Annotated in this window: 42 protein-coding genes and 1 tRNA gene; 30 read left to right on the top strand and 13 right to left on the bottom strand. The window is 26.2% G+C overall.

Features of this window, described 5'->3' with window-relative positions; translation table 11 throughout:
* Nucleotides 1-25: 25 nt before the first annotated feature.
* The 5 genes from ACYQ44_RS06625 to rnhB are packed head-to-tail and all read right to left on the bottom strand — an operon-like array spanning nucleotide 26 to nucleotide 3,500.
* On the bottom strand, nucleotides 26-850 hold the full coding sequence (locus ACYQ44_RS06625; RefSeq protein ID WP_459996141.1) for a N5-glutamine methyltransferase family protein: 825 nt from the start codon (nucleotides 848-850) through the stop codon (nucleotides 26-28).
* Nucleotides 847-1,155: a metal-sulfur cluster assembly factor gene (locus ACYQ44_RS06620; RefSeq protein ID WP_459996139.1), complete on the bottom strand. Its 309-nt coding sequence runs from the start codon at nucleotides 1,153-1,155 to the stop codon at nucleotides 847-849. Before ACYQ44_RS06620 ends, ACYQ44_RS06625 begins: the two co-directional genes overlap by 4 nt.
* Nucleotides 1,136-2,164, bottom strand: coding sequence for a peptidylprolyl isomerase (locus tag ACYQ44_RS06615; RefSeq protein ID WP_459996138.1), 1,029 nt, complete (start codon nucleotides 2,162-2,164; stop codon nucleotides 1,136-1,138). Before ACYQ44_RS06615 ends, ACYQ44_RS06620 begins: the two co-directional genes overlap by 20 nt.
* Nucleotides 2,161-2,832 carry a MazG family protein gene (locus tag ACYQ44_RS06610; protein ID WP_459996137.1) on the bottom strand — a complete coding sequence of 224 codons (672 nt, stop codon included), beginning with the start codon at nucleotides 2,830-2,832 and terminating at the stop codon, nucleotides 2,161-2,163. Before ACYQ44_RS06610 ends, ACYQ44_RS06615 begins: the two co-directional genes overlap by 4 nt.
* Before the next feature lie 8 nt (nucleotides 2,833-2,840).
* On the bottom strand, nucleotides 2,841-3,500 hold the full coding sequence (gene rnhB / locus ACYQ44_RS06605) for a ribonuclease HII (RefSeq protein ID WP_459996136.1): 660 nt from the start codon (nucleotides 3,498-3,500) through the stop codon (nucleotides 2,841-2,843).
* A gap of 125 nt (nucleotides 3,501-3,625) precedes the next feature.
* On the opposite strand from rnhB, the gene ACYQ44_RS06600 reads away from it, so the two are divergent.
* The 3 genes from ACYQ44_RS06600 (at nucleotide 3,626) to ACYQ44_RS06590 (ending at nucleotide 7,502) form a co-directional block, all read left to right on the top strand.
* Nucleotides 3,626-4,813: a pyridoxal phosphate-dependent aminotransferase gene (locus ACYQ44_RS06600; protein WP_459996134.1), complete on the top strand. Its 1,188-nt coding sequence runs from the start codon at nucleotides 3,626-3,628 to the stop codon at nucleotides 4,811-4,813.
* A gap of 8 nt (nucleotides 4,814-4,821) precedes the next feature.
* A complete protein-coding gene (locus ACYQ44_RS06595) occupies nucleotides 4,822-5,454 on the top strand; it encodes a class II aldolase/adducin family protein (protein ID WP_459996132.1) in 633 nt (210 codons plus the stop codon).
* Nucleotides 5,455-5,519: 65 nt separating this feature from the next.
* On the top strand, nucleotides 5,520-7,502 hold the full coding sequence (locus ACYQ44_RS06590) for a methyl-accepting chemotaxis protein (protein WP_459996131.1): 1,983 nt from the start codon (nucleotides 5,520-5,522) through the stop codon (nucleotides 7,500-7,502).
* Nucleotides 7,503-7,534: 32 nt separating this feature from the next.
* On the opposite strand, the gene ACYQ44_RS06585 is transcribed toward ACYQ44_RS06590, so the two are convergent.
* Both ACYQ44_RS06585 and ACYQ44_RS06580 read right to left on the bottom strand, forming a co-directional pair.
* Complete coding sequence (locus ACYQ44_RS06585; RefSeq protein WP_459996129.1) at nucleotides 7,535-8,218, bottom strand: YjjG family noncanonical pyrimidine nucleotidase; 684 nt, start codon at nucleotides 8,216-8,218, stop codon at nucleotides 7,535-7,537.
* A gap of 4 nt (nucleotides 8,219-8,222) precedes the next feature.
* Nucleotides 8,223-8,816 carry a class I SAM-dependent methyltransferase gene (locus ACYQ44_RS06580; protein ID WP_459996128.1) on the bottom strand — a complete coding sequence of 198 codons (594 nt, stop codon included), beginning with the start codon at nucleotides 8,814-8,816 and terminating at the stop codon, nucleotides 8,223-8,225.
* Between the two features lie 154 nt (nucleotides 8,817-8,970).
* On the opposite strand from ACYQ44_RS06580, the gene ACYQ44_RS06575 reads away from it, so the two are divergent.
* From ACYQ44_RS06575 to ACYQ44_RS06555, 5 genes are all read left to right on the top strand, one after another.
* Nucleotides 8,971-9,909, top strand: coding sequence for a 5'-nucleotidase, lipoprotein e(P4) family (locus tag ACYQ44_RS06575; RefSeq protein WP_459996127.1), 939 nt, complete (start codon nucleotides 8,971-8,973; stop codon nucleotides 9,907-9,909).
* 44 nt (nucleotides 9,910-9,953) lie between these two features.
* A complete protein-coding gene (locus ACYQ44_RS06570) occupies nucleotides 9,954-10,673 on the top strand; it encodes a carbohydrate kinase family protein (RefSeq protein ID WP_459996125.1) in 720 nt (239 codons plus the stop codon).
* A 75-nt stretch (nucleotides 10,674-10,748) separates the two neighbouring features.
* Nucleotides 10,749-12,758 (top strand): MMPL family transporter, encoded by a 2,010-nt coding sequence (locus tag ACYQ44_RS06565; protein ID WP_459996124.1) that lies wholly within the window; start codon nucleotides 10,749-10,751, stop codon nucleotides 12,756-12,758.
* Nucleotides 12,759-12,763: 5 nt separating this feature from the next.
* On the top strand, nucleotides 12,764-13,288 hold the full coding sequence (locus ACYQ44_RS06560; RefSeq protein WP_459996123.1) for an MMPL family transporter: 525 nt from the start codon (nucleotides 12,764-12,766) through the stop codon (nucleotides 13,286-13,288).
* Nucleotides 13,289-13,400: 112 nt separating this feature from the next.
* Nucleotides 13,401-13,973 (top strand): TetR/AcrR family transcriptional regulator, encoded by a 573-nt coding sequence (locus ACYQ44_RS06555; protein WP_459996122.1) that lies wholly within the window; start codon nucleotides 13,401-13,403, stop codon nucleotides 13,971-13,973.
* Nucleotides 13,974-14,102: 129 nt separating this feature from the next.
* Here the strand turns inward: ACYQ44_RS06555 and ACYQ44_RS06550 are convergent, their stop codons facing one another.
* Nucleotides 14,103-15,035 (bottom strand): alpha/beta hydrolase family protein, encoded by a 933-nt coding sequence (locus tag ACYQ44_RS06550; protein ID WP_459996120.1) that lies wholly within the window; start codon nucleotides 15,033-15,035, stop codon nucleotides 14,103-14,105.
* Nucleotides 15,036-15,203: 168 nt separating this feature from the next.
* On the opposite strand from ACYQ44_RS06550, the gene ACYQ44_RS06545 reads away from it, so the two are divergent.
* The 6 genes from ACYQ44_RS06545 (at nucleotide 15,204) to tpiA (ending at nucleotide 21,281) form a co-directional block, all read left to right on the top strand.
* Nucleotides 15,204-15,479 (top strand): hypothetical protein, encoded by a 276-nt coding sequence (locus ACYQ44_RS06545; RefSeq protein ID WP_459996118.1) that lies wholly within the window; start codon nucleotides 15,204-15,206, stop codon nucleotides 15,477-15,479.
* 168 nt (nucleotides 15,480-15,647) lie between these two features.
* A complete protein-coding gene (gene groES, locus ACYQ44_RS06540; protein WP_459996116.1) occupies nucleotides 15,648-15,917 on the top strand; it encodes a co-chaperone GroES in 270 nt (89 codons plus the stop codon).
* A gap of 14 nt (nucleotides 15,918-15,931) precedes the next feature.
* Nucleotides 15,932-17,551: a chaperonin GroEL gene (gene groL, locus ACYQ44_RS06535; RefSeq protein WP_459996114.1), complete on the top strand. Its 1,620-nt coding sequence runs from the start codon at nucleotides 15,932-15,934 to the stop codon at nucleotides 17,549-17,551.
* A 187-nt stretch (nucleotides 17,552-17,738) separates the two neighbouring features.
* The gene (locus tag ACYQ44_RS06530; protein WP_459996113.1) at nucleotides 17,739-18,122 is read left to right on the top strand and encodes a YbaB/EbfC family nucleoid-associated protein; all 384 of its coding nucleotides are present in this window, start codon (nucleotides 17,739-17,741) and stop codon (nucleotides 18,120-18,122) included.
* Between the two features lie 128 nt (nucleotides 18,123-18,250).
* On the top strand, nucleotides 18,251-19,255 hold the full coding sequence (gene gap, locus ACYQ44_RS06525; RefSeq protein ID WP_459996112.1) for a type I glyceraldehyde-3-phosphate dehydrogenase: 1,005 nt from the start codon (nucleotides 18,251-18,253) through the stop codon (nucleotides 19,253-19,255).
* Nucleotides 19,256-19,313: 58 nt separating this feature from the next.
* On the top strand, nucleotides 19,314-21,281 hold the full coding sequence (tpiA, locus tag ACYQ44_RS06520; RefSeq protein WP_459996110.1) for a triose-phosphate isomerase: 1,968 nt from the start codon (nucleotides 19,314-19,316) through the stop codon (nucleotides 21,279-21,281).
* 60 nt (nucleotides 21,282-21,341) lie between these two features.
* Here the strand turns inward: tpiA and ACYQ44_RS06515 are convergent, their stop codons facing one another.
* Nucleotides 21,342-23,300, bottom strand: coding sequence for an LVIVD repeat-containing protein (locus tag ACYQ44_RS06515; RefSeq protein ID WP_459996109.1), 1,959 nt, complete (start codon nucleotides 23,298-23,300; stop codon nucleotides 21,342-21,344).
* Nucleotides 23,301-23,443: 143 nt separating this feature from the next.
* On the opposite strand from ACYQ44_RS06515, the gene ACYQ44_RS06510 reads away from it, so the two are divergent.
* Together ACYQ44_RS06510 and ACYQ44_RS06505 are read left to right on the top strand one after the other, a co-directional pair.
* A complete protein-coding gene (locus tag ACYQ44_RS06510; protein WP_459996108.1) occupies nucleotides 23,444-23,713 on the top strand; it encodes an acylphosphatase in 270 nt (89 codons plus the stop codon).
* A gap of 30 nt (nucleotides 23,714-23,743) precedes the next feature.
* Nucleotides 23,744-24,967, top strand: a complete 1,224-nt coding sequence (locus ACYQ44_RS06505) for an alkaline phosphatase family protein (protein ID WP_459996106.1) — start codon at nucleotides 23,744-23,746, stop codon at nucleotides 24,965-24,967.
* Here ACYQ44_RS06505 and ACYQ44_RS06500 read toward each other — a convergent pair.
* Nucleotides 24,926-26,080 (bottom strand): hypothetical protein, encoded by a 1,155-nt coding sequence (locus ACYQ44_RS06500; RefSeq protein WP_459996104.1) that lies wholly within the window; start codon nucleotides 26,078-26,080, stop codon nucleotides 24,926-24,928. The two genes, ACYQ44_RS06505 and ACYQ44_RS06500, sit on opposite strands and share 42 nt — an antisense overlap.
* Nucleotides 26,081-26,225: 145 nt before the next feature.
* On the opposite strand from ACYQ44_RS06500, the gene ACYQ44_RS06495 reads away from it, so the two are divergent.
* The 5 genes from ACYQ44_RS06495 (at nucleotide 26,226) to ACYQ44_RS06475 (ending at nucleotide 29,679) form a co-directional block, all read left to right on the top strand.
* Nucleotides 26,226-26,301 (top strand) — tRNA-Pro (locus ACYQ44_RS06495).
* 99 nt (nucleotides 26,302-26,400) lie between these two features.
* Nucleotides 26,401-28,356 (top strand): hypothetical protein, encoded by a 1,956-nt coding sequence (locus tag ACYQ44_RS06490; protein ID WP_459996103.1) that lies wholly within the window; start codon nucleotides 26,401-26,403, stop codon nucleotides 28,354-28,356.
* A gap of 93 nt (nucleotides 28,357-28,449) precedes the next feature.
* Nucleotides 28,450-29,010 (top strand): RNA polymerase sigma factor, encoded by a 561-nt coding sequence (locus tag ACYQ44_RS06485; protein ID WP_459996102.1) that lies wholly within the window; start codon nucleotides 28,450-28,452, stop codon nucleotides 29,008-29,010.
* Entirely contained in the window at nucleotides 29,007-29,216 is a 210-nt protein-coding gene (locus tag ACYQ44_RS06480; RefSeq protein WP_459996101.1) for a hypothetical protein, read from the top strand. Before ACYQ44_RS06485 ends, ACYQ44_RS06480 begins: the two co-directional genes overlap by 4 nt.
* A 1-nt stretch (nucleotide 29,217) precedes the next feature.
* Nucleotides 29,218-29,679, top strand: coding sequence for a SoxR reducing system RseC family protein (locus tag ACYQ44_RS06475; RefSeq protein ID WP_459996100.1), 462 nt, complete (start codon nucleotides 29,218-29,220; stop codon nucleotides 29,677-29,679).
* 196 nt (nucleotides 29,680-29,875) lie between these two features.
* On the opposite strand, the gene ACYQ44_RS06470 is transcribed toward ACYQ44_RS06475, so the two are convergent.
* Entirely contained in the window at nucleotides 29,876-31,120 is a 1,245-nt protein-coding gene (locus ACYQ44_RS06470; protein ID WP_459996098.1) for an MFS transporter, read from the bottom strand.
* Between the two features lie 218 nt (nucleotides 31,121-31,338).
* Here ACYQ44_RS06470 and ACYQ44_RS06465 point away from each other — a divergent pair, with 218 nt between their 5' ends.
* The 7 genes from ACYQ44_RS06465 (at nucleotide 31,339) to ACYQ44_RS06435 (ending at nucleotide 37,767) form a co-directional block, all read left to right on the top strand.
* Nucleotides 31,339-31,848 carry a rubrerythrin family protein gene (locus tag ACYQ44_RS06465; RefSeq protein WP_459996097.1) on the top strand — a complete coding sequence of 170 codons (510 nt, stop codon included), beginning with the start codon at nucleotides 31,339-31,341 and terminating at the stop codon, nucleotides 31,846-31,848.
* 15 nt (nucleotides 31,849-31,863) lie between these two features.
* Nucleotides 31,864-32,220 carry a class II SORL domain-containing protein gene (locus tag ACYQ44_RS06460; RefSeq protein WP_459996096.1) on the top strand — a complete coding sequence of 119 codons (357 nt, stop codon included), beginning with the start codon at nucleotides 31,864-31,866 and terminating at the stop codon, nucleotides 32,218-32,220.
* A gap of 184 nt (nucleotides 32,221-32,404) precedes the next feature.
* A complete protein-coding gene (locus ACYQ44_RS06455; RefSeq protein WP_459996094.1) occupies nucleotides 32,405-32,653 on the top strand; it encodes a TM1266 family iron-only hydrogenase system putative regulator in 249 nt (82 codons plus the stop codon).
* A 9-nt stretch (nucleotides 32,654-32,662) separates the two neighbouring features.
* Nucleotides 32,663-34,093: a [FeFe] hydrogenase H-cluster radical SAM maturase HydG gene (gene hydG, locus ACYQ44_RS06450; protein ID WP_459996093.1), complete on the top strand. Its 1,431-nt coding sequence runs from the start codon at nucleotides 32,663-32,665 to the stop codon at nucleotides 34,091-34,093.
* Between the two features lie 2 nt (nucleotides 34,094-34,095).
* A complete protein-coding gene (gene hydE, locus ACYQ44_RS06445; RefSeq protein WP_459996092.1) occupies nucleotides 34,096-35,187 on the top strand; it encodes a [FeFe] hydrogenase H-cluster radical SAM maturase HydE in 1,092 nt (363 codons plus the stop codon).
* Between the two features lies 1 nt (nucleotide 35,188).
* The gene (gene hydF / locus ACYQ44_RS06440) at nucleotides 35,189-36,391 is read left to right on the top strand and encodes a [FeFe] hydrogenase H-cluster maturation GTPase HydF (protein ID WP_459996090.1); all 1,203 of its coding nucleotides are present in this window, start codon (nucleotides 35,189-35,191) and stop codon (nucleotides 36,389-36,391) included.
* A gap of 2 nt (nucleotides 36,392-36,393) precedes the next feature.
* A complete protein-coding gene (locus ACYQ44_RS06435) occupies nucleotides 36,394-37,767 on the top strand; it encodes an aspartate ammonia-lyase (protein WP_459996088.1) in 1,374 nt (457 codons plus the stop codon).
* 29 nt (nucleotides 37,768-37,796) lie between these two features.
* On the opposite strand, the gene ACYQ44_RS06430 is transcribed toward ACYQ44_RS06435, so the two are convergent.
* Nucleotides 37,797-38,225, bottom strand: coding sequence for a hypothetical protein (locus tag ACYQ44_RS06430; protein ID WP_459996087.1), 429 nt, complete (start codon nucleotides 38,223-38,225; stop codon nucleotides 37,797-37,799).
* Nucleotides 38,226-38,363: 138 nt separating this feature from the next.
* On the opposite strand from ACYQ44_RS06430, the gene ACYQ44_RS06425 reads away from it, so the two are divergent.
* Together ACYQ44_RS06425 and ACYQ44_RS06420 are read left to right on the top strand one after the other, a co-directional pair.
* The gene (locus ACYQ44_RS06425) at nucleotides 38,364-39,413 is read left to right on the top strand and encodes a response regulator (protein WP_459996086.1); all 1,050 of its coding nucleotides are present in this window, start codon (nucleotides 38,364-38,366) and stop codon (nucleotides 39,411-39,413) included.
* An 8-nt stretch (nucleotides 39,414-39,421) separates the two neighbouring features.
* A complete protein-coding gene (locus ACYQ44_RS06420) occupies nucleotides 39,422-40,300 on the top strand; it encodes a mechanosensitive ion channel family protein (RefSeq protein ID WP_459996084.1) in 879 nt (292 codons plus the stop codon).
* Between the two features lie 65 nt (nucleotides 40,301-40,365).
* On the opposite strand, the gene ACYQ44_RS06415 is transcribed toward ACYQ44_RS06420, so the two are convergent.
* The coding region (locus ACYQ44_RS06415; RefSeq protein ID WP_459996082.1) for a PQQ-binding-like beta-propeller repeat protein at nucleotides 40,366-41,823 on the bottom strand (1,458 nt) is incomplete at its 5' end.

The raw sequence follows: 41,823 nt of genomic DNA, 5'->3' as shown, positions 1-41,823 counted from the left end.
TATATATAATGAATTTTGATTATTATTAAAATTTGATTTTTTCAACAAAACGTTCAATTTCATATGAATCTTTATAAACTTTGCATTTACCAAATTTTGAAAGTATGAAAATGGTTTTATTAATATTAAATTCTGTTGTTTCAAATAAGAAATGTTTGGATTTTAGTATTTTTGGATATTTTGTTGATAAATTATAAAAGAAATTTTGACCATCATTCCCAGCATCTAAAGCTATTTTAGGCTCATATTTGAGAGATGGATTTTTTTCAAAAAAATGTGTTTCAACATAAGGAGGATTAGAAACAATAAATTCAACTTTTTCAAGAATATTATTTGGAATATTATCAAATATATCACTTTTAAAAAAATTTATATTTATGTTATGTTTATTAGCGTTAATTTTAGCAACTTCTAAGGCATCTTCCGATATATCTATTCCATATATATTTATATCTGGAATTTCCTTTTTTAATATTATTGGAATAACTCCACTTCCTGTTCCAATATCCATAATATTCTTATATTTTTTTTCTTTAATAATATCAATAGCAATTTTTATTAAATCTTCCGTTTCTACTCTTGGGATTAATACTCTTTCATCCACATAAAAATCGTGTCCATAAAATTTTACTTTATTTGTTATATACTCAAGAGGATAATCATTTATAATGATTTTTTTTAATTTAATTAGTGTGTTTTCAGAAATAATATAATCTTTTTTTATTAAAATATCTGAAATAGAAATGTTTTCTATTTCAGATATTATTTTTGCAACAAAATAAAAGGGGCTATTAATCCCCTTTTTGTTAATAGTATTTCTATATTCTTTTATAAAATCTTTTAAAATCATATTCCTAAAATAGTTCTTACCTCATCTGAAGCCTTTGAAGGATCCCATGGTGGATCAAAGGTAAGTTCAACATTTACACTTTTAACTCCCTCTATGGAACCTACTTTATTTTTTGCATCTTCGGTTATAAAACCAGCTAATGGGCACATAGGAGTTGTTAGAGTCATTAATACATGTACGTTATTTTCTTCATCTATATCAACGTTGTAAATAAGACCTAAAAATACTACATCAAATCCTATCTCCATATCATAAACATTTTTCAATGCATCCATCACTTGTTCTTTAGTTACCATTTGTTTCATCTCCTTTTAGGTATTTAGTATTTATAATAATATTTGAATTTTCCTTAAATTGTTTGAATTCTGAAGCAATAAGTTTATCAAATAAAACCTTTGCTTTTTCATCTTTGAGGTTTTCAATAATTTTTGTCTTCGCTTCTTCTAATGTTAATGGTCGTTTGGGATTTTTCTTTTCAACCTTTATTAATGAATAATAGTTATCGCTATACTTCATAGGTTTCAATATAGCACCGGGGAATGAGTTTTTAATAATTTTTATTAATTCATTATCTTCATTTTCTATGTTTATTCTAACCATAGTGGCTTCATTTGACTGAATTTTAGTATTATAGATATCATCATAAATATAATAACCATCAATAATTTTTTGATATGCTAAAGAAGCATCATCAGATGTTTTAAAAAATATCAATTTTATATCGGCAGATTGTGGTTCATAATATTTCAGTTTATTTTTTTCATATTCATTTTTTATTTCATCGTCACTTATAGTGGTTTGATTTAATAGATAGTTATATATCTGAGATACGGTATTTTTATATAACTTTTCATGATATAAACTATAGATATATTGATCTTTATTTTCAAATCCTTTAGAGATTAAGTATAATAATATATCATTTTCTGAAAGATTAGAAGAATTAAAAATATTTTCTACTTGTTTTTTTATAGTATCGAATAAATTTTTTTTATTTAAATTAATGTTCTTATTCTCAGTAAATTGAATAAATAATAGTTCTCCAGCCAGTTTATCTAGAATAGATTTTTCATATTTTTGAATTACAAGATTTCCTTCTACACTCCCAACTAGTATTTTATAAAATGTAGTATTAATATTGTTTAAATTTCTTAAAATTTCTATAGTTTTTGCCTGAGATTGAAAATAATCATACTCCAAAACTTCATCATTAATAATTGCAATAATGTTTTTATCTAAATCTTTGTATGCAACATTACCAAAAGAAGTAAATATGAACAATAAAGCTAAAAACGATAAAAATATTTTTTTCATTTTTTATCCTCCCCATGTTTATAATTTTTAATGAAATTTATTGCAGCTTTTGAAATTAGAGAATCAACATTTATATTGTTTTTAACATAAAAATATATCAAATGAGTTAAAAAGTTGATATTAAAATTTTCATTTAAGTTATCATTTTTTAGATTTTTCAAATCATCTATGAGCAAATCTATAACATTAAAATTTTTATATGGATCATAATCAATAGCTAAAGCGTTTTCTATTAATCTTCGTAAATTCATTAATGGTGGCATTCCGGGATTATAATCCCCAATTTTTGAAAATTCTTTTTTCCCTTTTTCCTGTGCTTTTAATTTTTCCCATTGTACATATGAATATTTTCCTTTATTTTCAAAAACGTGTGGGTGGCGTCGAATTAATTTGTTGTTAAGATTTTCTATAACTTCATTAATAGTAAATTCCCCATTTTCTTTTGCTATTTGTGAATGAAAAATTACCTGTAAAAGCAAATCACCCAATTCTTCAATAAAATAATTAGTGTCTTTACTATCTATTGCGTGAACAAGTTCATATGCTTCTTCAATAGCGTATGGTTTTAAAGATTCATGTGTTTGCTTCTTATCCCATGGACATCCGTTTTCTGAGCGCAATGTATCCATTATTTCCAGTAATTTTTGAAAATTTTCAAATTCTTTCATAATACCCCCTACAATCCTATTTTTATTAATCTCATAGAATTGAAATCTTCTTTATTAAATTTAATTTCATCATTTAATAAAAACTTTTTTATAGGATTAAATGTTATTCTATGGAATGATTTTATACCATATTTTTTAATATTTTCAATATGTTCTTTTGTGGGATATCCTTTGTGTTTTTTAAAATTGTAAAAAGGATATTTTTCACCTAATTCTATCATTATTTTATCTCTATAAACTTTAGCAAGAATAGATGCAGCTCCAATTATTTTTGATTTAGAATCACCTTTTATTATACATTCATAATTAGATATTTTTAATTTAAAGTTTTTACCATCAATAATTATGTATTTATCAGAAAGAGCAAAATCACTTAAAGTTCTTTCAATGCCAAGCGTTGTTGCTGAAAAAATATTATATAAATCTATTTCTTCAGCAGTAGACAATCTTATAGAGTATTTAAAATTTTCTGTAATTAGCTTAAAAGCATCGTTTCTTTGTTTTTCAGTCATTTTTTTTGAATCATTTGAAACCTTATTTAATAATCTTAATTGTTCTTTTTTTTCTAATAGAACAGCTCCTACTACTACTGGACCAGCTAAAGGACCTCTCCCAGCTTCATCTATCCCAATAATTTTACCATATTTTTCTAAATATTCTAAATCCACCCAATCACCTCTATTTTTTCATATTTTAATTATTATCACATATTATTATTACAAATAAATATGAAAAAATTCTTAACATTTATGGTAAAATTAAATATCGAAAAAAATTTTTAGGAGGGAACAAAATGGAATTTTCAAAAAGAGCTCTTAATATGCAAGCTTCACCAATTAGAAAATTAATTCCTTATGCTGAACAAGCTAAAAAGTCTGGAAAAGAGGTGTTACATTTAAACATAGGACAACCAGATTTGGAGACGCCAAAAGCTTTTTATGATTATATAGAAAAACATAAACCAGAAATTGTATCATACACACATTCTGCTGGGTTAATAGAATTAAGAGAAGCATTTTCGAAATATTATAATGATAATAATGTTCCATTTAATCCAGAAGAAATAATTGTTACAAATGGTGGAAGTGAAGCCATTATTTTTGCTTTAGGGGCTATAGCTGATCCGGGAGATGAAATAATAGTTATAGAGCCATTTTATGCAAATTATAAGGGGTTTGCTGAAATGATAAATGTAAAATTGGTACCTGTTAAAGCATTACCGGAAAATGGCTATTCAGTACCTCCAATTGAAGAATTTGAATCAGTATTATCAAATAAAACAAAAGGTATAATTTTTTCAAATCCTTCAAATCCTACAGGAGCAGTTTATTCTGAAGAGGAGTTAAAGAGAATAATAGATTTTGCAAAAAAACATGATTTATATATAATATCAGATGAAGTTTATAGAGAATTTACTTTTGATGGAACAAAGCATATATCTGCAATGGAATTTGGTGAGTACAATAGAACAATGGTAGTTGACAGTATCTCAAAAAGATATAGTGCTTGTGGTGCAAGAGTTGGAGTTTTTGCAACAAAAAATAAAGAGCTATATAATCAAGTAATGAAAATGGCACAATCAAGATTATGCCCTCCTATGATTGCGCAGTTAGGGACTATTGGACTGTTAGAAATGGATAAATCATATATAGAAAAAGTCTATAAAGAATATGATAAAAGAAGATTAGCAGTTTATGAAGAATTATCTAAAATTGAAGGAGCAATTTTTGAAAAACCAAAAGGAGCTTTCTATGTTTCAGTAAAATTACCAATAGATGATAGCGAAGAATTTGTTAAATGGATGTTAACAAATTTTAGTATTGATAACACAACAGTTATGGTAGCACCTTTAACAGGATTTTATGCAACAGCTGGTGCAGGAAAACAAGAAATTAGAATAGCATATGTTTTGGAAAGTGAAAAATTAAAATTTGCAACACATATCTTAACTGAAGCAATAAAAGCTTACAATGATAGGTAGGTGAGATTTTGAAAAGCGAAATAATAAAAGCTATTTCTTATTTAGAGAAAAAAGGTTTAATTAAGGGTACATGGGGTAATTTAAGTGTTCGATTTAAAGATAAAATATATATAACCCCATCTGGTGTTCCGTATGATATTTTAAAAGAGGAAGATATATCTATATTAGATTTTAAAACAGAAAAACATATTGGTGGATTAAAACCTTCTAGTGAAAAATCATTACATTTAGAAGTATACAAAAATTTTCCAGAAATTAACGCTGTTGTTCATACCCATAGTTTATATGCATCAATTTATTCAGCATTAAGAAAACCTGTACCGTGTTATATAGAAGATCAAGCTCAAATAATAGGTGGTGAAATACCTGTTGCGGAATATAAATTACCAGGTACTTTAGATCTTGCTATTGAAGCAGTAAAAAAGTTTAAATTAGGGGTTTATGGCATTTTATTAGCAAATCATGGTATTGTGTCGATAGGTAGGAATTTAAAAGAAGCATTAATAGCTGCAGAAATATTAGAAAAAAGCGCTAATATAGCTTATAATGTTGAATTAATGGGAGGAGGACATAAACTTTCTGAAGAAGATATAAAGTGGATGAGAAATTTGTATATTGCTTCTTATAGTAAAAACATTTAAAGGCAAGTAAATTATTATACTTGTGGTATACTTAATTTTAGGTACTCAAAAAAAGGAGGGGAAATATGAAAACTTTAAAAAGTCAGATGATTTTAATTATTGTTTTGATTTCACTTTTGCCAATGATAATTTTTACAGGTTTAAGTGCATATCAAAATTATAATGCAACATTTAACAACATTACTGGACATTTAGAAGCGTCTACACAAAATAGAGCAGGAATTTTAAAGACATATTTTAAGCCGATATTTGACATGGTTAACATGTTGGCTAATGATGCTAATGTTAAAGGCTCATTTAGTAATAAATATGATGAAAGAACATGGATGCTTAAAAATTTTGAAAATATAATAAGAAATTATGAAGATTTTGAGGCTGTTTATATAGGGTTAAAAGATAAAACAATGCTTATGAAACCAGATGTCGAATTACCATCAGATTATAATCCTACAATAAGGCCATGGTATAAAGCAGCAATGGCCAAACCTGATCAAGTAGTTGTTTCAGAACCTTATGCAGATGCATCTTCTGGAGCTATATTAATAACAGTATCAAAAGCTATAAAAGATGAAAAAGGGCAAATAACTGGTGTTTTAGGAATCGATTTATCTATTAAACAAATAGTTGAATCTTTTTTAGGAGACAAAATGTTTGAAGAAGAAGTTCCATATATTATAAATGAAAATGGAATAACTTTAATTCATGAAGATTCGGAAAAATGGGGAATAGATGTAAGTGATATGGAATTTTTTACTCGCGCAAACTCAAATCAAGGAGTTATAGATTATACTTTTAATGGAATAACAAAGTTAGCATTTTATTATAAATTGCCAGAATTAGGTTGGACAGTATATACAGCTATCCCAAAAGCTGTAATACAAAATAAAGTTTGGAAACAAATATCCATTTTTATTGTAATAGGTATTATAATTATTATAGCAGCATTTGTAATAGGTTTAATGTTTGTAAATAATTCAGTAGTAAAGCCAATAACAATAATGTCAAAGGATATGGAAAAAATTGGTAAAGGTGAGTTAAACGTAAAAGTAGAAATTAATACTCAAAATGAATTAGGTAAATTAGCAACAATCATTAACAAAACTATAGATTCGTTAAGGGTTTTAGTTGAGGAAGTAAAGAAATCATCAGAAACACTTATTGAAACATCAGAAAATGTGTCTTCTTCTATAAATAAAAGTGTTAGTATGAATGAGCATATTTATACTGAAATAGAAGAAATAAATGCCAAAATTCAGGATGCATCATCTTCTTTAGAAGAAACTACAGCAGGAGTAGAAGAAATTGCAGCTGCTGCTCAAAGTGTTTCTAAATCTACACAAGAAGTTATGGAAAAAACAACAGAAACATCTCGTTTGGCAAAAGAAGGTACAAAAAATGTAGAAGAAGTAAAAGATAAAATGAATGATGTAAATGAAAGAGCTAAAGAAAATGCAAAAACAGTAAAAACATTAGCTAATGAAACAGCAAATATTCAAGAAATCGTTGAAACAATTAATTCAATAACAGAACAAACAAATTTATTAGCATTAAACGCTGCAATAGAAGCTGCAAGAGCAGGAGAAGCAGGAAAGGGGTTTGCAGTTGTAGCAGATGAAATAAGAAAATTAGCTGAGGAAAGTAAAAAGGCAACAGAAGAAATAGCAGTTATTCTTGGAAAAATACAAGATAGTGCAAAAGAAGTAGATAAAGAAACAGAAAATGTAGTTTCAAGCATAACAGAAACAAATCAAATGATTTTTGAAATAGCTGAACAATTTGAAAGTATTACAGATAAAATAGATCAAATTTCTATGATGATTGATAATACTGCAGCATCTGCAGAAGAACAAACAGCATCAACAGAAGAAATAGCAGCAGCAACAGATACAGCAAATAAAGCAGTATTAAGTGTATCGGAGGATGTGTTGAACTTTAAAAATGAAATAGCGGAACAAAATAAGGATTTTGAAAAGGTAGCAAAAGCTTCAAAAGAATTGAAAAATTTAAGTGAAGAATTAAGCGATCTTATTAAACAATTTAAATTATGATTAATAAAATAAGGAAGAGCCTGTGCTCTTCCTTATTTTATTAACATTTTAAATAATTCATCATAATTAGCAACTTTTAAACATTCTAAATAGTTGTATTTATTTTCTGGATCATAAAGAATAAAATCCATACCAGCATTTTTTGCTCCTAAATAATCTGAATCTGGATTATCTCCAATATAAATGGATTTTTCAATTGGTACATTAGAGAGCTTAGCAGCTTCATAAAAAATTAAAGGATCTGGTTTAGGTTTTCCAACCTTTTCAGAAGTTAATATAAATTCAAAATAATTGTTTAAATTTAGAGCTTTGCTTCGTCCTTGTTGGACTTTTTCAACACCATTAGTTATAGCAGCTATTCTTTGATTTTTTTTCTTTAATTTAATTAATAATTCTTCAGCACCAGCAAAGAAAAATCCTAACCTCGATAGATTTTCAAGATAAATATTAGCAGCTTCATTTAAATTAATTTTTGAATCTAATCCAATGGTATTAAAAAACTCTCTAAACCGTTCAATAACAATAACTTCTTTGGGATATTTGCCTTCTGAAAATAATTTCCACCATTTTTCATTAATGGGAATATATATTTTTAAATGTTCTTCTTTGGGTTTAATAGAGAAATGTTTTAACATACTAAACAAAGCAATTTTTTCAGATTTTCCAAAATCTAGTAATGTGTGATCTAAATCAAAATAAACTATTTCATATTTCATAATTTTACTCCTTTCTTACAATAAAATAATAAAATGAATTTTTTAAACGACCATATTCTATTAATTTAAAACCAGCAGACTGAATATAATCTAAAGGTTTTCTAATCATAGAAGAACCTACCGTCGGATATGTAATTAATGTAGTCATATATAGAAAAAAATCTTTTAAAAAATCTCCCGTTAAACCATGTTCTACAAAAATTCCTTTTCCGCCATGTTTCAATACTTTTTTTACAGTTTCCATAGATTTATATGGATCATTAACAGAACAAAAAACATCTATAGATAATACTGTATCAAAAATATTTTCCTTAAAAGGTAAATTTTCCACAGAAGATTTAATAAATTCTAAAGTTAAATCTTTCCGTTTTTTTCCTTTTTCTTTTGCTAAATCTAACATTTTTTGGCTTTTATCTATTAAAACAACGTGAGAGTTTGGCGGATAATATTCAATATTATGACCAGTTCCAACGGCTAAATCCAAGGTATAACCATCAATTTGTGGTACAAATTTTTTCCTAAAATCACTCATTGTGGATTTTTCTAAAGATTTAAGAAGTTTATCATAATATTTTGCAATGAAATCATATCTGGTCATGCAATCACCTCATATAAATTATATCATATAATATAAAAATGAAATAATTTATTTTATTTGATAATAATATCTTTTTTTAACTAAAAATAAGAGTTGGAATTTATAATAATTTTTGATAATATTTATATGTAAAAAATTTTAAGGAGGGATAGATGTGAAGAAGATTTTGATTGTTTTATTAGCATTGGCATTTTCTGTGATGATTTTTGCAAATGTTGAGTACTATGTAGTAAAAAGTGGAGATAACTTATCAAAAATTGCGCAGATGACAGGAGTTAGTGTTGTTGATTTAGTTAAATTTAATGGAATAAAAAATCCAAATATAATAAAAGTTGGTCAAAAATTAAGATTAGTTCCTAAATATACTCAAAAAGATTTAAATGAACAAATGGTTTTAGCGATGGATTGGTATCAAACATCTGGAGAAATGAAGGCCTTGGCTTATCAGGCATTTAATATTGCAAAAATGGTTTTTGATATGGATTTAGAAAATAATAATGATTCTATGAAAAGGGCAGTAATTGTTGATATTGACGAGACAATTTTAAATAATAGTCCTTATGATGCTGGACATATTGATACGGAACATGCTTATCCAACAGGTTGGAATGATTGGTGTAATTCAGCTCAAGCAACAGCATTACCTGGAGCAGTAGAATTTTTAAATTATGTAGTTGAAAAAGGTGCAGATGTGTATTATATTTCTAATAGAAAGATAGATGTAAAAGAAGGAACTATGAAAAATTTAAAAGCTTTAGGATTTCCACAAGTTACAGATGATCATGTTTTATTAAGAACAGATACATCAGATAAAGAACCAAGAAGGAAAATGGTTGAAAAAGATCACAGAATAGTGTTATTGATGGGAGATAATTTAAATGATTTTACATCTGTTTTCAGACATAAAGGGTTAGAAGAAAGAAATGACTTAGTTGACCAATTTAAAAATGAATATGGTGTAAAATTTATATTATTGCCAAATCCAATTTATGGTGATTGGGAAGGAGCTATATACAATGGAAATTGGGGTTTAAGCCCTGAAGAAAAGAGTAAAGCAAGAAAATCAGTTATAACAAAATGGCCAGAACAATAAATAAAAGTCCCCGAATTGGGGACTTTTTATGTTGAGGTGATGAAATGAAAATAGATGTTTATGGAGCGATATTTTATGACATTTACATAGTAGGTGATGAAGTACATAATTCTGAAATTATAGAAATCCCTGGTGGATCTGGATTTAATATTGCTTATACTCTATTTAAATTAGGGTATGAAATAACATTAAATGCTTTTATTGGAAAAGATTTTAAAGGAAGATATCTAGAAGAAATAATCCCTTTTAAATTGCAAAAAGTATCAGGTAAAACAGCAACTTTTATTTCTAAAAATGAAAAACCAATAGCTGTTGAAAGAAAAATTAATGATAATGATTTTGGAAAAATAGAAAAAAAATCTAATATTGCAGTAATAACAACGGAACTTTCGCGAAATATGTTAATTAAAATTGAAAAGATGAATTATGATAGAGTTTTTTTTGATATTGGTCCAAGACCTTTTATTTCTAAAAATATTCTTAAAAATTCTTTTACTATTGGAAATAGTAAAGAGTGTAAAATCAGAAAATGTAATGTAATAAAAATGGGTAAAGACGGAGTAATTTATAATAATAAAATTTATCATAGCAATGGTAAGAAGGCAAAATATTCAATTGGATTAGGAGATATTTTTGATGCTTTTTTTATTCATTATAATTTAATGGGGAATTCTTTTGAAAAATCTATAGAAAAATCAATTAAAGAAGTAGAAAGAGTATTGAATATACCAGGTGCTTTTAATAAAATAAATTGTATAATATAAATATAATATTCTGTAACATTCCAGAGTTAAAATATCACCGACCAATCGGTCGGTGATATTTTAAGGAGGGATTTTATGAAAAAATTGGGAGATTTTGTTATCAAACATTCAAAAGGCATATTTATTTTTGTTTTAGGATTAACAATTATATCTATAATTCTAACTTTTTCATTGGAAATTAGGCCAGGATTTTTAGATTTATTACCTTCAAAAGATCCATATGTAAAGGTATATGAAGAAGCAACAAAAAGCTTTAAAAGTGTTGATAGTATAATAATTGGAATAGAAGGATCAAGGGAAAATATTATTAATTATATTGAAGATATATCTGAAAAATTAAAAAATATTGATTACGTTGATGCTATATTTTATAAAAACCCAATTGATTTTATTTCAAAAAACATTTTTTTATTATCTCCAAATGAAGAACAAATATTTTTGAAAAAAGTATATTCATCAAATAATATAGCAGATTTTTTTGAATCTTTAAATGAGATGTTTGAAGAACCGGAAGGCGGATATAGAATAAATGAACATGAAAAACAACAGTTTGATTATATGATAAATTCATTTAATAATCTATTAATATCTATGAATGAGGAAGATTTGGGAAAATTAAAAAATGAATTTTTAAATTTTTTATTTGGAGAAAAATATTTACTTTCAAAAAGTGGAAAGTTTGGTATGATAATTATAAGACCAACAATTAGTTCTAATGATATAAATAAAGTTGTAGAATTGGTAAATTCTGTAGAAAATATAGTTAAAGAAAGTGCAGTAAATTATAATGTGAAAGCAGGATTAACAGGAACATTGGTTATTGCAAGAGATGAAATGGTTATGACAGAAAGAGATATGGCTATTGCTACAACGGTTTCTTTAATTTTAATATTGATTATTTTTATGCTTGGCTTTAGGAGTTTTAGATATACGTTTTTATCGGCTATCCCGCTTATTTTTGGAATTATATGGACTTTAGGGTTTACAAAAATAACAATAGGTTCATTAAATATTATGACTGTTATGATGGGTGCGATTTTAGCGGGTTTAGGTATTGATTATTCTATACATATTATTTCATTATATATAGAATTAAGAAATAAGGGGTTATCAAAGGTAGAAACATTAAAAGGAGTATTTGAGAAAAATATTAGAGGTGTTATAGCTGGTGCTATTACAACTGCTATTGGTATAGGGATTTTTGCAATTAGTTCATTTCCGGGATTTAGAGAATTTGGAATAGTTTTATCTTCTGGTATAATCTTTACTTTATTAGCTGAAATATTTGGATTAACAGCTATATTAAAAATGTTTGGTAATAAATACAAAAATCCAGGAAAAGTATTTGTTATTAATTATGATGTAAATAAATATAGAAAATTATCTATAATATTAATTATTATTTTTGTATTACTATCAGTACTTAAAATTAAAAACGTTGATTTTGATAAAAATATGATGAATATAGAGGCAAAAGGTTTAGAAAGTATAGAATTAAATGATAAAATTTTGAAAGAATTTAATTTTTCTCCAGATAATACTATTTTCATTAGCGATGATTTAGTTGAAGCAAAAGATTTATATAATAAATTAAAAAATATAAAGATATTTTCTCAAATAGATAGTATATCTTTATATTTACCTGAAACAGCTTCTCAAGTAGTAGGTTTAAAAAATGCTTATGAGATAAAAAATATGAATTTAGAGAAAAAAGAATTAGATATAAAAAAATTAAAGTCTGAAATTAATAAACTTAATTTTAATTTAACAAAAACAGCATTATCATTAAATTTGTTAGGTTATAAGGATCTCTCGAATAAATTAAAGGATATAGTAAAAAGTGGGGTTTTAATAAAAATATCTAATAAAAAAATTGAAAATTTTATAAAACTGCAAAATGTTATAATCCAAACAATTAGTGATTTAAGAGAAAATTTGAATTCTACAGAATTAATTACAATTGAAAAGTTACCTGAAGAAATAAAATCTAATTATTTAGGAGAGAATGGAAAGATTTTAACCACAGCATATTCTAATGGAGATATATGGAATGTTGATTATCAAAAAAATATTTTAATCAATTAAACAAATTGAATATAGATAAAGTTAGTGGAACAGCATTGGTTTTCTTAAAAGTAATTCAGATATCTGCTAGTGAAGGGAAAAAAATATTAATATTAACTATAATCTTTATTTTTATAGTATTATTATTTGATATGAAAAGCTTAAAATACGCAATTATAAGTATGTTGCCAATGGTATTATCTATTATTTTAATTCTAGGAGTAATGGGGTGGTTTAATATTAAATTTAATGTAGTAAATATTATAGCACTTCCTTTAATAATAGGTATAGGAGTAGATGATGGAATTCATCTTATACATAGATACAGGAGAGAGAAAAATATAAAAAAGGCATTAATGAGTACTGGAAAAGCGATAACTATGACAACATTAACCACAGGAGCAGCTTTTGGTTCGTTTATATTAGCTAAATATAGAGGTTTTATAGGATTTGGATTTTTATTACTTTTAGGAGTAATTTTTAGTTATTTAATTACAATATTTGTGATTACCTCGATTCTCAGTTATGAAAAATCTAATAAAAGAGGGTAAAAAGATGAAAGTATGCGTTATATATGATTAAAAAGAAATATTAAAGAAAGGGAAAATGTTAGCTTGTGGGTTAAAGAAATTATATATAAAGTTGGGTCTTGGAGGAATAATAATGGAAGAAACATATGCAAAAATATTGAAAGCAGCTTTTAAAGTTTTTTCAGAAGAAGGTTATCAAAAAGCCAGTATGAATAAAATAAAAGAAGTTGCTGGGGTATCAAAGGGAGCAATATATCATTATTTCAAAAGTAAAGAAGAGCTGTATATAAATGTTTTAGACTATTTTGAGTCTGAATTTAATGATGCATTAAAATCTTTTGAAATTTCTGGAATTGATGTTGTTAGAGAATTAGGGTTGATTTATATTAATGAATATAAAAATAATAAACAAATGCAAAAATTTTTAATTGACTTTTTTTTGCAATCAATGTTAAATAAAAAAATAAAAAAAATAATGGATATCTTTTTAAAAAAAACAATAATTTATATTGAGAAAAAAATTAAAGAAATGCAAGAAAACGGAATTGTAAGAAAAAATATTAATGCTAATCTTTTGGCTCAAAAAATATTTATAATGTTAGATTCACTTGGGATGTATATATCAATAGAAACGAATTCTATTGATATACAATTATTATGGGAAGATTTTGTTGATAATCATTTGATAAATTATTTTATAAAATAATTTATGAATAAAAATTTAATATAACCATTTATTGTGTGAAAAATGCTAAAAACTTAGAATCAATAATTTTATTGATTCTAAGTTTTTTATATAATATTTAATAATCAGATAAGACTTCCAATCATTTGATTAGGTATTATTTTGTAAAAAAATTAAGATATTTCTTCCGACTAATTTTTTAAATAATATGCTACTTTTATGTCCAGTTGGAATTTTTTGAACGGATACATTTGGTAATAGAGAAATTAAATCTTCTGTAGATTCCTTTGGAATTATTTTATCAAAAATTCCTCTGATAAATAATATAGGTTGATTGACGAATTTTGCAAAAGAGATAGGATCATATGAATAACATGGAATAGGAGCCTTGGTAAAAATATCATCTATAGTTTGAAAATTATTTGACACAAAATCTACAGGATTTTTTCTAAAATATTTAATACAAAAATCTTCAGAGTTACACCCGTATGCATTTCCGGTAGTTTTATACTCTTCTCTAACTTTATATGTATACGGAGAATGAAAGTTGATCCAACGCCAATTTCCGCCAGTAATCATTAAAATGCCCTTTTTTATTCGTTTATCCAATGCCAATGCCATAGTACCTATAATCCCACCAAAAGAAAGTCCGAAAAGAAATAAATTATTTTTATTATAATTATTAAAATTTTCTATTAAATCGATTGTTCTTCTAACATCTTTAACAGCGTTATGAAATTCTAAAACACATTTATTAGGATTAGCAGAGTAAAATGGCTCTCCGCCGTTCATACCCTTGGGAGTCCTTAGAAGATGATAAGGTAATATTACTACTGATGTTCTGTAACCGTGTTTTTTAAAAAATCTAGCATACCATTCTAAATATGGTATATTTTTATTACCAATTCCATGCAGAAATATTATATCTCCACGTATGTTTTTAGGCTCAAATAAATGAACATAAACATTCTTATTTTCTGTGTAATGAGTATAATAATTTACAGGAAATTTAAGAACGATATAGTCATATTCATTATATTTTTTATAGTTAATAGGTTTTTTTTCGTAATGGTAGAGATACATAATTACCTCCTTTTTTAAATTGTTTTTATATAGAAGTCTAAAATATTTTTATTTTTAAATAGAATTGTATTTAAAACTCAAAAAATTTATATAGATATAGTTAATTTAAAAGAAATTAATCAATGTTATAATACTATGATAATTATAATTTGTAAAGGAGGAGATAATATGCCTATTAATTATGGATCAGATACTGGAAAAGGTTTTTATAAAGAAGAAGATCTATCAATATTCCTAAAAGCTATAGAAAGTTCTATTATTAAAGCTCCAGTAAAAAATAATAGAATTTTACTAAGTGATTTATGGGTAATATCGTCATTACCAAAAGATTTGATCACTGAAGTTATTGAGAAATATGAAAAACATTTAACTGTTCCTGAGGATATTGAGGAAATTTTTGATGATAGTAGTCATAAAGTAATTTGGAAAAAAGATAAAATATAAAAAAAATAAAAGAATAAAAGCTATAATCCATAATAATTTTATTTAATTAGAAATAATAGCGCATAATAGGACTTGAATATTTTTTCAAGAAGGAGTATCATATCAATGGAAATTAGCACTCGGACACTTTGATTGCTAAAACAAAAATAAGTAAGGAGGGTGATATTGATGAAAGTAAGACCATTAGGTAACAGATTATTAATAAAACCTGTTATTGAAGAGAAAAAAACAGAAGGTGGAATTGTTTTACCAGATACAGCAAAAGAAAAACCTATGAGAGCAGAAGTTGTTGCTATTGGAAATATAGATGACGATGTAGAAATTAATGTAGGGGATCACGTAATTTTTGCTAAATATTCTGGAACAGAAATTAAAGTTGATGATGAAGATTATATTTTAATTGACGTAGACGATATTTTAGCAAAATATGAAGACTAAGGAGGTGTTGTGAAATGGCTAAAATGATGATGTTTTCAGAAGAAGCAAGAAGGTCTCTTGAAAGAGGTGTAGATAAAGTAGCAAATGCTGTTAAAATAACTTTAGGACCAAAAGGTAGAAATGTAGTTTTAGAAAAAAGCTGGGGTTCTCCAACAATTACAAATGATGGTGTTTCAATTGCAAAGGAAATAGAATTAAAAGATAAATTTGAAAATTTAGGTGCTCAATTAGTTAAAGAAGTAGCTTCAAAAACTAATGACGTTGCTGGTGATGGTACAACAACAGCTACAGTATTAGCACAAGCAATGATTAGAGAAGGCTTAAAAAACGTAGCTGCTGGTGCAAATCCAATGTTAATGAAAAATGGGATTCAAAAAGCAGCAGAAAAAGCTGTTGAAGAAGTAAAGAAAATGAGTAAAAAATTATCAAGCAAAGATGATATTGCACATGTTGCATCTATATCAGCAAATAATGAACAAATAGGTAAATTAATTGCAGATGCTATGGATAAAGTTGGTGAAGATGGAGTAATTACTGTTGAAGATTCAAAAACAATGGAAACATTCGTAGAATTTACAGAAGGTATGCAATTTGATAGAGGATATATTTCTCCATATTTTGTAACAGATACAGAAAAAATGGAAGCAATAATGAAAGAACCATATATTTTAATTACAGATAAAAAAATATCAACTGTAAAACCATTAATTCCTGTATTAGAAAAAGTTGCTCAAGCAGGAAAACCATTAGTAATTATCGCAGAAGATGTTGAAGGTGAAGCATTATCAACATTAGTATTAAATAAATTAAGAGGAACATTAGAATCAGTAGCTGTTAAAGCACCTGGTTTTGGTGATAGAAGAAAAGCAATGTTGCAAGATATAGCAATATTAACAGGTGGAGTTGTAATTAGTGAAGAAGTAGGATTAACATTAGAAAATATTACATTAAATGATTTAGGTAGAGCAGATGTTGTAAAAATTAGAAAAGACGATACAATTATCGTTGGAGGAAAAGGTGACGAAGAAACAATAAAAGAAAGAATAAAACAATTAAAAGCTCAAATTGAAAATACAACATCAGAATATGAAAAAGAAACATTACAAGAAAGACTTGCAAAAATGGCTGGCGGTGTTGCAGTAATTAAAGTAGGTGCTGCAACAGAAACAGAATTAAAAGAAAAGAAACACAGGATTGAAGATGCTTTATCAGCAACAAGAGCAGCTGTAGAAGAAGGTATTGTTCCAGGTGGTGGAGTAACCTTATTAAGAGCTAAAAAAGGAATTGAATCTTTATTAAATGAATTAGAAGGTGACGAATTAATAGGTGCAAAAGTTGTTTATAATGCATTAGAAGCTCCAATCAGACAAATTGCATTAAATGCAGGCGTAGATGGTGCAATAATAATTGATAGAGTATTAGCTAAAGATGAAGCATCATATGGTTATGATGCATTAAATGATGAATTTGTAGATATGTTCGAAAAAGGTATTATTGATCCTGCAAAGGTTACAAGAAGTGCTGTTCAAAATGCTTCTTCAATAGCTTCAATGTTATTAACAACAGAAGTATTAGTAGTAGATGAACCAAAAGAAGAAAAAGCACCTGAAATGCCAGATATGCCAGCATATTAATATAAATAATTGGCCGCCTCGATGGAGGCGGCTTTGTTTTATGAAATAGCAATAGAAATTTTTTCTAAAAAGAGTGAAAAAAATTTCATATAAAAAGGAGAATTTTTAATTTATTTAAACATAATCATTAAAATTTGAGATTTATGGTATAATATAACTGAAAAAAAAAGAAGAAAGGGGTATTTAAATGGCTAAAAAAATTAGAGGGTTAGGTGGAAGAAGTTTAAAATCATCTGGAGGAAAAAAGAATGATATTATGAAACTAATGCAAGAAGCGCAAAAAACTCAAGAAATAATGGAACAAGAGTTAAAGCAATTCGAAAATGAATTAGCCATTAAAGAATTTGATGCTACTAGTGGAGGTGGAGTTGTTAAGGCTATAGTTACTGGAGATTTAAGAGTGAAAGATATAATTATTTCTGACGAATTAGCAGATGAGGAATTTGAAATTATAAAAGATATGATTATTGCTGCTACAAATGAGGCAATAAAGAAAGCAAAGGAATATAAAGAAGAAGAAACAGAAAAAATATCTCAAAAATATTTGGGTGGATTAAATTTAGGAATGTAATTAACAATATTTAAATATAATCATATATAAAAGTTTATAATAGTAAAATATTACATTTAAATATAAAGGGTATAATAAGTTAGAGAAAAAAATAACAAATATTTATTATAAATTAGGAGGTGTTATTAATGGCTATTAAAATTGCTATTAACGGTTTTGGGAGAATTGGGAGAGTAGTATTTAGGGAAATGATGAAAAGAGAAAATTTAGAAGTAGTTGCTATTAATGATTTAACAGATCCAAAAACATTAGCCCATTTATTAAAATATGATAGTGTTCATGGGAAATTTGATGGTACTGTTGAAGTTGTTGAAAGTGGATTTGTTGTTAATGGAAAAGAAATAAAGGTATTCGCTGAAAAGAATCCTGCTAACTTACCATGGGGTGAATTAGGAGTAGATATTGTTATTGAATCAACAGGTGTATTTAGAAATAAAGAAAAAGCTATGCCACATATTGAAGCAGGAGCTAAAAAGGTTATAATTACAGCTCCAGCAAAAGGCGAAGTTGACTTAACTGTTGTTTTAGGTGTAAATGATGAATTATTGTCAAAAGATCATGTGGTAGTTTCAAATGCATCATGTACAACAAATTCAATTGCTCCAGTAATTAAAGTGTTAAATGAAAAGTTTGGTGTTAAAACAGGATTATTAACTACAGTTCATTCATTTACAAATGATCAAAGAGTATTAGATTTACCTCATAGTGATTTAAGAAGGGCAAGAGCTGCAGCTGTTAATATTATCCCAACAACAACAGGGGCTGCAAAAGCTGTAGGTATAGTTATTCCTGAATTAAAAGGAAAATTAGATGGTATTGCAATGAGAGTACCAACGCCAGATGGCTCAATTACTGATTTAACAGTTACTGTTGAAAAAGAAACAACTGCAGAAGAAGTAAATGCTGTAATGAAAGAAGCAGCAGAGACATATTTAAAAGGTATTTTAGGATACAATGAAGATCCAATAGTTTCTTCAGATATTATAGGTACAACATTCTCTGGTATTTTTGATTCAACATTAACAAAAGTTATGGATGGTACATTAGTTAAAGTTGCTTCATGGTATGATAATGAATATGGATACTCAGCAAGAGTTGTAGATTTAGCAGAAAAAATGTCTGAGTTAATATAAAGAGGATGGTAAGGGGACTTTTTAAGTCCCCTTTAATGATAAAAAAGGAGGGATTTTTATGGAAAAAATGACAATTAAAGATATTTCTTTAAAGAATAAGAAAGTTATAATGAGAGTAGATTTTAATGTTCCTATGAAAGATGGTGTAATAACAAACGATAAAAGAATAAAGGCGGCATTGCCAACAATAAAACACGCTTTAAATGAAGGTGCAAAGGTTATATTATTATCACATTTAGGAAGACCAAAAGGAGAACCAAAGCCAGAATTTTCATTAAAACCAGTAGCTGAAAGATTATCAGAACTATTGAACCAAGATGTAAAATTTGTTCCTGAAGTGGTAGGAGAAGAAGTAAAAAAAGCTGTTGAGAATTTAAAAGAAGGCGAAGTATTATTATTAGAGAATACAAGATATATGAAAGGTGAAACAAAAAATGATTTAGAATTAGCTAAACAATGGGCTGATTTAGCAGAAATTCATGTAAACGATGCTTTTGGTACTGCTCATAGAGCACATGCTTCAAATGTGGGTATTGCGCAATTTATACCAAGTGTAGCTGGGTTCTTAATGGAAAAAGAAATTAAATTTTTATCAAAAGCAACAGCAAATCCTGAAAAGCCTTATGTGGTAATTTTAGGTGGAGCTAAAGTTTCAGATAAAATTGGAGTTATTAATAATTTGTTAGAAAAAGCCGATAAAATTTTAATTGGTGGGGCTATGATGTTTACATTCTTAAAAGCATTAGGAAAAGAAATAGGTTCATCAAGGTTCGAGGAAGATAAAATAGATTTAGCTAAAGAATTATTAGAAAAAGCCGATAAAAAAGGCGTGGAAATTGTTTTACCAGTTGACGCAATAGTGGCCCAAAAATTAGAAGCAGGTGTTGAAAAAAAGATAATTAAAATTGATGATGGTATAGAAAATAGTTGGATGGGTTTAGATATTGGACCAGATAGCGTTAAGTTATTTAAGGATAAATTAAATGGTGCGAAAACTGTTGTATGGAATGGACCTATGGGAGTTTTCGAAATTGAAGATTTTGCAACAGGAACAAAAGAAGTTGCTATGATGGTTGCTGATATTACAGAAGAAGGAGCTATAACTATTATTGGTGGTGGAGATAGTGCAGCAGCAATAGAATTATTTGGTTTAGAAAGAAAAGTTTCTCATGTATCAACAGGTGGTGGAGCTTCATTAGAGTTTTTGGAAGGAAAGGAATTACCAGGGATTGCAAGTATTGCTTCTAAAAAAAAAATAGGTAGTAGAAAATATATATTAGCTGGAAACTGGAAAATGAACAAAACGAATTTAGAAGCAGCAGAATTTATATCAAAATTGACTGCTAATATTGGTAAAGAAAAGAAATTTGAAATAGTAATAGCTCCAACTTATTTAGCTTTAGAAAAGGCTGTAGATTTAACAACAAGTACAAATATTAAAGTTTCGGCACAAAACATGTACTTTGAAGATAGTGGTGCTTATACAGGTGAAGTATCAGCTGATATGTTAAAATCATTAGGAGTAGAATATGTTATTTTAGGTCATTCTGAAAGAAGAAATATTTTTGGCGAAACAGATGAAGTAATAAATAAAAAAATAAAAAAAGCATTAGAAACAGATTTAACACCAATCTTTTGTATAGGAGAAAAATCAGAAGAAAGAGAAAAGGGACTAACATTTAATGTTGTTGAAAGACAAATAAAAGAAGGTTTTTATGGTTTGGATAAAGAAAAAGCTAAAAAAATTGTTATAGCTTATGAACCAATATGGGCTATTGGAACAGGTAAAGTAGCAACTCCAGAACAAGCTGAAGAAGTTCATGCTTATATAAGAAAATTATTATCAGAAATGTATGATAAAGAAACATCAGAATCTATAACAATATTATATGGAGGTAGTGTAAAACCAAACAATTATTTTGGATTATTTACAAAACCTAATATAGATGGTGGGTTAGTTGGAGGGGCTTCCTTAAAAGAATCATTTATTGAATTAGCTGATATAATGAAAACTATTATTCAATAAAAAATATAGGCAGGTCAAATGACCTGCCTATATTTTTTATAATAACTATCCATAATTTTTCTAATTTATTTCTCCAAAAGTCATCCAAAATATTTTTTTTACAAATTTTGGATTTTTGGGGTTACTAATGTCAAAAATCATTAAACCATTTTTCCCGTCTGCAACATATAAATAGTTATTTTTTGCAAATAAATCTTTTGTAATACCGGGAGTATCTACTTTAGATAATACGTTACCAGTTTTTAAATCAATTAATTCAAACCCATTTTCTCCTAAAGATGCAAATAATATATTTTTTGATATATGTAAATTTAGAACACCGATATTATTTAAATTAATTTTCTTCTCTATAAATGGATTTTCTGGATTTTTGATATTTATAACATAAATTCCGGGTTCCCCAACAGGAACAGTGTTATTTTTTAGCATTTTATATTTCCAATCTACAGCAACATAAGCGTAATCACCATTAAGCTCAATATCTTTAACAAATCCATTTATTCTAAATTTTGGAGACAATCTTTTTGCTAAAATTCCATCAAAATAAAATGTTTCAAAACCAACGTCATCAGTAGCTAGATAAATATAATTACCTTTTTTAGCTAAATCCATTGTTCTTCCAGTAACTCTGTTTATTGATAATATTTTAGGTTTAGATTTATTTGATATATCTAAAATAACTAAATCTTTATATCCATCAGCAATAAAAGCTAGGTCATTTTCTATAACAAAATTATTTGTATAACCTAAAATAACATTATCATTTTCTTTTACATCAACATAATTTGATAAAACAACAGGAGCATTAATATTAGAGATATCAAATATTGTAAAACCATTTTGTCTATCTGCAATATAAGCAAAACCATTATTAGCATAAACATTAACAGCGTCATTTAAAGTTTTTTCTAGTTTTACAGGTAATAATTTTAAATTTAAAGTTTTTTTCGATGATATTTCTATAGGATTTTCGGGATTATTAATATCAAAGATAATTAATCCATCTTTTTTATCAGCTGCATATAAATAATTATTATTAGCATAAATTCCTTGTAAATCTGTATGATTATTAAATATTTTTACTAATTCAGGTTTTTCTGGATTAGAAATGTTGAAAATTTCTAGTCCTCCCCAATTATCTGTAACTACTAAATAATTATTGTTTATTACTTTTAAATCAATAGGAGTGTTTAAAGTATAATGCTTAAATATAGGTTCAATTTTTTCTTTTTTATTTTCAACAGGTTTATTTATATCATTTAATTTAAATACTTCTAAACCATACCATTTATCAGTAGCAAAAAGATAGTTTTTGTATTTTAATATGGAATTTACACCTCCACCAGTGTCCACTGTTTTTACAAGAAATGGAAGTAACTTAAATGATATATCAAAAATTGAAATTCCTTTAGCCCCATCTAGTGTATATAGATATGAACCGTCAATATAAATCTTTTGAACATCACCACCTGTTTTTAAGTGTCTCATATATTTATAAGTGCCATTTGTTTTCGAATAAATAGCAAGTCCTTTTATACCATCTGCAACATATAAATAATTATCAACAAATTCAAAATCATATGTTTCTCCAATAGAATTAATTCTAATTTTTTTGACAATATCATTATCAATTATTTCAAAGGGGATAATTTCACTTTTATATACAGAGACATATATAACATTCTCAACTTGTTTTATTTGTGTAGGATAATTTTTTAGCTCAAAATATTTAAAATTATTTGTTTTTAAATTAATAAAATAAATTTTATTAGATTTTAAGCCTATTACAATATAATTATCTTTTACCAAAAAAGAAGTAACCTCTGAATCGAAAAATACAGGTAGATCTTTAATTTTTAAAATATTTGGATAAGAAGCTATTAACTTAGGGTTTATAGAATTTTCGAAATTAATTAAACTTACACCTTCTTCATGGCTGTTTATAAATAATGGAACGTTTGCAATTACAAATGTTGAAAATAGCATGAATAAAATTGAAACATATGATTTTATTTTCATGTTAAAAAACTTCCCCCTTTCAAAAATTTATTTTTATATCTATAGTATACCAGAAAAAAGCTAAAATTTGACGATATTATATTAAAAATGGTAAAATAAATATAGATTATTTTTGAAAAAATATGAGAAGATGGAGGGTGAAAATGTTAGCGAAACGTTATAAAGTATATGGACGAGTGCAAGGGGTAGGTTTTAGATGGTTTGTAAACAAAATAGCAGAGTCATTAAATTTAAAAGGATATGTTATGAATATGCCAGATGGAAGCGTTGAGATTTTTGCAGAAGGGAATGAAAAAGATTTGGAAAGTCTAAAAGATTTTCTTATAAATGGAAATGGATTTTCTCAGGTTGAAAATATTGAAGAGGAGATAGTTCCAATAGAGGGATACACGCATTTTTATATTAAATATTAATATATAAAAAATGAAAGAGTGGTTGAGTATATGTGGGAAAAAATTTTTAAGGAAATTTATAACAATAAAATTGAAGGACTGGGGATACTTCCGCATTATGAAAAGTATTCTATATTAAATATAACTAATTGGATTATAGAAAATTTTGGAGGGACGCCATTTTATAACTCATATCCTATTCCATTTAAAGATAAAAAACATGTAGTTTTATTTTTAGTAGATGCGATGAGTTATAACACTTTTAAGTCAGTTATAAATGAAAGAAAAAATGAATTTAAATTTTTAGGAAGAAATCAATTTCTTCCTGCAACATCAGTATTTCCGTCTACAACAGCAAATGCAATTACAACATTCATGACTGGAAAAACACCTGCTGAACATGGAATCTTAGGATATATATTGTTTTTAAAAGAATTAGGTTCTTTGGTAAATATGATAGAGTTTTCTCCGTTATTTGGTATTAAAGGAAGTTTTGAACCTTATTTAGTTAATGATCTATTAAAAGTAAAAACACTAAATGAAATTTTAGAAGAAATAGGAGTGAAATCTTTTACTCATACGCATTCTGATATAGTTAATAGTGGGTTAAGCAAAATACACAATAAAGGAAGTAATATAAAAGGTTATAAATCATTAGTTGAAATGTTTGGTATGGTGTATGAAAAATTAAAAAACTATAGTAATAATGGTGAAAAATCTTTTCAATTTGCATATTATGGATATGTAGATGGGATAGGACATAAATATGGAGCAAAAGATTATAAATATAAAGCTCAAATATATTGGTTTTTAAAAATGTTAGAAGAAGAATTTCTTTCAAAGATAAATAAAAAAATACTTGATGATACAGCTATTATTATTACATCTGATCATGGAATGTTAGAAACACCTTTGATAAAGGAAATAAGATTTTCTAATGAAAGTGATATTTCAAAGAATTTATGGATTCCCCCTGGAGGAGAAATGCGAATGATGTATTTTTATACAAAAAACAAAAAAAATTTTTCAGATTTTTTTAATGCAACATATAAAGACTTTGGAAATTTAATTGAAATTGAAGAGGCAGAGAAAATAAATTTATTTGGGAAGAAAATAAATTTAAAATTCAGAGATAGAGTTGGAGATTTTGTAATGATAGCAAAAAGTAATTATAGTTTTGTATATAAATATGGAAATTCCTTTGTGCATTTAAAAGGTAAACATGGTGGATTATCATTTTATGAAATGATTGTTCCTGTTATTATATTTGGATAAAATTAATAAAGTTAAAGCAAATATGATTGATGTAAAAGTTATTGTTAAAAGGATTTTTTCATATAAATTTTCATAGAACAAGTGTGAAAGAATGGAAGAAACTATACCACCAATAGACGTTATAATAAACATCAATTTGGTTAAGAAAAAATAGAATTTTCTATCAAAAAAATTTAATGAATATATAAAGGTAATATTCCATATCATTGTAAATGCCAATAAATTTAAAGAAATTAATAGGGTCATTATGAAATCTGAAGGAATATAAAAATTAGAGATAGAAATAAAAATTACAAATGAAATTATATATAAAATAGAATTTTTATTATTAAAATTTTTATATAGATATTCGGATATAAAATATCCCGAGATAATGAAGATTGGAAAAATAATTAAATATAAATTTATTAAAATATAATCAAAATGTTTAATAATTAAGATGTATTTTATGTTCATAATCAAAAAATAAAAATTCATTCCAATAATAAAAAATAGCGTAGAAAAGATTAGTAGATATTTTTTATTAATCTTTAAAAATTTGGTGGAATGAATTTTGTTTGTAAATATATAAGAAAATAAAAAACTTATTCCTATTAATATAAATATTCCTGTTAATAAAAATAAAATAGCAATCTCCCATCCAGACTTATGTACAAAAAAAGATGTTAATATAGCAGCTGCTAAAATTCCAAAGGGGATTCCTGCTTTAGTGGAAGAAATGTTATTTTCGTATATAAGATAATAAGCCAAAATATTTCCTGTTAATACGCCTAATCCAATAGAAGTTATAAAGCGAATAAGTAAAAATAGAAAGAAATTTTTTAAAAAGAAAATTAATATATTTATTAAAATTGAAATTAAAATAAAAACAATAAAATATTTTTTATTAAAAAAAAGGTTGGATATAAAAATTCCTAATATTATACCTAAAAATACAGGTATATTTAGTAGCATAAGAAATTTATCAGGAATATTAAAAAAGTCTTGAATTTCCATAGAAATAAATCCATTGATAAATATATTATAAGATAAATATACGAATGAAAAAAAAATAATAGGTAAAATTTTATGATATATGGACAGATATTCTATTTTTTTATTTTTAATAATCATATTATTCACTCCCAATCTTTTTTAAAATTATATAATATGTAAATAAAAAAGTCAATAAACTATTTTTTATGGAGGGTTTAAGTATATATTTTAATTAATAATATTGACTGTGTTAATAAAATATGATATAATACTTTGCGGTTCTCGGGGCGTGGCGCAGATGGGAGCGCGTTTGCATGGGGCGCAAAAGGTCGCTGGTTCAAGTCCAGTCGCCCCGACCAAATGCCAACCTTTTTTGGTTGGCATTTTTTGATATAATTAGGAAAGAACTTTTTATTTATAGAAATATTGATTGAATAAAAAAATAGGGGTGATTAAAATTGAAATTAAAATTAATTATATTTGCAATATCAACGTTTATTATTATAATGACAGGTGTAGTTTTAATCCCTGTTATTTTTAAAAATGACCCACCATCAATACCGGAATTGTATTCGCCTGTAAATGGATCTGTAGATGTTCCAATAAATACTATTTTTACATGGAATGGTACAGATCCAAATGGAGATACTTTATTATATGATATATATTTATCAACTGATAAAAACAATTTAACTCCTATAGCTACTAATTTAGAAGAAACTTCTTTTTCTAAAGTATTAAATTATAATAAAACATATTATTGGAAGGTAGTAGCTAAAGATAAAAAAAATTCAACTGAAAGTGATATATGGTTCTTTTCCACGGAAAATGCTATACCTTTAAAACCAGACTCGCCGAATCCTGGAGATGGAGCACTTAATGTTCCTTTAACAACAACTTTAAGTTGGAAATGTGAAGATTTGGATGGAGATAAAATATATTATGATGTTTTTTTAGGTCGTTCTATAGATACAATGAAGCCTATAGCAACAAATATTGAAGATAACTTTATAGAAGTAAATCTAAAAGAAGATGCTAGATATTATTGGAAAGTTGTTGCAAAAGATGGTCATGGAGGAATTAGATATGGAGAAGTTTGGGCTTTTCAAACAAAATCGGTTAAAGAATTAGGAGTTCCTTTTGCGCCACAACCTACAAATGGTGCAACAAACTTAGAAACAAATATTACCTTTGAGTGGAAATATGAGGGTAAAGAAGCTTTGTTTGATATATATTTTGGAATAAATCCAAATGATTTAACATTGATTGCTCAGGATCTTGGTTATCAATTTTATGAGGTATCTGTAGATTATGGGAAAACATATTATTGGAAAGTAGTAGCAAAGTCTGGAGATAAAAAAAGAGAAAGTGCAATTTGGAATTTTTCAACTAAAGAGTTGTTAATTACAGAAGAGATTACAGAAATATCAACCCCATTAACAGTAGAAAGTACAACTATTTCAATTGAATCAACAATAACAGAAGTTTTACCTTCAGAAACAGAAAAAATAGTAAATCCTATAACTGAAAAATATATTTATACAACTGGAAGCGGAATAGGTATGTATATTATAGATGTTTCAGATCCTAAAAATCCTAAAATTATTAATCATGTTTATACAGAAGGATGGGCTGTTGGGTTATATGTGAGAGATAAGCATGCGTATATAGCTGATTGGATTAATGGTGTTGTCGTAGCTGATATTAGTGATATAAAAAATCCAGTTAAAGTAGCAAAATTGAAAACATTTGGAAAAGTCTATTCTATTTTTGTAAATAAAGATATAGCATATATCCTTGAAGGCTCTAATGGTATGGAAATTGCGAAAATTAGGGAAGATTATTCTTTAGAATCTTTAAGCTATCTTGATTTAAAAGGATCCTCTGGCAGAATATATGTAGCGGATAATTACGCTTACATACCAATGGGATATGATGGATTTGTAATTGTTGATGTATCTGATTCTAAAATTCCAAAATTAGTTAGTTACTTTGACGCAGATGGGTTTGCTTATAATGTAGTTGTTAAGGATAATACTGCTTATTTAGCTGATGGAGAAAAGGGATTAAAAATAATAAATGTAAAAGATAAAAAACATCCTAAATTAATATCAAAATTAGATATAGAATCAGAATGGGCAAGAGTACATCTTTATAATGATATAGTATTTTATGCAAAAGGAGAAAAAGGCTTTTCATTAATAGATATTTCAAACATAGAAAAACCACTTTTATTATCGAATGTTGATACAAAAGGTTTTTGCTATGGAGGGTATATTAGAGAAAATTATTTATATGTAGCTGATGGTGAGAATGGACTTTTGATATATGATATATCCAATCCAGAGAATCCAATATTATTATCTAATTTAAAAAATATATATTTACAAAATATAATATTAGAAGTTAAATGAAATTGAACAAAAAAATAATTTTTATAGTCTAATAAATATGTAGAGACCTCTTTTGTGGTATAATATAAGAAAACCACAAAGAGGTGATTTTTCTTGAATGAAAAAAAATTAATTGAAAAATTGAAACAAAAAGATAAGGAAGCTTTTGAAGATTTATATAATCAATATGCTCCAAAAATATATGTTACTTTAAAAAAGTTTGTAGATCAAAGTGAAATAGAAGATGCTCTTCAAGAAGTTTTTTTCAAAATATTTAAGGGAATTCATACTTTTAGAGGGGATTCGAAGTTATCAACCTGGATATATCAAATAACTACTAATGTTGGTAAAGATTATATTAGAAAAAAGAAAAAAAATCTTGTTGAAAATATTGATTTGACAGAAAATTATACTGAAGGAATAGGTATTCAACCAGAATCTAATGTAAATGTTTCTAATGAAGTATTTGATGAATTAGAAATGGAAAAGATAAAAAAAGTTATGGAAAATTTATCTGAAGAAGATCGTATGTTAATAAAGTTAAGAGATATAGACGGATTGAGTTATGATGAAATAGCGAAAAAATTGAGTAAACCATTGGGAAGCGTTAAAAGTAGATTACATTATGCAAGAAAAAAGTTCCAAAAGTTATTAAAGGAGGAAAACCTCGCATGATAGATGAAGGAAGATATGATTTAATAAATCGTGTACTTGATGGAGAGTATATGGAACAATTAGATAGAAGTTTAGAAGAAGAGGTTGAAAAATATAAAACTTATATTAAGGCTTATTTCCTTACTCAGGAAAGTTATACTGTTGTTAACAAATGTAGACAAACAATAATATCAAAAATAATAATAAATTTAGATATGGAGGAATAGAATGAGAGAAGTTTTTATAGTTAATTCTATAGATAATAAAAAAGTTAATTTAATAAGCACAAGAAGTTCAAGTTGTGAAAGTTGTTCAATAAATGGAGCATGTAATTTAGGTGGAGGAAATAATGAAAGAGTTATGGGAATTGATGTTAATCAATTTAGAAAGATACCCCAAATAGGTGATTATGTTGTCATTGAAATACCAGATTTTTCAATATCTAAAATATCTTTCATTATTTATGGTTTTCCTCTATTATCATTTTTAGTGTTTTTATTAATATCTTATTTTATAACCAATAATGATATGCAAGCCTTTTTGTTTGGTATCTTGGGATTAGTTGGTGCTTATGGAGTTATAGCTTATTTAGATAGAACAGTTTTTAAAAAAAAGTATAAACCAACTGTAGTTGAAATATTACCAAAAAAGAATAATTTGAATTTAAAATTAGGAATAATAAACGAATAAATATGTATATTTAAGTTATAGAATAGATAAAAACAGATATTTCTTTTTCCAAATGAAAAGAGATTGGAAGAGGAAATATCTGTTTTATTATCAGGATATTTGAAAAATCTTGTAACTACAAATTTGGATTAATTCAAATTTATTTTTATAGATACTTTAAGTAAGGTATGAAAAATATATATGTCAAAGATAAAAGTCATGAATTATGATTTATTTTTATAAAAGTTAAATTAATAAAAAGCATTAAAATAGATATAATTATTATAGCAACACCTACATTATATTTATCAGCAAAATATCCAACAACAGGGGTAATAATCGCTGATAAAATAGTTTTTAGTTGAGATTCAACAGATAACACAGAAGCTAAAATGTTGCTATTGATGTTTTCTGAAATATAAGCTACACCAATAGGACGTCTTAGATTCTCGGTTAAATAAATACCAATATAGAAAAAAATAGAAATAAATAACCAGTTTTTATTATATGAAAAACCACTAATTATACCAAAAATAAATCCTAAATTCATTGTTATTAACAAGGGAATAAATAAATTTTTGAACCTTTCAGCAAACTTTCCTGAATTTTTTGAAAAAAATGAAGTTAAGATATAAATAATAAAATAAGCTATTCCAATAACAATAGCAGAGCGTTTCTCATTTTCTAAATAAATAAATACAGGAAGCGATAAAGCAAAAGAGTTTAAAACAGGTTGTAGAAAATCTTTAATAGCAGAATGATATCCGCTATATGAGGTAGTTAATATAACACTTTTAAAAAGATTAAAATTATTAAAAGCTAATTTAAATTCATTTAGTACAATTAAAAAAGATCTTTTTAAATTATGGATATTAATTTTTTTTAACTCCCCATCTAATTCTTTTGGATAAGTAAGCATGAGAATTAAATCAAGAATATATGGTATAATGGAAGCCAAAAAAATAATTTGATAATTTCCTGAATAAAAAACTATAGAAGCAGCTAATAAAGATGAAATAGCAGATCCCAATTGCGAACATGATCGAGTATTTCCATAATAATGGACTTTTATATTTGTCCAACCTTTTATTTTTAAATATTCTAAAATCATAGCTTTATGTGTTCCTGACCTGAATGCATCACCCATAGCATATAATATCATAGAAAATACAAACAGATAATAGCTTTTAGAAATATAAAAAATAAAAAAAGAAATAATATAATTAGAAAATGAAAAAACCATTGAACGGCGTCTTCCAATAGTATCAGCTATTATTCCTGTTGGAATTTCGAAAATATTTGTTGCTATCTTCATAATAGAATATAAAATACCAATTTGAAAATAAGATAATCCTTTTTCTAAAAAGAAAAGGATTAAGAATGGATCAAAAAATCTTAAATTTTTTAGAAACCCGTATGCACAAAATTTATAAAATTGTAAATCCTTGTATTTTTTCTCCATATAGACCTCCATATAATAATATTCAATTAATTATATCATAAAAATTTTTTTTGAAGTATATTTAAGATTGAAATATGAATTTATATTTTTAGAATTCTCTAGATATTATACAAATTTGAATATTTTTTGTAAAAAAAATGAAACATTAATTTAAAACAAAAACTATAGAATATTTTTGTAATTGTTTTAATTTTAAAATCTTTTTAGGGGGTGGAAAAATGGTTGAAAGAGAAATGACAAAAAAATTCTTGGAAGATGCATTTTGTGGAGAATCAAAAGCTCATATGAAATACTCTATTTATGCTGAAGATGCAGAAGCGCAAGGGAAAAAAAACTTAGCAAGATTGTGGAGAGCTATTGCATATGCAGAGTTTGTTCATGCAAGAAATCATTTTAAAGCATTGGGTTATTTGGGTGCTGTTGATTCTAACTTAGAAGATTCAGCTGCTGGTGAACATTTTGAAATAGAAGAAATGTATCCAGTATATAAAAATGCATCAGAATTTCAAGAAGAAAAAGAAGCAGTTAGAAGTGCTCATTTTGCTTTGGAAGCAGAAAAAATACATGAAAGGATGTATAATGATGCTCGAGAATATTTAAAAAATAATGATGATTTAGAGGATAAAAAAATATTTATTTGCGAGGTATGTGGATATACAACATTTGATGCAGCTCCTGATAAATGTCCTGTATGTGGTGCGCCAGCAGAAAAATTTAAAGAATTTTAAAAAGGGGTGAATATAATGAAATTAGGCGATGTAATAAAAAGTGCAGATTTTAAAAATGAAAAACATGTACCTGTTATAGATGCACCAGAAAAGGTAAAAGCTGGTGAGTTATTTAAAGTTGAGGTTCAAGTTGGTAAGGATATTCCTCATCCTAACACTGTTGAACACCATATTTCGTGGATTGATTTATATGTTCATTATGAAGGAAATCCAAATACAGTTCATTTAGGTAGATTTGAATTTGGCCCATCAGTAACTGAGCCACATGTTGTTACACATATAAAACTTGATAAAAAAGGTACATTAATAGCCCATTCTTATTGTAATATACATGGATTATGGGAATCAGAAAAAGCAATAGATATAGAATAGCCTTCGGGCTATTCTTTTTTATTGATTAAAATTTTTGTAACAAAACTATGTTATAATAATCACAAGAAAAGTGAATAATTTCTCCTGAGATGAAGGGAAAAATCCTGACATCAAGGGAGGGGAGATATATAAGGGATAATAATATTCCCCTTCCTTGGTGTCAAAGAAAGGAAGGGGATTTTTTATGGAAAAAAAGATTAGTACAATTTCTATAATTGTGTATGATAGAAAACTTTCTTATCAAAAAGTAAGTGATATATTGCACAATTATGGAGAAAAAATTTTATTAAGGGTTGGATATCCTATGAAAGAAAGAGGAATAGCGATAATATTTTTAGTAGTAGAAATGTCGACAGATGAATTAGGTGCATTATCTGGTAAATTAGGTCAAATTAGTTCGGTTAAGATAAAGACAAATACTTTAAAGATATGAGGTGAAAATATGTTAAATATTAGTTATATTAAAAAAGCTACTGAAAATGTAAAATCTTTTATTCCAGAAGAAAAAATTTTTGATTTGTTGGAGAAAACGAAAAATCCAGATCCTTTAAAGGTAAGAGAGATAATTCAAAAATCATTGGATAAAAATAGGCTTGAACCAGAAGAAATGGCTACACTTTTAAATGTAGAAGATAAGGATTTATTAGAAGAGATTTTCGAAGGAGCTAGAGAGTTAAAAAGAAGAATATATGGAAATAGAATAGTTTTATTTGCACCCTTATATATTGGAAATGAGTGTATTAATAATTGTCAATATTGTGGTTTTAGAGTTACAAATAAAACAATTGAAAGAAGAAGTTTGGATTTAAAGGAAGTTGTTGAAGAAGTAGAAGCACTTGAGGATAAAGGTCATAAAAGACTAATTGTAGTTTTTGGAGAACATCCAAAATATGATGCAAAATTTATGACAGAAACAATTAAAACTATTTATAATACTAAGAAAGGGAAAGGTGAAATAAGAAGAGTAAATGTAAATGCAGCTCCACAAACTGTAGAAGATTATAGATTATTTAAAGAAGTTGGTATTGGTACATTCCAAATTTTTCAAGAGACATATCATTTTGAAACATATAAAAAATATCATTTAAGTGGTCCTAAATCTAATTATTTATGGAGATTATATGGATTAGATAGGGCTTTTGAAGCTGGGTTGGATGATGTTGGTATAGGTGCATTATTTGGATTATATGATTGGAAATTTGAAGCTATGGGATTACTTTATCATACAATACATTTTGAAGAAAAATTTAATGTTGGTCCTCATACAATATCTTTTCCAAGAATCGAACCAGCACTAGATACACCTATAGCAGAGAGACCTCCTTATGCGGTATCTGATACGGATTTTAAAAAGTTGGTAGCTATTTTAAGATTGACTGTTCCATACACAGGATTGATATTGACAGCAAGAGAACCAGTTGAAATAAGAAATGAAGTGTTAAAATTTGGAGTATCCCAAATTGATGGTGGTTCTTCTATAGGAGTAGGTAGTTATCATGAATCTGATGAAGAAAAAATAAAAAGGAGTCAGTTTTTATTAGGAGATAATAGAACTTTAGAGCAAATAATTGAAGAATTAGCAGAAGAAGGTTATTTGCCGTCATTTTGTACAGGATGTTATAGACTAGGAAGAACGGGAGAACATTTTATGGAATTTGCTATACCTGGTTTCGTAAAAAGATTCTGTACACCAAATGCAATTTTAACCTTTTTGGAATATTTGGAAGATTATGCGCCTGAAAAAACTAAAGAAATCGGATTAAAGAGAATTGAAGAAGAATTACGTAACATTCCAAATGAAAATAAATTTAAAAAAGAATTATTGGAAAAAATGGAAAAAATAAGAAAAGGTGAAAGAGATCTATACTTTTAGGGGTGATTAATATATCAAAGAGATTCCAAAGATTATATGAAAAATTAGATTCTTTAATAGTACCAGATGAAATAAAAAGTATAATAAACTATTTTAAAGAACATAAAACATTGGATTATAATAACATTTTAAAAATATTATATTTTGAAGATGAGGAGTTAAGAGAGCATATATATAAAATAGCGGATATAGTAAATAAAGAATTAAATACAGATATAATAACATTAAAAGGAGTAATAGAATTTAGTAATTATTGTAAGAAGGGATGTTATTATTGTGGTATTAGGGTACAGAATGAAAAATTAAAAAGATATAGGATTTCTGTTGATGAAATGTTTAATATTGCTAAAAATGGAGTTGAAATGGGATTAACCACAATAATTTTACAATCAGGAGAAGATGATTATTATACAGATGAAATGTTGGAAAGATTAATTTATAAGATTCATCATGAATTAAAAACAGCTGTTTCAATATCTATTGGAGAAAGGAGCAAAGAAGCATATAAAAAATTTAGAGAAGCTGGAGCTTCTAAAGTTTTATTAAAGCATGAAACTATAAACAAAGAAATATTTGATAATATACATCCTGATAAAGATTATGATTTAAGAATAGAGTTATTAGATTATTTAGTAGAATTAGGCTATATTACAGGTTCAGGGAATATAATTGGCCTCCCGGGACAGTCACTTGAAGATATAGCAAAAGATATACTTTTTATGAAAGAGCATAATATAAAAATGATAGGAATGGGTCCCTTTATTTCATCACAAAATACACCATTAGAAAATTATGAAAATGGTTCAGCAGAACTTACGTTAAATACATATGCAGCTACTAGGTTGAGCATTCCTTTTGCTCAAATGCCGGCTACAACAGCTTTAGGTACTATAGATAGAGATTTTCAATATAAAGCTTTAAATTGTGGTTGTAATGTAATAATGGTAAATATTACTCCAGATGAATATAGAGAAAATTACAATATTTATGATAAGAAAATTAAAGTTGATCTTGTAGAAACTGCACAAAAAATAATAGATATGGGGTTAAGAATTCCACCATTTACTTTAAGAAAAATATTTAAGGAGGCATAATATGGCTTCTGCAATGAAAGGATATAGAAAATATATAGCAATTACAGGAAAGAGAAATGTTGGGAAATCTACATTGATAAATGCTATTTTAAATCAAGAAATAGCAATTACAAGTGATATGCCTGGAACAACTACTGATCCAGTTTATAGAACTATGGAATTAGCTCCTTTAGGCCCTGTTACCATAGTTGACACTCCAGGTATTGATGATGAAGGTAGTGTGGGTAAAAAAAGGATAGAAAAAGCTAATAAAGCTTTATATAAAGCAGATATAGCATTATTAGTAGTTTCAGATGTTAAATCTCATTATGAAGAAAAATTGATGAATGAATTTGATAAATTACGAATTCCATATTTAATTGTTATTAATAAAATAGATGAAATTAAAAATATTGAAGAAATAAAAAAATCTTTTTCAAGAAATGAAATTATAGAAATATCAGCAAAAGAAAAAAAGAATATAGATATTTTAAAGGAAAAAATGGCTAATATTTTACCCAAAGAGGAAGAAATTCCACTAGTAGCAGATTTAATTGAACCAGGTCAATTAATTGTTTTAGTTGTCCCAATAGATTTAGGAGCTCCTAAAGGAAGGTTGATTATGCCTCAAGTTACGGCTATTAGGGAAATTTTGGATAGAGAAGCAATAGTTATTGTTACTAAAGAAAGGGAACTAAGATATACTTTGGAAAAATTAAATAAGAAACCCGATTTAGTAATTACTGACTCACAAAGCGTAATGAAAGTTGTGTCAGATATAGATTTTGATATTCCATTAACTACCTTTTCTATTTTAGAAGCAAGGCATAAAGGAGATTTGAATATATTATCTGATGGTATAAAAGCAATTGAAAATTTAAAAGAAAATGATAAAGTATTAATTATGGAAGGATGTTCTCACAGACCATTAACTGAAGATATTGGGAGAGTTAAAATTCCAAGATGGCTTACAAATCATTTAGGTATTGACTTGGATATAGAGTTTTTTGCTGGGGCTGAATTTCCAGATTTTGAGATAGTCAAAGATGCGAAATTAATTATTCATTGTGGTGGATGTACTTTAACTAGAAAAAGCATGTTAAGAAGAATTAATATTGCAAAAATGTATGATATTCCAATTGTAAATTATGGAGTTATTATTTCTTATTTGCATGGAGTTTTAGATAGAGCATTGGATATATTCCCAGAATTAAAGAAGGTGTAAAAATGAGAAAAGAAAAAGACTTTATAGGTGAAGTAGAACTTCCTGAAGATGTATATTATGGCATTCATACATATAGAGCATTGAATAATTTTCCAAAAACAGGAGAAAACTTTAATAAAAATTTTATTTGGGCTTTTTTTATGATTAAAAAAGCAGCAGCTCTTTTAAATGGCGAGTTAGGATATTTGAACGAAGAATATAAAAATGCAATTTCTAAAGCATGTGATGAATGGGAAAAGTTAATGAAATATGTGATTGTTGATCCATTAAGTGGAGGCGCTGGAACATCTATTAATATGAATATTAATGAAGTGATTGCTAATAGAGCTACTGAAATATTAGGAGGCAAAAGATCTGAATATATTATTAATCCATTGGATCATGTAAATATGCATCAATCTACAAATGATGTTTTTCCCACTGCAGGGAAAATGGCGATAATTATAGAATTAAGAGAATTAATAGAAAATATAATTAAATTACAAGATGAAATACAAAAAAAAGAAAAAGAATATACAAAAATAAGAAAAATAGGAAGGACTCAATTGATGAATGCTGTGCCTATTCTTTTAGGACAAGAATTTGGTGCTTGGGCTGATGCTTTGAGTAGAGATAGATGGAGATTATATAAGGTTGAAGAAAGAATTAGAAGCGTAAATATAGGAGGTACAGCTATAGGTACCGGGATTGCTGCACCTAAAGATTATATATTGAAGATAGTAAATAAAGTTAGAGAAATTACTAAAATTGGTATTGCTAAAGCAGAAAATTTAATAGATTCCACACAAAATTTAGATGTATTTTCTGAGGTTAGTGGATTATTAAAATCTTTAGCTGTAAATTTAATAAAAATATCCAATGATATAAGACTTTTGGGATCAAATGCTATAAATGAAATAATATTGCCTAAAATACAAGCTGGTAGTTCAATTATGCCTGGTAAAGTTAACCCAGTAACGTCTGAATATGTAATTCAATTATCAATGAGTGTTATATCTTTCGATAATCTAATAACTAATGGAGCAAGCTTGGGAAATTTAGAATTAAATCATCTAACTCCTATGATTATTCATTATACATTAAAATCGTTAGAATTTTTGAAAAATGCAACATATGCCTTAAAAGAGTATATGAAATTAATTCAACCAAATGAAAAAAAATGTCGTGAAAATTTAGATAAGTCATTTACTCTTGTAACTCCATTAATTGAAATTTTTGGATATGATGAAGTTTCAGAATCTTTAAAGAATAGTAATTATGATATTAAAGAAGCAGTTAAATATTTATCTGAAAAAAATAATTATGATTATAATAAATTGATATTAAAATTAAATTCTAATAAAACATCGGGATTAGGATATAATATAAAAAAATAATATCCCTTCCGGAGTTCGGAAGGGATATATTAAAATATTAAACCACCATTGTTGCCCTTAGGGTTTTTTTTCATTTGCTCTAATTGATTTAATAAATCTGGTGAAGCAATACTTATATCAGGGCTTTCAGCTTGTTGTAACATTTGTTTTAATTGCTCTTCATATTCTTTCATTTTTTTCTTCATTTCTTCCAAATCGATTTTAATCCAATTAAGAATATCTTTGGACATTTCTTTTGCTTTTTCTTCTGGTAATTCTATACCTTTTCCTTCTAATTCAGTATGTGCTTTGAATTCGTCTTTTATAGCTTCAACTAAATTTTCTTCTGATAATAATTCGTTTTTATATAACACTCTTAATGCGATGTTGGTTCTGAATTTTAGATCTTCTAAAGACATTTCTAACCCTTCTAGTTTAGCCATTATAACATTGATAAGTTGATCTAACGATACTTGCATTTTAAAACCTCCTTTTTATTTCTTCAGAAATTATATAAATTCTTCTTTAAAATATAATTTTTATTATTTCGAAAAGAATAAAATTTGATGTCTTTTTTATGATATAATAAAGAAGAAACAATAATAAAGAGGTGCAAAATGAAAAAGAAGATTTTAATAATTGATGATTCTTCTACATCAAGAGAATATATAAAATATTGTTTTTATGAATTTAATGAATTTATAGAAATATTATTTGCCGAAAATACTTTAAAAGCAAAAAAAATTTTAAATGAGGAAGACATTTCTCTTATTTTTTTAGATTGGAATTTACCAGGAGAGAATGGAATAGATTTTTTGATGAAAATAAAAAACGATGAAAGTAAAAAAAATATACCAGTTATCATGATTTCTGGAGAACATAATAAAAAAGAGGAGGTTTTAATTGCTGTAAAAAATGGGATTAATGATTTTCTCATAAAGCCGTTTAATAAAAGAGATTTAATTTTAAGAACGTTACCTTACTTCATAGATGATTTAAATATAAAAGTATTTTCTCAAGATAAAAAATTTATTGAATTTATAAATATAATATCGAAAAAGATGAAAAAAAACTTTCATATAATAAATTCTTTAGAAGAACTTAATGAGGGAGAACTTTTCTTTATAGATTATAATCTTTATTATGGAAATAAAAATAAAATAGAAAAATTCCCAGTTTTAATAAATTTAAGTAATAATAATGATCAAAAAATTTTTGATCACTTGTCTGGTAATATTCAATATATAACAAAATTAGAAGTAAAAGAATTTTATAAAAATTTTATAGATTTATTATTTAAAACTTTTTCTAAAAAACAAATCTTAATTATTAGCTATTCTGATACTATAAGAAAGATTATAAAATCTATTAGTCAAAAATTAAATTATATAGGTATTGAAGCAAAAGATTTTATAGAAGGATATAGATATGTCTTTAATCAATATAAAGATATGCATTCTATATTTATAGATTATGATGAATTTGATAATTTATTAAATTTTCTTATGAAGATGGAAGCTAATATCTTTTTTAAAGATATAAAAATAAATGTAATAGGGTCTGATGAATCAACAGAAAAATTGCGCATTTTAGCAAAATATAAGATAAATAATTATATATTAAAACCTTTTACATTAGAAGAAATTGTAAAAAAAATTCTTGATTGAGGTGAAATATGGACAATATTAATGAATTTATATTTTCTGATATGGGAAAAAGATTATTAATAACAATATTTACAATTTTTGTTCTATATTTGTTGAAAAAGATAAATTATAAAATATTAATAGATAAAATAAAAGACCCTAAAGTTAAGTATTATTGGAATAAAACTGTAAATTATGTTTTTGCACTAATAGGATTTATTGCTATAGTAAAAATTTGGTTTTCAGGATTTCAATCTTTATCTACTTTCCTTGGATTATTTTCTGCAGGATTAGCAATAGCATTAAAAGAAATTATAATAAATTTTGCTGGTTGGTTGTATATAATCTCTAAAAAACCATTTATTATTGGAGACAGAATAGAAATAGGAGAGTATGCTGGGGATGTTATTGATATTAGTGCTCTAAATTTTATTATTTTAGAAATAAGTAATTGGGTTAATGCTGAACAAAGTACAGGGAGGATAATACACATACCTAATGGCGTTATTTTTAACCAAAAGCTTGCAAATTATACAAAAGATTTTAAGTTTATATGGAATGAAATTCCGGTTTTAATCACTTTTAATAGTAATTGGAAAAAAGCTAAAAATATTTTATTAAAAATTGCTAATAAATATGCAGAGCATTTAAGTAAAGAGGCAGAGGAAAAATTAAAAAAAGCAGCAGCAAAATACATGATTTTCTATAAAAAATTAACTCCCATTGTTTATACTAGTGTTGAAGATAGCGGGATTTTACTAACTATTAGATATTTATGTCGTCCTCGTAAAAGAAGAAATTCATCTCATGAAATTTGGGAAGAAATTCTTGAAGAATTTTCGAAATATGATGATATTAATTTAGCATATCCAAGTCAAAGTATTTATATAAAAAAATCTGAACCTTGATAGGTTCAGTTGGATAAAAATTTCAAATATTCATCATATATTAAATAAAAAAAGCTAAAATTATATTAGGGAATATAGGGATTTCCTGTATGGTAAATATTAAATTTGTATTGATTTATTACTTGATCATTAACATCTATTATAGCAATAAGTCCTTTTGATGAAGAGAAAAAAAGATATCCGTTATTATCCATTGATAAAAAGCCTGAATAACCTAAATGTAATGCTTTTTCTATCTTACCATCTGCTCTATTTATAAATAATATTTCATTTTTTAAATTATTTAGAATAATATACTTCTTTGTCAGTACACCTGTTCCTGAAACTAATCCAACATAAGTTTTCCATAGTACTTTATTGTTTTTTAAAGCATATAAGTAAGAATTTTTTAAAGAAACATATACTATATCTTCTTCTTCGTCAATAAGAGGAAATGAAGAGGGAATGTCTTCCAATGAATATACATATATTAAATTTCCATTTTTGTCTATAATAGAAAATTTATTATCCGGACCATTGATATATATGTTATTATTTTTATCAATGTTAAAATAATCAGTTTTACCTTTCAATTCGAGTTTCCATATGACATTTAAATTTGAATCAAATTTATATAAATTTCCGCTAATATCTAAATCAATTATATACCCCTCATAATCTATTAAAGGACTTCTTTTTGAAGTTATTACATTAAAGGAATTTATAATGTCATTATTTATATTATATAGCAATAATTTTTTGCTCCATAGATGGATTAGATATTTAGATTTATTTATTATCGAAATACCTGAATAAAGAGATGGCGTCTTTATCTTTTGGGAATTTTTATTAATTAAATCTATAATAAAAATTCCTGATTTATTGAATCCTGAAAGGTAAATTTTATTATTTATTATTGTCGGAAAATCATATGAATAAGTTTCAAGGTTATAAGTATTTTTTATTCCTTTTATTATATCTATTTCATAAAATTTTTTTGAATATCCTGATACGAATAAAGTATTATCTTTTGCAGATATACCACTTAAAAATTTATCATTAAGAATAAATAAATTTATAATAGAATTTGAAATAAATAAAATTTTAGGATTTTTAATTATTTTATTGTTTAGGTAAATTTTATCATCTTTTATAATAAAATCATTTAATAAATATAGTTCATTATTTATATTTATTCTATATGGTTTATCAGAATGGATTAATTTTGGATTATAGGAAGAGTCTTTTAGAAATAGAATATTTTTTTTAGGCACTTTAATAGTGTAATTATAAACCGAAAAATTAAATAAAGAATCTTTTAACCATACTGAATTATAAAAAAAATAATCTCCATTAAATAAATAAATGATATTTTTATTTAAGCTATTAATATCAGGTAAAAAAGCTGAAAGAATCATATTTGAAGGTAATTCAAATATTCCATATGGGGTATTAATTTTCCATTTTTTATTAGAATAAATTTCTATTGGTGTAAAATTGAATCGCCCAAATACGGTATAAATAACTGTTGATTCGGATCTTTC

Source organism: Marinitoga arctica, from assembly GCF_054657315.1.
This window is presented reverse-complemented; position numbering and strand designations above follow the sequence as displayed.

Coding starts and splice junctions, on each gene's coding strand:
- groL (WP_459996114.1), top strand. CDS start 15,932: ATGGCTAAAATGATGATGTTTTCAGAAGAAGCAAGAAGGTCTCTTGAA.
- ACYQ44_RS06505 (WP_459996106.1), top strand. CDS start 23,744: ATGTGGGAAAAAATTTTTAAGGAAATTTATAACAATAAAATTGAAGGA.
- ACYQ44_RS06565 (WP_459996124.1), top strand. CDS start 10,749: ATGAAAAAATTGGGAGATTTTGTTATCAAACATTCAAAAGGCATATTT.
- groES (WP_459996116.1), top strand. CDS start 15,648: ATGAAAGTAAGACCATTAGGTAACAGATTATTAATAAAACCTGTTATT.
- ACYQ44_RS06420 (WP_459996084.1), top strand. CDS start 39,422: ATGGACAATATTAATGAATTTATATTTTCTGATATGGGAAAAAGATTA.
- ACYQ44_RS06570 (WP_459996125.1), top strand. CDS start 9,954: ATGAAAATAGATGTTTATGGAGCGATATTTTATGACATTTACATAGTA.
- ACYQ44_RS06470 (WP_459996098.1), bottom strand. CDS start 31,120: ATGGAGAAAAAATACAAGGATTTACAATTTTATAAATTTTGTGCATAC.
- gap (WP_459996112.1), top strand. CDS start 18,251: ATGGCTATTAAAATTGCTATTAACGGTTTTGGGAGAATTGGGAGAGTA.
- ACYQ44_RS06615 (WP_459996138.1), bottom strand. CDS start 2,164: ATGAAAAAAATATTTTTATCGTTTTTAGCTTTATTGTTCATATTTACT.
- ACYQ44_RS06455 (WP_459996094.1), top strand. CDS start 32,405: ATGGAAAAAAAGATTAGTACAATTTCTATAATTGTGTATGATAGAAAA.
- ACYQ44_RS06435 (WP_459996088.1), top strand. CDS start 36,394: ATGAGAAAAGAAAAAGACTTTATAGGTGAAGTAGAACTTCCTGAAGAT.
- hydG (WP_459996093.1), top strand. CDS start 32,663: ATGTTAAATATTAGTTATATTAAAAAAGCTACTGAAAATGTAAAATCT.
- ACYQ44_RS06580 (WP_459996128.1), bottom strand. CDS start 8,816: ATGACCAGATATGATTTCATTGCAAAATATTATGATAAACTTCTTAAA.
- ACYQ44_RS06430 (WP_459996087.1), bottom strand. CDS start 38,225: ATGCAAGTATCGTTAGATCAACTTATCAATGTTATAATGGCTAAACTA.
- ACYQ44_RS06620 (WP_459996139.1), bottom strand. CDS start 1,155: ATGAAACAAATGGTAACTAAAGAACAAGTGATGGATGCATTGAAAAAT.
- ACYQ44_RS06610 (WP_459996137.1), bottom strand. CDS start 2,832: ATGAAAGAATTTGAAAATTTTCAAAAATTACTGGAAATAATGGATACA.
- ACYQ44_RS06480 (WP_459996101.1), top strand. CDS start 29,007: ATGATAGATGAAGGAAGATATGATTTAATAAATCGTGTACTTGATGGA.
- ACYQ44_RS06510 (WP_459996108.1), top strand. CDS start 23,444: ATGTTAGCGAAACGTTATAAAGTATATGGACGAGTGCAAGGGGTAGGT.
- ACYQ44_RS06545 (WP_459996118.1), top strand. CDS start 15,204: ATGCCTATTAATTATGGATCAGATACTGGAAAAGGTTTTTATAAAGAA.
- ACYQ44_RS06590 (WP_459996131.1), top strand. CDS start 5,520: ATGAAAACTTTAAAAAGTCAGATGATTTTAATTATTGTTTTGATTTCA.
- ACYQ44_RS06460 (WP_459996096.1), top strand. CDS start 31,864: ATGAAATTAGGCGATGTAATAAAAAGTGCAGATTTTAAAAATGAAAAA.
- ACYQ44_RS06625 (WP_459996141.1), bottom strand. CDS start 850: ATGATTTTAAAAGATTTTATAAAAGAATATAGAAATACTATTAACAAA.
- ACYQ44_RS06555 (WP_459996122.1), top strand. CDS start 13,401: ATGGAAGAAACATATGCAAAAATATTGAAAGCAGCTTTTAAAGTTTTT.
- ACYQ44_RS06515 (WP_459996109.1), bottom strand. CDS start 23,300: ATGAAAATAAAATCATATGTTTCAATTTTATTCATGCTATTTTCAACA.
- ACYQ44_RS06475 (WP_459996100.1), top strand. CDS start 29,218: ATGAGAGAAGTTTTTATAGTTAATTCTATAGATAATAAAAAAGTTAAT.
- ACYQ44_RS06500 (WP_459996104.1), bottom strand. CDS start 26,080: ATGATTATTAAAAATAAAAAAATAGAATATCTGTCCATATATCATAAA.
- ACYQ44_RS06465 (WP_459996097.1), top strand. CDS start 31,339: ATGGTTGAAAGAGAAATGACAAAAAAATTCTTGGAAGATGCATTTTGT.
- ACYQ44_RS06550 (WP_459996120.1), bottom strand. CDS start 15,035: ATGTATCTCTACCATTACGAAAAAAAACCTATTAACTATAAAAAATAT.
- tpiA (WP_459996110.1), top strand. CDS start 19,314: ATGGAAAAAATGACAATTAAAGATATTTCTTTAAAGAATAAGAAAGTT.
- ACYQ44_RS06425 (WP_459996086.1), top strand. CDS start 38,364: ATGAAAAAGAAGATTTTAATAATTGATGATTCTTCTACATCAAGAGAA.
- ACYQ44_RS06585 (WP_459996129.1), bottom strand. CDS start 8,218: ATGAAATATGAAATAGTTTATTTTGATTTAGATCACACATTACTAGAT.
- ACYQ44_RS06600 (WP_459996134.1), top strand. CDS start 3,626: ATGGAATTTTCAAAAAGAGCTCTTAATATGCAAGCTTCACCAATTAGA.
- ACYQ44_RS06530 (WP_459996113.1), top strand. CDS start 17,739: ATGGCTAAAAAAATTAGAGGGTTAGGTGGAAGAAGTTTAAAATCATCT.
- hydF (WP_459996090.1), top strand. CDS start 35,189: ATGGCTTCTGCAATGAAAGGATATAGAAAATATATAGCAATTACAGGA.